The organism is Lentzea sp. NPDC005914 (assembly GCF_040629405.1).
Taxonomy (GTDB): Bacteria; Actinomycetota; Actinomycetes; order Mycobacteriales; family Pseudonocardiaceae; genus Lentzea.
Genome location: NZ_JBEXVQ010000005.1, coordinates 288,358 through 346,028, shown reverse-complemented (window position 1 = coordinate 346,028; position 57,671 = coordinate 288,358). Strand labels below are relative to the sequence as shown.

At 69.5% G+C, this 57,671-nt stretch carries 14 protein-coding genes (1 of these 14 running past the window's edge); 3 read left to right on the top strand and 11 right to left on the bottom strand.

The annotated features are described in order from the left end of the window. Positions 1-60 precede the first annotated feature (60 nt). A complete protein-coding gene (locus tag ABZ345_RS09735) occupies positions 61-483 on the top strand; it encodes a YciI family protein (protein WP_359844828.1) in 423 nt (140 codons plus the stop codon). Here the strand turns inward: ABZ345_RS09735 and ABZ345_RS09730 are convergent. Continuing rightward, positions 477-1,241, bottom strand: a complete 765-nt coding sequence (locus ABZ345_RS09730) for a helix-turn-helix domain-containing protein (protein ID WP_359844826.1) — start codon at positions 1,239-1,241, stop codon at positions 477-479. The two genes, ABZ345_RS09735 and ABZ345_RS09730, sit on opposite strands and share 7 nt — an antisense overlap. 118 nt (positions 1,242-1,359) lie before the next feature. Next, entirely contained in the window at positions 1,360-2,280 is a 921-nt protein-coding gene (locus ABZ345_RS09725) for a helix-turn-helix domain-containing protein (protein WP_359844825.1), read from the bottom strand. A 151-nt stretch (positions 2,281-2,431) separates the two neighbouring features. Between ABZ345_RS09725 and ABZ345_RS09720 the strand changes: the two genes are divergently transcribed. Continuing rightward, entirely contained in the window at positions 2,432-3,142 is a 711-nt protein-coding gene (locus tag ABZ345_RS09720) for a Crp/Fnr family transcriptional regulator (protein ID WP_359844823.1), read from the top strand. A gap of 31 nt (positions 3,143-3,173) precedes the next feature. Beyond that, the gene (locus ABZ345_RS09715) at positions 3,174-3,578 is read left to right on the top strand and encodes a DUF6069 family protein (protein ID WP_359844821.1); all 405 of its coding nucleotides are present in this window, start codon (positions 3,174-3,176) and stop codon (positions 3,576-3,578) included. A gap of 50 nt (positions 3,579-3,628) precedes the next feature. Here ABZ345_RS09715 and ABZ345_RS09710 read toward each other — a convergent pair whose 3' ends face one another. From ABZ345_RS09710 to ABZ345_RS09670, 9 genes are all read right to left on the bottom strand, one after another. Then, on the bottom strand, positions 3,629-4,630 hold the full coding sequence (locus tag ABZ345_RS09710) for a beta-ketoacyl-ACP synthase III (protein ID WP_359844819.1): 1,002 nt from the start codon (positions 4,628-4,630) through the stop codon (positions 3,629-3,631). Between the two features lie 13 nt (positions 4,631-4,643). After that, entirely contained in the window at positions 4,644-6,011 is a 1,368-nt protein-coding gene (locus ABZ345_RS09705) for an aldehyde dehydrogenase family protein (protein ID WP_359844817.1), read from the bottom strand. Positions 6,012-6,025: 14 nt separating this feature from the next. Continuing rightward, positions 6,026-6,700, bottom strand: coding sequence for a PAS domain-containing protein (locus ABZ345_RS09700; RefSeq protein WP_359844815.1), 675 nt, complete (start codon positions 6,698-6,700; stop codon positions 6,026-6,028). Positions 6,701-7,079: 379 nt separating this feature from the next. Further along, positions 7,080-9,761, bottom strand: a complete 2,682-nt coding sequence (locus ABZ345_RS09695; protein WP_359844863.1) for an AAA family ATPase — start codon at positions 9,759-9,761, stop codon at positions 7,080-7,082. Next, positions 9,761-12,370, bottom strand: coding sequence for a LuxR C-terminal-related transcriptional regulator (locus tag ABZ345_RS09690; RefSeq protein WP_359844813.1), 2,610 nt, complete (start codon positions 12,368-12,370; stop codon positions 9,761-9,763). The genes ABZ345_RS09695 and ABZ345_RS09690 overlap by 1 nt, the downstream gene beginning before the upstream one ends. 153 nt (positions 12,371-12,523) lie before the next feature. Further along, a complete protein-coding gene (locus ABZ345_RS09685; RefSeq protein ID WP_359844811.1) occupies positions 12,524-12,973 on the bottom strand; it encodes a hypothetical protein in 450 nt (149 codons plus the stop codon). Positions 12,974-13,047: 74 nt separating this feature from the next. Further along, complete coding sequence (locus tag ABZ345_RS09680) at positions 13,048-14,748, bottom strand: 3-hydroxyacyl-CoA dehydrogenase family protein (protein ID WP_359844809.1); 1,701 nt, start codon at positions 14,746-14,748, stop codon at positions 13,048-13,050. Positions 14,749-14,761: 13 nt separating this feature from the next. Then, positions 14,762-44,812, bottom strand: coding sequence for an SDR family NAD(P)-dependent oxidoreductase (locus tag ABZ345_RS09675; RefSeq protein WP_359844807.1), 30,051 nt, complete (start codon positions 44,810-44,812; stop codon positions 14,762-14,764). Between the two features lie 24 nt (positions 44,813-44,836). Next, on the bottom strand, positions 44,837-57,671 hold the 3' end of the coding sequence (locus ABZ345_RS09670; RefSeq protein WP_359844805.1) for a type I polyketide synthase. Its footprint extends 15,248 nt past the window's final position; only the last 12,835 of its 28,083 coding nucleotides appear in the window; the start codon falls outside the window, past its right edge; it ends in the stop codon at positions 44,837-44,839.

The window sequence follows — 57,671 nt, the reverse complement described above, 5'->3', positions numbered from 1 at the left end:
GCGATTCCGATCGACGCGTGAGTAGAAACGGACCCGGACACCGGACCTGAGGAGATCGAGATGCGGTTCATGGTCATCGTCAAGGCGAACGAGGACACCGAGAACGCCGTCATGCCCACCGCCGAGGAGCTGGCCGAGATGGGCAACTACAACGAGCAACTGGTGAAGGCCGGCGTCATGCTCGCGGGCGACGGCCTCTACCCGAGTGCCAAGGGCGCGCGGGTCGCGTTCGACGGCAGCGGCTCGACGACGGTCATCGACGGCCCCTTCACCGAGGCCAAGGAGCTGATCGCGGGCTTCTGGATCTGGGAGCTGCCGTCGCTGCAGGACGCCGTGGAGTGGCTGAAGAAGGCGCCGTTCCAGAGCGGCGAGGTCGAGATCCGGCAGATCCACGGCCCCGAGGCGTTCGAGGGCATCGTCACGCCCGAGACCCAGGCGCAGGAGGACCGTCTGCGCGAGCAGATCTCCGCCCGCACTCAGTGAGTGCGCGGCAGCGGCACCTGAGGCAGTGAGTGGGCGGTCAGCGCCACGCTCAACATGAGCAACGCACGCGGTGAGGTCGGACGGCAGCCCGTGAGCCGTTCGACCAACCGCAGGCGGTGGTCGAGAGTGCTGCGGTGGATGTCCAACAGGCGTGCCGCCGCCGCACGGTTGCCGTCCTCGCCGATGAACGCCCGCAACGCGTCGAGCAACGGCTGCTGCGCCACCACGGGTTCGATCATGCGGGCCAGTCGTTCAGCGACGTGCGGCTGCCGCAGCACCGCGAAGTCCGCCAGCACGTCGCGCAGCTCGTAGACGCCCGGCGCGCGGCCGGACGCGATCCGCAGCACGTCCTCGGCCGTCGACCGCGCCGACTCCAGGTCACGCCTCGACGCCCACGCCACCGCCATCCACACGTCGGCGCCGATCCGGTCGTGCAGCTCGCGCGCCAGTCCGACGTGCTGGTCCTGGGCACACGGCAAAAGCAGGTAGCCGCCCCGAACGCCGTCGAGCACGAGCACGTCCGCGTTGTCCCCCACGGCCTCGAGCACCTCGGCCGCACCGTCCTCAGTGGACGCGCAGAACGCGACGACCGCGTAAGCCAAGGCCAGCCCGTCGAAAGATCCGTTGTCACGCCCGGAAAGCAGCGTTCTGGCGAGCTGGCGGCGCGTGGCCACGTCCTCCACGGGGGGAAGGTCGTAGGGGCTGAGGATGTCGCGCAGAACGTCGCCCAGCAGCCTGCTGTCCAGAACGGTGGTCACGCGTCGCCTCCCTAAAGGCCCTGCGATGTCTCGCATCCAGAACCGTAGGCAACTGTCGACAGTTGGCACAGATGGCTTGAGCCACCCTTAACGTTCACCTGAGGCGTTCGGAACCGTTTCAGCCCAACGCGTTCGTGCGGCTCATGCCTATCGCGGTGCCGAGAAGCGCGAGGTCACGGGGGTTCACCGGACTCAAACCGGTCAACTGTTCGATCTGCCAGAGACGGTAGTCGATCGTGCTGCGGTGGATGAACAGCTTCTTGACAGCTACCGCCCGGTTCCCGTCCGCCTCGAGCAGAGCGAGCACCGTTTCGACGAGAACGGGGTTCGCGAGCAACGGCGCGACGACCTTGCCGAGCTCGTCGCGGACCTCCGGCGTCTCCATCACGGCGCTCTCGAACAACATGTCGTCGATCCGGTACACACCGGACGGCCGGCCGAGCGACGCGACCAGCGCGTCGATCTCGTCGACCTCCTTGCGCGCCAACGCGACCCGCGCGGCGGGCCGTTCCGCGACGCAGAACCAGACCTCGCCGCCGACCTCCTCGCACACCTCCCGGCACAACGGCAGCGCGGCCGCCTCGGCGAGAGGCAGCAGAAGATGTCCGGATGTCGACAGGAGTACGGGCCCGCGCTTGCGGAAAGCGCTTACCACTCGATCTGTCACCGCCCCGCGCACCAGCACGACCGTGTAGAAAGCGGCGGCCGCGTCCGGCGCGCTCCCGGCGAGCAACGCGTCCGCCAGCCCATCGTCTCCGGCGCAGAACGCGGACATCAGCTCAGCGGCCAGCGCGGTGCCCGCGGCGGCCAGCGCGCGAGCGTCGCCACCGTCGTCCAGCATGGCCTCTGTCAGCAACCTGTCAGTGGACCGCAATGCCACGACCACCTGCGCGACAGGGACTTTCGCCGAAACGAGCCGTGAGCCGACGCGGTGCGCGACCGTCACGGCCGCGTCCTCCCAGCCGTCCGCGTCGGCGGCCGCCGCGCGGTAGACGGCGAGGAACTCCTCGTGCAGCAGGCGACCGACGTCGAAAAGCACGGGGCCCCTCCCCTCTTTCGCGCCCTTGAAGAATTTCAGCACCAGCTGTGGGGAAAACCCCAGCATTCTCCAGCGCCACGCCAGTGTTGGCCACCCTAACGTCGAGAGCACGCCCGGTCGCGCCTGTCCTCCGCACGAATTGGAGACCGAAGTGGCACCTCAGCTGCTCGCCCCGCCGCGGCCGGCCGTCCTCGCGCCCTCCACCGAGGCGTGGCGCCAGTTCGCCCACGCCCTCGAGCCCGTCGAGTTCGCGCGCGGCGACGTGCTGCTGCGCCTGGGTGTCCGCACCGACGAGCTGTTCGTGGTCCGCACCGGCAAGGCCAAGACGTGCTGCACCTCCACCGATGGCCGCGAGCTGGTGCTGGACTTCCACTGCGCGGGCGACGTCCTGGTCGAGCCGACGCTGTTCGACGCCTCCCCGTCCGTGACGACGACGGTCGCGATCACCGACGTGCGGGCGGGCAGGATCACCAGGGCCGACCTGACGAAGTGGCTGGCGCTGTGCCCGGAGATCACCGAGCGGCTGCTGGGCTGCGTCGCCCGCCGTCAGCGCGAGTCGCACCAGATGCGCATGGACATGGTGCAGATGGACGCCCCCGCCCGCCTCGCGAAGGCGTTGCTGCGCCTCGCGGGACGGTTCGGCGTCGACCGGCGCGGCGCCCTGCTGATGATCGAGGACCTCACCCAAGAGGAGCTCGGCCAGTACATCGGTGCCCGGCGCGACACGGCCAACAAGACGCTCTCGGACTTCTCCCAGCGCGGCTGGATCTCGATCGAGCGCAAGAGCATCTTCCTCACCGATCCGGCGCAGCTGTCGCGCCGGGTCCGCGTCGGCATGCCCGCTGTGCCCTTGCAGCGGTGACTCCGCCAGAACAACCCCGGGAGTACTCCTGATGTCAACGCAAACCCAGACCAGCACCGGCAAGGTCGTGCTGGGAGTCGCCGCCGCCATCGTCATCGCGGCGATCGGCAACGCCATCGTGTCCTACGTGGCCCAGGCACTCGGCGCCGACCCGAATGCCGTCGAAGGCCTGAAGCCACAGGGTTATGTCGTGCTGACCGCGGTCGGTGTGATCATCGCGGCGTTCGCGTGGGCGTCGATCCGCAAGCGCGCCAAGGACCCCGCCCGCACGCTGGGCAGGCTGGTGCCGATCGTCGTGCTCGTCTCGTTCCTCGCCGACGTCCCGGTGTACTTCCTGCCGGGCGCCTCACTCATCGGTGTGCTCGCCCTGATGCTCATGCACGTCGTCGTGGCCTCGGTCGCGGTCCCGATCTTCCGCCGCGTGCTTACGGTGTAGAACACTTCGCGAAACGGCCGGGGAGGTGTTCTCCCCGGCCGTTTCGGCGTTCACTCCGAGAGACTCAGCTCCGGCCACACCAACGTCGTGGCACCCCACGTCAGGCCACCGCCGAACGCGGTGAGCAACACCTTCTGGCCCGGCTGCAACTCCCCTGACCGCACACCGTGTGCAAGGGCCAGCGGAATCGAGGCGGCCGAGGTGTTGCCGACGTCGGTGATGTTGGAGACGAACTTGTCGCGCGGCACGTCGAGCTCGGCCGACACGGCGTCCAGGATCCGCGTGTTGGCCTGGTGCGCGATCACCTTGTCCACATCGGACGCGACCCAGCCCTGCCGTTTGATGGCGTTGCGCGAGGCCGCGGACATCCGGGCGACCGCGTTGGCGAACACCTCACGCCCCTCCATCTGGAAGAACTTGTCGCCGTGCGGCACGATGTCGCGCGACGACCGCTGCCGTGACCCACCCGCGGGAACCGTGATGAGGTCGGACAGCTCGCCGTCCGAGCCGAGGTCGAACGGCCCGAGAGCACCTGGCTCGTCAGGGGATCCGGCGCGCAGCACCACCGCCCCGGCGCCGTCGCCGAAGATGACGGACGTGGTGCGGTCCTGCGGGTTGAGGATCGTGGAGTAGGCGTCACCGCCGATCATGATCAGGCTGTCCACGATCCCGGCCGTGATCAGCCCGGCCCCGACGCCCAGCCCGTACACGAACCCCGTGCACACGGCCGCGATGTCGAACGCCGGGACGTCGACGAGGCCGAGCCGCGACGCGATCTCCGGTGCCGTCGCGGGGCAGGGCCTGTCCGGTGTCGTGGTCGCGAGGATCACCCCGCCCGCGCCCGGCACGCCGGCCGACCGCAGGGCCCGGCGAGCCGCCTCGACCGACAGGTCCGAGGTCGCCATGCCGGGTTCGACCACATGTCTCGTGGCGACCCCGATCCGCGTCCGGATCCACTCGTCGGTCGTGTCCAGCTTGGCTGTCAGCTCGTCGTTGGTGACCACTCGCGGCGGGAGCCATGACCCGAGTCCCGCGACCACCGCTGCGCGCATTCTCCGACCTTCCTCACCGTTCGTCCTCCAGCACTTCCGGCAGGAAGTGGCTGGGAAACCCTTGGAACACCACGGGACGCTGGAACCGCTCGACGGCGCGCACGCCGACGGAGGTGTGGAACGGGGACGTGGTCGCGGGCCAGGGTCCGCCGTGGTGCATGGCGGGGGTGGTCGCGATGTCGTTGGGCCACTGGTTCCACACGATGCGCCCGGCACGTCCGGTCAGCTCGCCGACCAGCTCGGGCAGGACGTCGTCGTCCTCACCCTGCACGGTCGCGGTGAGCTGTCCCGGCAACGCGGCGGCGAGCTCCAGCAGTTCGTGGCTGTCGCGGTAGGTGGCCACGACGGACACCGGCCCGAAGCACTCGGACAGCGCCTCGTCGTGGCCCGCCAGCAGGTCGGCGGCGGTGGTACGCAACAACGTCGGTGCGTGACCACCTGCTCCGGAACCGCCCTCGACCATCACGTCGAGGAACGCGGTCAGCGCCTCGACGCCGGTCTCGTAGCGCTTGGCCACGAGCTTGTTGAACAACGGTTCCGCCCGCAACGCGCGCACCTCGGCGGCGACGTCGCCGGCGAAACCCTCTGGTACCACGATGAGTCCGGGCTTGGTGCAGAGCTGTCCGCTCTGCTGCGCCAACGCCCAGGCGAACCCGCGCGCGATCTCCCGGCCACGGACACGCGCTGCTTCGGGCGTCACGAACACCGGGTTCACGCTGCCGAAGCCACCGTAGAACGGGATCGGCTCGGGACGGGTGGCGGCGAGGTGGTGCAGTTCGCGGCCCACGCGGGAGCTGCCGATGAACGCGACGGCCTTGATCCGCGGGTCGAGCACGAGCTGACGGGCGCGGCGCCGGCCGTGGACGAGCGCGAACACGCCCTTGGGCAGGACTTCCTCGACGATCTCGGCGGTGCGGTCGGCGAGCTCGGGGTAGCTGTGGCTCGCCTTCACCACGACCGGGCAGCCGGCCGCCAGCGCGGACGCCGTGTCACTGCCCGCCACGGAGAACGCGAACGGGTACGACGTGGAGCCGAAGACGGCGACCGGGCCGAGCGGGATCAGCATGCGGCGCAGATCCGGTCGCGGTCCGGGCGGCCAGGCGGGGTCCTCGCGGTCGATCACGACCCCGTTGACCGCACCCGAGCGCAGGTACCGCGCGAACGAGCGCAGCTGGAACGTGGTGCGGCCCACCTCCGCGCGCAGGCTTTCGCCGGGGAGCCTGCACTCCCACTCGGCCAATGCCACCAGCTCACCGGTCTCCCGGTCCAGCGCGCCCGCGACGGCGTCCAGTGCCGCCGCGCGGTCGTCCGGGCTGGTCGCGGCCCACTCGCGGGCGGCGTGCGCCGCCCGGTCCAGCACCGTGTCGATCGAGGACTGCATGGCCCCGGCCCGTTCTACTTGATGTAGTCCGCCGAGACCCGGGGCGGCCAGCTGGCGACGCTGAGCACGCCGAGGCTGTAGGCGCGGGAGACGAGCGCGGCGCGGTTGGGGGCCTTGAGCTTCTTGAGCATCGTGCCCACGTGGTACTCGACGCCCTGACGCGACAGGAACAGCCGCGAAGCCAGGCGCACGGTCGACTCGCCGGTCGCGATGCCCTCGAGGATGCGCGCGTCGAGGTCGGTGAGGATGCGGTTGCGGTCGACGACGACGGCGTTGGGCTGCTCGCCCTTCTCCGGGTTCACGACGACGACGAACTGCACCAGGTCGCCGTGCGCGTCGTGGACGGCGATGCCGGTGATGTCGCCGGTGAAGACGGCGTGGCGCGGGCCGATGCCGGCGAGGTGCTCGACGAAGCGCTGGCGGCGGCCCTCGACGAGACGGTCGAACTGCTTGCGCATCGGGCCGTGCACGCCGGGGTGCAGCAGCTCGTAGAAGCTGCGGCCGAGCAGTGACTCGCGGGAGTGCCCGAACTGGGTCACGAAGTCGTCGTTGGCCTCGACGACGCGCAGCTGGAGGTCGAGACGCGCGAGGCAGAGACCGGAGCGCTCCAGCAGTGAGCGGAACACGTCGGCGTCCGGAACGACGGTGGTGTGGTCATTTACCAAAGAACCAGCGGCAACAGTGTGCATCGGAGAGTGTCCCTCTCGATCTTGTCGAACTCGGCGTTCCGCAACTGCGCTTGGAAGACTCGAGGTGGTCGCGGGGCGGTCTAGAACAATTCCTGAGATTCCGCCTTTGACACGATGAATCGTAGGAAGATTCGCCGAACGCGGTCAACGAGGTGTGAGGGGTGGCCCCTAATGTTGTGGTAGGGGTGGGCCGGGGGTTCGGGGAGGCGTCCGAGTATTTCGGTAGGACGTTTCGGTGCCGTCTCACCTGATGACGCTCTACCCCGCTGAGCTGCGGAGTTGCCCTGTCAGCCGATCGAGACGCCACCGTGCGGTAACTGAGGTGCGACTCAACTGTGCGGGAAATGCGCACAAGAAATTCGTAGATGTGTCGCCGGTGTTACGCGGACGGCGGGCAGGCCCTCGCGAGTGCGCTGGCGAGTTCGGTTCGCCTGCGGATGCCGAGCTTGCGGAACGAGTTCGTGAGGTGCTTCTCGATCGCGCGCGAGGTCACGGCGAGTTCTTCCGCGATTTCGGCGTTGGTGAGACCCTGGACGGCGAGTCCGGCGACCTTGAACTCGCTGCGGGTCAACGCCACGGCAATGCCCGGAGAATTACCGTCGAGTTCCCTCGCGATTCTCGCGCCCAGTCTTCCGGCACCTGATCGGACCGCGAGCCGGTGCGCCTCGTCGAGGTGGCGCTGCGCTTGCGGGTCGCCATCGGCCCGTTCGCGCGCGCCGAGTTGAAGGAGTGCCTTGGCCCGTTCGAACGGGTTGGCGTGCAGAACCTGGACGGCCTCCTGGAGCATCTCGAGCCCCTTGCCGCCGGGTGTGTAGCGGCCCAGCACGTACAGCGCGCGCCCGATGCCGACCGGCGCGCCCCACTCGACCGCGCGGTCCCAGGCCTCGGCGGCGGCTTCTCGTGCGGCTTCGAGGTCGCCGAGCTGAGCGTGCAGCCTCGCTGTCGTGATGCACCAGGGCAGCAGCACGGGGTTGCGCCACCCGACGCTGTCCAGCACCCGCCCGCAGTCTTGGAAGCGCTCCAACGCCTGGGCGTGCTCCCCCGCCAGCGCTTCGCCCGTCGCGTGCAGCATCCGGTACACCGCGTCGCACCCGGCGGGTTCGTCTCGATCGGGGCGTGAGCTCAGTATTTTGGCGATCAGCTTGGGGTCGCGGAGTTCCATGGCGACGGCGGTGAGTCCGATGGCGGCTGTCGTCGTGTCTCCACGCCAGTCCAGCACGGCGAGGTCGACGGCGTACTCGGCGGCCCGGTGCGCGTCCCCCGGTTTGCCCTGGTGCATCAGCACGAACGACTGCTGAGCCAGTGTCAACGCCTTCTCGACGGTGTTCGTGGCCCGGCCGAGGGCTTGTTCCAGCCACGGCACGGCCTCGTGGGCGGCGTCCGCGGCGGCGAGAACCCTGATGAGCAACGGGATCGCGGAGTGGACGTGCCGCGGGTGCGGTGTTTCCTGTTTCAGCACGGTCCGAGCGATGTCGGCGACCTCGTGCGCGGGCATGCGGGCGGTGAGCATGGCGGCGTCGAGCAAGATGATCTGCAGTTCGCGTTGACCGGGTGTGCTGCCGTCGATCTGCTTGAGGCGTTCAGCGGAGTCGGTGAGCAACGCGGGATCGGCATGCCACACATACCGTTGCCGTGCCTCGAGCCGGTAGCCGAGTTCCTGGTGGTCGAGGTCTGCGGCGACCTGGTCGATGAGGTCGCGCACGGGTCGTGGCGCCTGGCCCAGCGCGGTGGGTGCGATCCGGACGAGCGCAGCCGCCCGATCCCTGACATCGCGGAACAACGGCACGGCGTAGGAGATGTGGCGAATCGAGGCGGCCGGATCGAAGAACCGTTCCGCCGTGGCGAGGTCGACGAGCAGCCGCGCGCGTTGCTCCGAGTCTCCCGGCACGTCTCGCAACGCCCGGCGCAGGTAGCGGGCCGCCACTTCGGGCGCGCCGCGACGCATCGCCGTGCCGGCTGCTTCGCCGAGCGTCTCGATCGCCCACCGCCCTTGTGTCGTCGTGACCGCGAGAAGCCGGGCCGCGACCTGTTCGGCGGGCCTGCCGTTGTCGTGCAACAGCTTCACGGCACGTGCCTGCCAGTCCTCGCGTTCGCTGACCGGCATCGACTCCTCGACCGCGTCTCTCACGGCCGGTCTGCTGATGACGAGCCCGGCGTGGTCGAGGATCCGTTGCGCTTCCAGGGCTTGCTGCTCGGTGAGCCCGGCAAGCTGTCCGGTGAGGTCGTCGTCTCCCAGCACGGCCACGGCCTTGGCGAAGTCCTGAGCGTGTTGCGGTTGTGTCGCAAGGCCGCGCACGAGTCGTTCCTTGAGACGAGCGGGCCTCAGCTCCCGGACGTGCGGCACCCGGTCCGCGGTCGGGCTGGTGACGTGGTGCAGCACCGCGCGCAGGAACAACGGGTTGCCGCCCGTGACGGCGTGGCAGGCGGCGACGAACTCGTCGTCCGGGGTCTGCCCGGTGCGGCGTTCGACGAGCTCGGCGATCGCCTTGGCCGACAACGGTTCCGGCCGGATCTCGGTGCGCCGGAACGCTTCCAGCCACGGGCCGCGCTCGCCGTCCCTGATCGCGGCGACGAGCAGGATCGGGTGGTCTCTCAGCGTTGCGGAAAGCTTGACGAGCCACCGCAACGACGGGTCGTCGGCCCACTGCAGGTCGTCGATCAGCAACACGATGGGCTTCTCCGCGCTCATGACCTGGGTGAGCGCGGTGAGGCCGCTGACCGCCGCTTCCTCGACGGCGAACGCGGAGTCGAGCTGCACGTCGAGCTCGAAGACGGGCTTCGCGAGCCCCGCCGTGCCGGTGAGCCAGCGGTCGCCGGCCCTGGCCAGCGCCGGTTCGAGCAACTGGCGGGCGACGCCGAACGCGAAGTCCTGTTCCAGCGGCGAACAGGTGGCGGTGAGGACCCGTACGCCGCCGGCCCGCTCGTGGAGTGCCTGCAGCAGCGCGGACTTGCCGCAGCCGAGGGGTCCGGTGATGGCGATCTGGTCACCGTGACCGTCGCGGGCACGCTGCAGTGCGCGGGTGAGCCGCCGCAGTTCGCCGGTGCGTTCGAGCAGGATCATCACGAAGCCAGGACGTCCGCCAGCTCTGTCCGGCTGGAGATGCCGAGCTTGCGGTACGCCCGCGTCAGGTGGACCTCGACCGTCCGCAGCGTCACGAACAGGTGGTCGGCGATCGCCCGGTTGGTCACGCCCGCCGCGGCCAGCTCGACCACCTTGCGCTCGCTGGCGGTCAGCACGGCCAGACCGTCCGCTGTGGACGCGACGCTCATCCGCCCGCCGACGCCGAGCAGCATCGTCCTGGCCGAGTCCGCCAGCGTCCGGCTCCGGGCCCGCAACGCCAGCCCGACGGCGGTCCGCAGGTGCGTCCGCGCCTCTCGCGCTTGGCCCGCGCCCGTCCATCGTTGGCCGAGCAGCAGCTCCGTGCGTGCCTGCTGGATGAGCGACGGAATGGCGGCGAACGCGTCGGAGGCTGCCTTCGCCATGTCCAGCGCCGCCGGTCCCGAGGTGGTGTAAGCCCGTGCCAGCAAGGAGAACGCGGCCGACTCACGCGACGGCCAGGCCTTGGCGAGCCGGTCGACCTCGCGCATCGCCGCGGTGGCGTCACGTCCGGCCAGGGTCAGCACCTGGATGACGTCGGTCCACGACGGCAACGCGCTGGGGTCGCTCAGCCCCGTGGCCGTCAGCACCGTCGCGCACGCCGTCATCCAGTCCGCGGCCAGCGGGATGTCGTCCCGCACGTACGCCAGCCACCCGCGCGTGCGCAGATACTCGCGGTGGGTCGGCGTGAGGTGCCGGATCGCGTCCTCGTCCACTTCGTCCAGCAGCTGTGCGGCGAGCGGCGTGTTGCCGGTCTGCAACGACAGCCAGGCCAGCAGGATCACCGCTCGCGGCAGCTGCCAGCCGCCGTCGCGCATCGCCTGGACCGCTGTCGAAGTGTCCTGTGTGGCCCGTTGGAGATCGCCCAGTGACATGTGCACCAACGCCCGTTGCACCAGCGACCGGCAGTGGGCGAGCGAGTCGCCGTTGCGGGAGAAGGCCTCGACGGCCCGGTCGAGCACGTCCAGTGCTTCCTCGGTGTGCCCGGCGACGCGCAGCACGGACGCGGCCGAGAGCATCGACCAGTCGGTCAGCGCGTCCGGATCGGCCAGCGCGGCCCGCGCATACCCGACCGCGGTCTCGATGCTGCCGCCGCCGCGCATGCTGGCTTCCGCGACGACGCCGAGCAGACACCGTTGTGCCGTGGTGTCTCCGGCCTTGGGCGGAAACGCCTTGGCCACGGCTCCCGCCACCGCGTGGACGTCGTCGAGGTCGATCGACAGCTGCACCGCGTCGAGCAGCGTGGACAGGTCCTCGGACAGTGCTGGATCTCTGGCAAGCCTGAGGAAGGTGCGCGTGCGCCCGGTCAGCGCGTGCTTCACGGCCAGCGCGGCCCGCAGGTCCGGGTCGGTGGTGCGGTGGAACGCGGCCGCGAGGTGCTCACAGGCCTGGTTCGGGTCGTGCCGGGACAGTTCGGTCGCGAGCTGGACCCGCAGCTCGACGTCGTCCGGGTCGAGCTCGACGAGTCTGCGGAGATAGCGCGCGGCCTCCTGCGGCCCTCCCGCCGTCGCGGCCTCTTGTAGCACCTGCGACATCCACGGCGTGTCGACGGCGGGCAGGTGCACGAGCTGGTCTGCAACCGCTCTCACGTCGTGGCCGGACTCGTCCAGCACGACGGCCGCGCGGTGCCGCAGATCGGTGACCTCGGCTGGGCCGAGCACCTCCAGCACACCCGCGCGGTACCACTCGCGGACGTGGTCGGGAAGGCCTTCGCCGAGCAGATGTTCCTTCCGCAGTGCGGAAATCCCGTTCTCGGCGATCCGTGCGGACACTCCGGCGAGCGGCCCGACCAGGTCCTCCCGGTCCACGACCACCAGCGCGGTCGCGATCGCGCGCAGGTGTTCGGGCTGGTCGCGCAACCGTCGCGCGGCGACCAGCTCGACGGACTCCTGCCTCAACGCCTTGGCCGCCCGGATGTCCGCCAGTACGGTCGTCAGGTGCCTCGGAATGCCACCGGACAGCCTCAGGCACAGGCTCGTGAACACGGCGTCCGGCGGGAAGTGCAGGGTCGTGGAGATCATGTCCGCCACCTGCGGCGAGGTCAGCGGCTGCAGCTCGACGACGTGCGCGCGGGCCAGCTCGACGTCCAGCGGCGCGTGGTGGGACAGCACTAGGCTGACCGGCTCCTCGCCCAGTCTGCGCAGGACGAAATCGATCCAGCGGACCGTCGCGCCGTCACACGCGTCGAGGTCGTCGAGCACCAGGCAGACGGGCGATCGCTGGGACAGCGTCACGACATCGCGCCACATACCCCGGTATACGCGGTAGAGGTCGGCGGCTGCCGGGTCGCGCAGTTCCGGAACGATCACACCTGTCTGGGCGAGGAGTCTTCTGGCGACGGCGAGCGGCAGGCGCTCGCCCCTGCCGACCGACGACAGCACGGCCGTCCCGGCACGGGACTCGGTCTCGGCGGCCAGACGCAGCACGGCGGACTTGCCGGAACCCCGGGCACCGCGCACGAGCACGGCCTGCCCGCCCGCGCCGCGACGGGCCGCGGTCGTGTGGTGCGCCACCGTGGTGAGCGCGCTCTCACGACCGAACAGCTCAGTGACGGGGCACGACTGGTTGTCCACCACCTACCGCCTCAGGCTAGAAGAGATGTCCGGCGCCTGAGGATAAATGCCCCAGGTGACCGGATCGCAAACTCCGCGCGGCAAGTGTCAAAGTCTGACAGGCTGATTCCGCAATGTGCGGGCGGCGAATCTCCCGCGGTTCCAGCCAGTGAACTAATACGCCACGACCCGGCCGGGCACGACCCGGTAGAGGCTGGGTTTCTCCGGCAGGAACGCGAGCCCGAACCGGGTGAGGAACTCACCGAACGCGGCGTCCACGAAGTCGGGATCGGGCAGCCCGTCCCACGTGTCGGCGGCCGCCCTGGCGACCTCGACCGCGGTGCCGTCGTAGACGACGAGGTCCGGCAGGTCGTCGGCGAAGTACCCGCGTGCCAGCGAGATCGGCGACACGCTGTCGTCGAGGAAGCCCACGACGTCCCACTTGCCCTCGGTCGCCTCGCTGAGCGCGAGCCGGGCGGCGACCTCCGACGAGGTCGCGTAGGTGACGCGGTAGCCGCGCCGCACCAACTCCTCGATCACCGCGAGCGCGGGCAGCGCCTGTCCCCGCACGGGATTGGCGAAGATCGCGACGTGCCGCCGTCCCGTACCGACCTCCTCGGCCATCTGTGATGACCACCTCTCTGCGAACGGCGAGCTGCCTGAAGGGAGTTCTACGGCAATTAATGCTCGGGAATCCCTCACTGTCCTTTGTTCACCAGCCGGAATCCGCTTCCCGTTTTCCTCCCGAGGTGCCCGGCGGCGACGAGCCGGCGCAGTTCCTCGGCGGGAGCGGGCTCACCTGTCCTCGAAGCGGCGCAGAGGGTCTCGAGAATGGCCAGCGACACGTCCAGGCCAATGGTGTCGAGGAGCGTGAAGGGACCCATCGGGTGGTGGAACGCCGTCACGATCGCGGTGTCGATCTCCTCGACCGTGACGTCGGTGCGGTCGAGCATGCCGATGGCGTCGTTCAGATAGGGGAACAGCACGTAGTTCACGATGAACCCGACGCGGTCCGCGCAGTCGACGGCGGTCTTGCGCAGCCACTTCACCAACGCGTGGGCGGTGATGTGCACGTCGTCGGCGGTGTGTTCGGTGCGGACGATCTCGACGAGCTTCATGACCGGCGCGGGGTTGAAGAAGTGCAGCCCGATGACGTCGGCGGGGCGGCTCGTGGCGGTCGCGCAGTCGGTGACGGAGAGGCTCGACGTGGTGGTGGCGATGATGGCGCCGGGTTTGAGGACGGCGTCGATGCCTTGCAGCACAGCGCGTTTGACGGCCATGTCCTCGGCGACGGCCTCGATGACTATGTCGGCGTCGCGCAGGGACTCGTAGCTCGTGCCGACGGTGAGCCGTGCGAGGACGTCCTGACGGTCCTGCTCGGACATCCGTCCTTTCTGGACGAGTCTGGTGAGAGACGAGCAGATCCGGTCGTAAGCGGCCTCGGCCTTCTCCTCGGTGCGGGCGACGAGCGTGGTCGGGATGCCCGCCACGATCAGGATCTCGGCGATACCGCGTCCCATCAGCCCAGCGCCGACGACACCGGCGCTGCGCAGCTCGCGCGGGTGCCCGTCGGTGATGCGGTTGCGCGGTGGCGGGATGATCTCGCCGCGGTCGTCGTAGCGGTGGAAGCCCCTGCCCGTCTTGCGGCCGAGAAGTCCTTCGCGGACCATGCGGTCCAGCAGCGGTGAGGGGATGTAGGAGTCGGATCCGGTGATCTCATGCAGTCGCCTCAGGTCGCTTCTGACCGTGTCGAGGCCGATGAGGTCGAGCAGGTGCAGTGGCCCGAACTTGAGGCCGCAGCCCAGTTTCAGGGCGGTGTCGAGGTCCTCGACGGTCGCGTAGCCGGCGTCGGCGAGGTTCATCGTGCGGTTCATGCACGCGTAGAGCAGCGCGGTGGCGGCCTCGGCGGCCCGGCCACCGACGCCGACGATCTCGGTGCCGGCCAGCCGGACTGCCTTGCGTGCCAGGTGGAGCGCCTCGGGTGAGGCCATGGACGTGCCGATGAGGCTGGCGTGATGTCCGTACGGCGGAGGGATGGAGTAGCGCAGTCCGACGACGCGGTCCGGCGCACCGGACGCGATCGCCAGCTTCGCCACCGAGAGCGTCGGTGTGGTGGTGAGGAAGACCGTGCCCGGCGCGCACTGCTCGGCGAGCCGTTGCAGCACGGTCTCCTTGGTGTGGAAGTCCTCCGGCAGTGCCTCGATGACGAGGTCGGCGCGTTTGAGGTCGATCATCTCCGTCGCGAGGGTCAGCTGCGGGCCGCTCAGCCTGCGGTGCACGCGGGCCAGCACGTCGAGATCGCTGTCCACGCCGATCACCTCGGCCCCGTTGGCGAGCAGGACCTTGGTGAGGCCCTCGCCGAGGCCGCCGAGCCCCACCACGCCGATCACCAGTGGCATAGCCGACTCCTTCTCAGAGACCGAGTTCTTCGTCGAGCATCGCGAACATCTCGTCGTCCGAAGCCGACTCGAAGTCCTTCTCCTGACTGGTGTTCTTGGCCCACTTCGTGCGCAGGACGTCGAGCCTGCCCGCGATCTGCTTGTGCAGCGCCTCGTCCACGCTGGCTTCGGCGAGCGCCTTCTCGAACGCGTCGAGGTCGGCGAGCACGCTCGGCAGCCCGGCCGCCGGCGCGTCGGCCAGCAGTTCGGACTTGAGGTGTGCCACCAGGTCCGCGGGCGTCGGGTAGTCGAAGACCAGCGTGGCCGGCAGCCGCAGCCCGCTCGCCTGGCCGAGCCTGTTGCGCAGCTCGACCGCGGTGAGCGAGTCGAAGCCGAGGTCCTGGAACTGCCGGTCCTCCTCGATGACCTCGCCCTCCGCGTGGCCGAGCACCTCGGAGACCTGGCCGCGCACGAGGTCGAGCAGCGCGTCCGTGCGTCCCTGGTCGGTGAGGCCGGTGAGTCGCTTGACCAGTGAGTCGGCGGTTTCCTGGCCTGCCACGGCTTTCTTCGACTTGGTGCGCACGAGGCCACGCAGCAGCGGTGCGACCTCGTGGTTGCGCAGGACCGCGAAGTCCAGCTTGACCGGGATCGGTGCCGCCAGGCCTGTCTGGAGCGCCTCGTCGAAGAGGGTGACGCCGAGTTCCCGCGTGATCGCGGGCATGCCGGTGCGGGCCATGCGTTCCGCGTCCTGGGCACTGAGCATGCCGGTGTCCCAGGCACCCCAGGCCATGCTCGTCGCCTTCTGCTCGTGCGCCTTGCGGTTCGCGGCCAGTGCGTCGAGGAACGCGTTGCCCGCCGCGTAGTTGGCCTGGCCCGCGTTGCCGAACGTGCCGGCGACGCTGCTGAACAGGATGAGGTTCGCCTCCGGTGCCAGCTCGTGCAGGTACCAGGCGGCGTCGACCTTCGGCTGGAGCACCGGGTCGACGCGGTCCAGCGTCAGCGACTCGATGGTGCCGTCGTCCAGCACGCCCGCCGCGTGGATGATCGTCGCCGGGTTGTGGGTGCTCAGCAGTTCGGCGAGCTCTGCCTTGTCGCTGACGTCGCACGCCACCACCGTGACGTTCGCCCGCAGGTCGCTGACGTCGGCCTGCCCGCTGCGGCTCGCCAGGACGAGCTCTTCGACCCCGTGGTTCTCGACGAGGTGCTGGGCGATGATCCGCCCGAGACCGCCCGTGCCGCCGGTGATCAGGACCTTGCCGTGCTCGACGGCGCTCTCCTCGCGTTCGGCCCTGGTGAGCCGGCCGCCGAGGATCTCGCCGTCCCTGAGCACGATCTGCGGTTCGTCGGCGTTGAGCGCCTGGCGGAGCACCGCGAGGCTCGAGCGCCGGTCGTCGATGTCGAGCAACCCGAAGCTGCCGGGGTGCTCGGACTGCGCGACCCTGACCAGGCCCCAGATCGCGGCCGCGACCGGGTCCGGAACGTCCTGCGGGGTCGCCGCGACGGCGTTCTTCGTGACGAACCAGAGGCGTCCCGGGCGGAGGCTGGTGATCCACTCCTGGACGTTGATCAGCGCGTCGGACACGGCGGCGTGGGTGGAGTCCACGACGTCGTCCGAGTAGGCGACGATCTCGGTCACCACGACCTCGGCGTCGGCCGTCTCGATGTTGTCGTAGACGCGTCCGGCGACGAAGTGGTCGACCAGTGCGAAGTGGTCCTCGCCCGCGATCGCCACCGTCGCCTCGATCGGTTCCGTGGCGTTGATCGGCGTCCAGTCGAGCCTGAACAGCGCGTCGCGCGTGGTGTTCTCGGTGAGCTGCCCGGCGCTGACCGCCCGGATCACGAGCGACTCGACCTCGGCGACCGGGTTGCCCTGCGGGTCCGCGATGACGATGTGCATCGCCCCGCTCTCGTCCCGCGTCATCCGCACCCTGACCGCGGCCGCCCCGGTGGCGTGGATCTTCACGCCCTCCCAGCTGAACGGCAGCCCCGCTCCCCCGTCGCCCTCGGCCAGCAGCGCGGTGTGCAGCGTGGCGTCGAGCAACGCCGGGTGAATCCCGAACGCTCCGGGCTCGATCCCGTCCGGCAGCGCGACTTCCGCGTACACCGCGCCTTCGTGCCGCCAGGCGTGTCGCAGCCCCTGGAACGTGTCCCCGTAGGCGAACCCGATCTCCGCGAACTTGTCGTAGACGTGGTCGAGGTCGATCGGTTCTCCGACCGGCCAGGTGTCGAGCCTCTCTCCGGTGTTGTCGCTGCTGCTGAGCACACCGCCGGCGTTCTCGGTCCACGGCAGATCCGTGTCCTCGGGCCTGCTGTAGATCGTGACGGCGCGCTTCTCGTTCTCCTCGGCGCTGATCGCGACCTGCAGCTGCACCCCGCCCTGCTCCGGCAGCATGAGCGGTGCCGCGATCGTCAGCTCCTCCAGCGTGTCGAGCCCGAGCTCCTCCGCCGCCTTCAAGGCGACCTCGACCAGCGCCGCACCCGGCACCAGCGCCCGTCCCATGATCACGTGGTCCGCGAGCCACCCGTGCGTCCTGAGCGCGATCCGGCTGGTGAACAGGTGCCCGTCCTGCCCGGCCAGCTGCACCGCCGCCCCGAGCAACGGGTGCCCGACCCCGGTGAGCCCGGCCGACTTCACGTCGCCCGCGCTCTCCACGACCTTCGGCCAGTACGACTGCCGCCGGAACGCGTAGGTGGGCAGGTCGACCTTCCTGGCCCCTTCGAGCAGCTGGCTCCAGTCGACGCCGACACCCTCGGTGTGCGCCTGCCCCAACGCGGTCAGCACCTGCGTGACCTCGCCGTGGCCGCGCCCGCTGACCGGAATCGCCCCGTCCACCAACGGCGCGAGGGCCGCGTCGGGCCCGATCTCGATGAACGTCATGTCTCCGAGCGCGGTCACGTTGTCGTGGAACCGCACCGCGTCCCTGACGTGGTTCACCCAGTAGCCGACCGTAGTGACGTCCCCGCTCGCCTGGAACGGGATGTGTGGCGCACTGAAGGCGATCTCGCTGATCGCCTCCCGGAAGTCCTCCAGCATCGGCTCCATCAACGGCGAGTGGAACGCGTGACTGACCTTGAGCTGCTTGTACTTCCACTGCTTGGCGATCTTGAGGACCTCGTCCTCCTCACCCGCCAGCACCACGGTCCGCGGCCCGTTGATCGCCGCGATCGACACGTTGCCCGTCAGGTAGGGCGTCACCTCCTCCTCCGAGGCGATGACCGACACCATCGCCCCGCCAGCCGGAAGCATCTGCATCAACGCGGCCCGAGCCGTGATCAGCTGGCACGCGTCCTCGATCGTCAGCGTCCCGGCAACATGCGCCGCCGCCACCTCACCGATCGAATGCCCGGCAACGTGATCCGGCCTGACCCCGAACGACTCCAGGAGCCGGTACAGCGCCACCTCGACGACGAAGAGCGCCGGCTGCGCATACCCGGTCTGGTTCAACGCCTCCTGGTCCTCGCCCCACATGACCTCACGCAGCGCCGGGTCCAGGAACTGCAAGACACCGTCGAACGCCTCGGCAAACACCGGGAACGCCTCGTACAGCTCACGCCCCATCCCGATCCGCTGCGACCCCTGCCCGCTGAACAGGAACGCCACCGGCCGGCGCTTCACCGACCCTCGCGCCACCACCGCGCCGTCCAGCACCACCGCCCGGTGGTCGAACAACGTCCTAGCGCTCAACAACGAGTACGCGACATCCTTCGCGTCCCCGCCGACCCGCGTGATCCGCTCGACCTGCCCGTCCAGCGCCGCCTCGGACCGCGCCGACACCACCAACGGCACCGGCACCGCGACCGACCCAGCCCCGTCCTGCGACCCGGCCTCAACCTCTGGCCCAGCCGCAACCTGTTGCCCGGCCCCGGCCTGCTGCCCAGCTTCAACCTGCTGCCCAGCGCCGATCTGCGACCCGGCCCCAACCTGCGGAATCGATCCCGATTGGCCGGCCCCCTGGGGGGATCCACCCCCCATCCCAATCATCTCAGCCAGGTCTGACAATTCCGGACCACCCGCCGCCTCCAAGATCACGTGCGCATTCGTGCCCGAGATGCCGAACGACGACACCGCCGCCCGCCGCGCACGCCCCACCGAAGGCCACGCCGTGTTCTCCTGCAGCAGCTCGACCGCACCCTCGCTCCAGTCCACATGCGAGGAAGGCGTGGCAGCGTGCAGCGTCCGCGGCAACACCCCGTGCCGCATCGCCTGTACCATCTTGATGATCCCCGCGACACCAGCGGCAGCCTGCGTGTGACCGATGTTCGACTTGATGCCACCGAGCAGCAGCGGCACGGAGCGATCCTGCCCGTAGGTCGCCATCAGCGCCTGAGCCTCAATCGGGTCACCCAAAGAAGTACCGGTGCCGTGCGCCTCGACAGCATCCACATCAGCAGCACTCAACCCAGCAGACGCCAACGCCTGACGAATCACGCGCTGCTGCGACGGCCCGTTAGGCGCCGTCAGACCGTTGGACGCACCGTCCTGGTTGATCGCCGAACCCCGCACGACCGCCAACACCGTGTGCCCAAGACGCACTGCATCGGACTGACGCTCCAACACGAGCAGACCGACACCCTCAGACCAACCGACACCATCAGCCGAGTCAGAGAACGCCTTGCACCGTCCGTCCTCCGACAAACCCCTCTGCCGTGAGAACCCGACAAACGAACCAGGCGTCGACATCACCGTCACACCACCGGCCAACGCCAGCGAGCACTCACCGGCCCGAAGCGCCTGCATGGCCCAGTGCAACGCGACCAACGACGAAGAACACGCGGTGTCGATCGACACCGACGGCCCCTCGAGCCCGAGCGCGTAGGACACCCGGCCCGAGATCACCGAAGGCGAAGCGCCGGTCGACCCGAAGCCTTCGGTGTCCGCACCGCCGATGAGCTGCGTGTAGTCGTTGTACATGACACCGGCGAACACACCGGTCGAGCTGCCCCGCAACGACGCCGGCGCGATCCCGGCTCGCTCCAGCGCCTCCCACGCCGTCTCCAGCATGAGCCGCTGCTGCGAGTCCGTGGCCACCGCCTCGCGCGGCGACATCCCGAAGAACTCCGGGTCGAACAGGTCTGCGTCGTGCAGGAAGCCACCGGCCCGGACGTAGGAGGTGCCGGGGTTGTCGGGGTCCGGGTGGAACAACGTGTCGAGGTCCCAGCCGCGGTTCGTCGGGAACGGCGTGATCGCGTCGACCCCCGAAGCCACCAGCTCCCACAGGTCCTCCGGCGACGAGACACCGCCGGGGTAACGGCAGGCCATGCCCACGATGACGATCGGATCGTCCGAAGTGGACACCAGCGCGGGCAACGACTCCACCGGCGACATCGCACCCAGCAGCTCGTCCTTCAGATATCCGGCCAGCTGCGCGGACGACGGGTAGTCGAACACCACGGTCGCCGGCAACTTCAGCCCGGTGACCGCCGTGAGCCGGTTGCGCAGCTCCACCGCCGTCAACGAGTCGAACCCGAGCTCCTGGAACGCCCGCGCCGGATCGACCGCCGCGATCGTGTCGTACCCGAGCACGGCCGCGACCTCGCCGCGAACCAGATCCACCAACGCGTCCAGCCGTCCGGCTTCGTCCAGAACGGACAGTCGCTGCACCAGCCCCGAGGCCGTCTCCGACCCGGCGACCTTCCGCCGCGCCTTCACCCGGATCAGCCCGCGCAGCAACGGCTTCACATCACCGTTCTGCTTCAACGCCGCGAGGTCGAGCCGCACCGGCACGATGGCGGCTTCGGCACCGGCCACCGCCGCGTCGAACAACCGCAGCCCCAGCTCCGGCGAGATCGCCGGCATCCCCGAGCGCCGCATCCGTTCCGCGTCCTCGGCCGACAGCATGCCGGTGTCCCAAGCACCCCAGGCGAGCGACACACCCGGCAGCCCGTTGAGCTGCCGATGCGAGGCCAGCGCGTCGAGGAACGCGTTGCCTGCGGCGTAGTTGCCCTGCCCGGCGTTGCCGAACACACCGGCCGCCGACGAGAACACCACGAACTGCGTGGCCTCCGTGGCGAGGTCGTGCAGGTTCAGCGCTGCGTCGACCTTGGCCCGCAACACCGCGTCGACCCGCTCCGGCGTCAGCGACTCGATCACACCGTCGTCGAGCACACCGGCCGCGTGCACGACACCCCGAACCTTGTGCTGCTTCAACAACTCCCACAGCGCGGCCCGATCAGCGACATCGCAGGCGACTACGGAAACCTTCGCTCCCAACGACTCCAGCTCTTCGACGTCACCCTGACCGCTGCGGCTGACCAGAACCAGCTCGGTGACCCCGTGGTTCTCCACCAGGTGCCGCGCCACGATCCTGCCCAGCCCACCGGTACCACCGGTGATCAGCACCGGGCTCTCCCACACGGCCCCGTCTCCACCCGCGACCCGGCCGAGCCGCGCCGCGCGAGCCTCACCGTCACGGATCACCAGTTGCGGTTCGTCGAGGTCCAGCACCCCGAGCAACGTCGCCAGCGACGATTCCTCGGCGTCCAGGTCGATCAGCCCGAACCGGTCTGGGTGCTCGGTCTGCGCCGTCCGCAGCAACCCCCACACCGCCGCACCGGCCAGGTCGTCACCCTCGACCGCACCGCGCGTGACGAACACGAGCCGCCCGTCGCGGTCCTCCCGGATCCACTCCTGCACCAGCTCCAACGCCCGGTGCGTCACCGCGCGGACCGACTCGGCGTTCTGCTCCCCCGCGACCGGCACGAGCACAACATCCGTGTCAGTCAACGAAAGCAGGCCCTCGACCCGTCCTACCGACAGCCCGAGCACGTCCGGCCCGAGCACGCTGACCGTCTTGCCCGCCTCGGCCGGCGGCACCGCGACCGGCGTCCACTGCACGGAGAACAACGCGTCCAGCTCAGCAGGCTCCTCCGCGGCGACCGCCCGCATCACCAGCGACTCGACGGACGCCACCGGGTTGCCGGCGGGGTCGGCGAGCGCGATCCGCAGCCCGTTGTCGTCCCGCGTTATCTTGACCCGCAACGCCGTCGCGCCGGTCGCGTGCAGCGACACGTTCTCCCAGGCGAACGGCAGCCCGGCCGCCCCGCTCTCGTCCAGCAGCGAGGCGTGCAGAGCGGCGTCCAGCAGCGCCGGGTGCAACCCGAACGGCCTGACACTCACGTCATCCGGCAGCGCGACCTCGGCGTACGTCGTGTCACCGTCGCGCCACGCCGCCCGCAGCCCGCGGAACATGCCGTCATAGGCGAACCCGGCCTCGGCGAACTTCTCGTAGCAGCCCTCGACGTCAACGACCTCAGCCCGGGGCGGCCAGACCGACGCGTCGAACTCGACCCGCTGCTCACCCTTGGCCAGCACACCGCTGACGACCTGAGTCCACTGCGAGTCAACGACTTCGTCCGGCCGCGCGTGAATCGTGAACGTCCGGCGCTCGTCTCCCGCGGACACCTTCATCTGCAGCGCCAGGCCACCGTGCTCCGGCAGCACCACGGGCGCCGACAACGTCAGCTCTTCCAGCCGGTCCAGCCCGACCTCGTCCCCGGCCCGCATCGCGAGCTCGACGAGCGCCGCGCCCGGCACCATCACGCGTCCCATGATCGTGTGGTTGCGAATCCACGGATGCGTCCGCACGGCCAGCCTGCTGGTGAACAGGAACCCTTCACCGTCAGCGAGTTCGGCCGACGCGACGAGCAACGGGTGCCCCACCGCGACCATGCCCATCCCGGACGCGTCGTCCCCGCCGACCCGCACCGCGGGCCAGTACCGCTGGTGGTCGAACGCGTAGGTGGGCAGATCGATCTTCTTGCCACCCGAGCAGAACCCGCTCCAGTCGACCTTCACGCCATCGACGTGCAGGCGAGCCAGAGCGGTCAGCGCCGCGACGCGCTCACCCTTGTCCTTGCGCAGCAAGGGAATCGCGTCCTCGACGATCGCGCTCAGCACGCCGTCCGGCCCGACCTCGAGGAACGTGGTCGCGCCACCGTCGCGCAGCCTCTGCACGTTCTCGCTGAACCGCACGGCGTCCCGGACGTGGTTCACCCAGTACTCGACGGTCGTGACGTCCCCGCCGGCCACCATCGTGAGGCTCGGCGGGCTGAACACGACCTCCGCCAACGACTCGCGGAAGTCCTCCAGCATCGGCTCCATCAACGGCGAGTGGAACGCGTGCGACACCTTCAGCCGCTTGCTCTTCCACCGCTCAGCGACCGCGAGCACCTCGTCCTCGTCACCCGCGATCACCACCGACCGAGGCCCGTTGACAGCCGCGATCGACACCCGCCCTGTGAGATGCGGTAGCACTTCTTCCTCAGAAGCCTGAACCGCGACCATCGCGCCACCCTCAGGCAACGCCTGCATGAGCGCCGACCGAGCCGTAACCAGCAAGCACGCGTCTTCCAGGCTCAGCACCCCGGCAACGTGCGCCGCGGCGATCTCACCGATCGAGTGCCCGGCCACCTGCTCCGCCCGGACCCCCCACGACTCGACCAACCGGTACAGCGCCACCTCGACCGCGAACAACGCCGGCTGCGCGACCCCGGTCTGGTTCAACGCCTCCTGGTCCTCACCCCACATGACATCCCGAACCGCCGGGTCCAGGTACATCAGCACACCGTCCAGCGCCGCGGCGAACACCGGGAACGCCTCATACAACTCGCGCCCCATACCGACCCGCTGCGACCCCTGCCCGGAGAACAGCACCGCCAGCGACCGCTGCGACAACGCGGTCCCCCGCGCCAGCACCTCGTCCCCGAGCACCACGGCCCGATGCTCGAACTGCGCCCGCGTCCTCAACAGTGAGAACGCAACATCCTCCGCCGCCCCCTCAACCGCCTTGATCCGCTCAACCTGCCCGTCCAACGCCTCCGCAGTCTTGGCCGACACCACGAACGGAATCGATCCCGCCTGGGCCCCCCAGGGGGAGTCCGAGGTCCCCACTCCAAGCGTCCCACGAGGGCCCGACATCTCCGCGCCAGCAAGATCCACAACTACCGACTTGTCCACAGCCACCGAGTTGTCCACAGATTCCGCCAGCCCCGCTTGACCAGCTATTTCACCCGGTACGCTGGAAAACGGGGGGATCCCCGAGCCCGGCGCTTCCAAGATCACGTGCGCGTTCGTCCCGGAGAAACCGAACGACGAGACGCCCGCCCGGCGCGGCCGCGACACCTCAGGCCACGGCGTGGCCTCGGTGACGAGCGAGACCGCACCCTCACTCCAGTCGACGTGCGTGGACGGCTCCGTGATGTGCAGGGTCGGCGGCACAACGCCGTGCCGCATGGCGTGCACCATCTTGATCACACCCGCAACACCGGCAGCCGCCTGCGTGTGCCCGATGTTCGACTTGATGCCACCGAGCAGCAGCGGCACCGAACGATCCTGCCCATAGGTCGCCAACAAAGCCTGCGCCTCGATCGGGTCACCCAAAGTCGTTCCGGTGCCGTGCGCCTCGACCGTGTCAACGTCCTGAGTGGACAGTCCGGCCGACGCAAGCGCTTGGCGGATAACCCTCTGCTGCGACGGCCCGTTGGGCGCCGTCAAACCGTTCGAAGCACCGTCCTGGTTGATGGCCGAACCACGCAGCACCGCCAGTACCGTGTGCCCATGACGCAGAGCGTCGGACTGACGCTCCATCACCAGCAGACCGACACCCTCGGACCAGCCGACACCATCCGCGGACTCCGAGAACGCCTTGCACCGCCCGTCCTCCGACAGCCCGCGCTGCCGGGAGAACCCGACGAACGCGCCCGGCGTCGACATCACCGTCACACCACCGGCCAGCGCCAACGAGCACTCACCCGCCCGCAGCGACTGTGCCGCCAGGTGCATCGCGACCAGTGACGACGAGCACGCGGTGTCGATCGACACCGACGGCCCTTCGAACCCGAAGGTGTAAGAAACGCGGCCCGAGACGACCGACGGTGACGTTCCGGCACCCTGGTGTCCCTCGGAGTCGGCCTCGACGATCTGCGCGTAGTCGTTGTACATGACACCGGCGAACACACCGGTCCGCGAACCCCGCAGCGAGGTCGGGTCGATTCCCGCCCGCTCCAGCGCCTCCCACGTCGTCTCCAGCAGGATGCGCTGCTGGCCGTCCGTGCCGAGTGCCTCCCGCGGCGACATCCCGAAGAACGCCGGGTCGAACTGGTCCGCGTCGTGCAGGAAGCCACCGGCGCGGGCGTAGGAGGTGCCGAGGTTGTCCGGGTCCGGGTGGAACAGCGTGTCGAGGTCCCAGCCCCGGTTCTCCGGGAACGGCGTGATCGCGTCCGTCCCCGAGACCACCAGGTCCCACAACGTCTCCGGCGACGTGACGCCACCGGGGAACCGGCAGGCCATGCCGACGATCACGATCGGATCGTCCGAAGTAGACACCAGCGCGGGCAGATTCGGAATCTCCGACACAGACCCGAACAGTTCGGTGTGCAGATGGTCGGCCAGCGCGATCGAAGTCGGGTAGTCGAACACCAGCGTCGCCGGCAGCCGCAGCCCGGTCGCCTCGGTCAACTGGTTGCGCAGCTCGACCGCGGTCAGCGAGTCGAACCCGAGGTCCTGGAAGGCCCGCGTCGCGTCCACCGCGTCGATCGACGAGTGGCCGAGCACCGACGACACCTGCGCGCGCACCAGGTCCACCAGCGCCGCACGCCGGTCCGTGGCCTCCATCGACCCGAGCTTCTGCACCAGCCCGGACGCTGTCGCCGACCCCGCCGCCGCACGCCGCGCCCGGACCTGGACCAGGCCCTGCAGCAACGGCGCCACCGCACCGCGTGCCCGCAGCGTCGCGAGGTCGAGCCGCACTGGAACGGTCAGCGCCGCCCCGCTCGCCACGGCCGCGTCGAAGAGCTCCAGCCCCTGCTGCACCGTGACCGGAGGCATGCCGGCGGCGGTCATGCGCGCCGCTTCCGCCTCGGTCAGCTCGCCTGTCATACCGCTGACCCCGGACCACACACCCCACGCCATCGACGTCGCGGGCAGCCCGTGAGCCTTGCGGTGCGCGGCGAGGGCGTCGAGGAACGCGTTGCCCGCCGCGTAGTTCGCCTGTCCCGCGTTGCCGAACACCCCGGCCGCCGACGAGAACACGACGAACGCCGTCAGGTCACCAGTCAGCTCGTGCAGATGCCACGCAGCGTCAGCCTTGGGCCGCACCACGTTCGCAATGCGCTCGGGCGTCATCGACTCGATCACGCCGTCATCCAGCACACCAGCCGCGTGCACGACGCCCCGGATCTCGTGCTGGGCAAGGAGTTCCGCGAGCGCCTCCCGGTCGGTCACATCGCACGCGGCGACGGTGACCCGCGCTCCTAACGCTTCCAGCTCCGCCGTGTCCGCCTCACCACGGCGGCTGACGAGCACCAGCTCCCGGACACCGTGCTTCTCGACGAGGTGCTTCGCGATGACCGCACCCAGCCCGCCGGTGCCGCCGGTGACGAGAACCTTGCCGTCCCACCGGACCTCGACCTCGCCCGTGACCCGCGCCAGCCGTCCGGCCAGCACCTCCCCGTCGCGGACCACCAACTGAGGTTCGTCGACTCCGAACGCCACCGACACCATCGCGGTGGAGACGTTGTTGCCGCACAGGTCGATCAGCCCGAACCGCTCGGGATGCTCCGACTGCGCCGACCGCACCAGGCCCCACACCGCCGCCGCGCCCAGGTCTTCACCCGTGGTCGCGCCACGAGTGACGAACGTCAGCCTGCCGCTCTTCCCACTGTTGATCCACTCCTGCACCAGCTCCAGCACGCGCGCGGTGTTGCGGTGCGTGCTGTCGAGCACGTCCTCTTCGCCGACCACCGGCACCAGCACCAGCCCGGCGTCGGTGTCCGCGATCGCGCCGACCACCGGGTAGCCGAGGTCGAGCACGTCCGGCCCGATCACCGCGACGGACTCGGGCGCCGCGACGTCCTCCTGCGTGACCGGCACCCAGTCCAGCCCGAACAGCTCGCTCTGCCGGGCCTCACCGAGCTGCTCGGCGCTCACCGCACGCACGACCACGGCCTCGACCGTGGCGACCGGCGCGCCCGTGACGTCGGCCAGCGCGATGGTCCGGCGCATGCCGCCCTCGTCGCGGGTCAGCTTGACGCGCAGTTCGCTGGCTCCGGTGGCGTGCAGCGACACGCCCTCCCACGAGAACGGCAGCCCCGCGTCGAGCGTCTCGTCGAGCAACGCCGCGTGCAGTGCCGAGTCGAGCAACGCCGGATGCAGCCCATACGCCGTGCCGTCAACGTCCTCAGACAGCGCGAGCTCGGCGTAGATCTCGTCTCCGACCCGCCACGCGGCCTTCAAGTTCCGGAACGCGTGCCCGTAAGCGAAGCCCACGACCGCGAACCGCTCGTAGCACTCCTCGTAGTCCATCGCCACGGCCCCAGCGGGCGGCCAGATCGTCGCCTCGAACTCGCTGCCGGTCGTTCCACGCGCCAGGAACCCGGTCGCATGCTGCATCCACGGCGAGCCCGGCGCGTCCTCGAGCCGGGAGTGAATTGCATACTGTCGACGGCCGCCAGTATCCGGGCCGACCTTCAACTGCACCTGCACAGCCCCGCGCTCAGGCAGCACCAACGGCGCGGCCAGCGTCAGGTCGTCGACACGGTCGAGCCCGACCTCGTCCGCGGCCCGCATCGCGAGCTCGATCAGCACGGCGGCCGGCACCAACGTCCGCCCCATGATCACGTGATTCGCGAGCCAAGGGTGCGTGCTCAACGACATCCGGCTGGTGAACACCACGCCTTCGCCCTCGGCCAGCTCCACCGCAGCCCCGAGCAACGGGTGCGCCACGCCGACCAGCCCCAGCCCGGACGCGTCCGACGCCCGCCCCGCACTCGCCGGCCAGTACCGCTGCCGGTTGAACGGGTAGGTGGGCAGCTCGATCCGCTTGCCGCCCTCGTAGAACCGCGTCCAGTCAACATTGACGCCGTCAACATGTACTTGACTCAATGCAGTCAACATTGATTCAACATCAGACTTGACGCGCGTCAACGTCGGAATCAACCCGTCAACCATCGCCGTCAACTGCGCATCCGGCCCCACCTCAAGCACCGTCACATCACCCAGCCGAGTGACGTTGTCGTGGAACCGCACAGCATCCCGAACGTGCCGCACCCAGTACTCAGCCGTCGTGACATCCCCAGACGCACTGAAAGGAATACGCGGCTCACCGAACTGGATCTCCGCGATCGCCTCGCGGAAGTCGTCCAGCATCGGCTCCATCAACGGCGAGTGGAACGCATGCGACACCTTCAGCCGCTTGCTCTTCCACCGCTCCGCAAGCGCGAGAACCTCGTCCTCAACCCCGGCGATCACCACCGACCGAGGCCCGTTGACCGCAGCGATCGACACACCTTGTGTGAGGTGCTCGAGCACTTCTTCCTCGGACGCGATGACCGACACCATCGCCCCGCCAGCGGGCAACGCCTGCATGAGCGCCGCCCGTGCCGTGACCAGCAGACACGCGTCCTCAAGGCTCAACACCCCGGCCACGTGGGCCGCCGCGATCTCACCGATCGAATGCCCGGCCACCTGCACTGGCCTGACGCCGAACCACTCCAGCAACCGGTACAGCGCCACCTCAACCGCGAAGATCGCCGGCTGCGCGTACCCGGTCTGGTTCAGCGCATCCTGATCCTCACCCCACATGACATCCTGCAGCGCCGGATCAAGGTTGACCAGCGCGGCGTCCAACGCCTCCGCGAACACCGGGAACGCCTCATACAGTTCCCGAGCCATGCCGACCCGCTGCGACCCCTGCCCGGAGAACACCACGGCAAGCGCCCGGTTCTTCACCGCCCCGCTAGCCAGCTCAACGCCGTTCCACACCACCGCACGGTGGTCGAACAACGCGCGAGTAGTCGCCAACGACAACCCAACATCCGCAGCGGAAACGCCGCTCTCCACCAGCGCGCCGACCTGCTCCACCTGCGCCCGCAAGGACGCTGCCGACTTGGCCGACACCGCCAGCGGCACAGCACCGACGTGCTGCTCAGCCCCGACCTGCGACCCGACCCCGACCTGCGGCGTGGCCCCAACCTGCAGCCCGGCCCCAATCTGCGGAATCGATCCCGATTGGCCGGCCCCCTGGGGGGATCCACCCCCCATCCCAATCATCTCAGGCAGGTCCGACAATTCCTGAACGCCCGGAGCCTCCAAGATCACGTGCGCATTCGTGCCAGACACACCGAACGACGAGACAGCCGCGCGCCGAGCACGGTCAACGGCGGGCCACGAGGCGTTGCCGGTCAGCAGCTGAACCGACCCGGCCTCCCAGTCCACGTGCGACGAAGGCTCGTCGACATGCAGCGTCCGCGGCACAACACCATGGCGCAGCGCCTGCACCATCTTGATCACGCCGGCAACACCCGCGGCCGCCTGCGTGTGGCCGATGTTCGACTTGATCGAGCCGAGCAGCAAAGGCGACGGGCGGTCCTGACCGTAGGTCGCCAACAGGGCCTGCGCCTCGATCGGGTCACCCAAAGAAGTACCGGTTCCGTGCGCCTCGACAACATCAACGTCCGCAGTGGACAGTCCAGCCGATGCCAAAGCCTGACGAATCACCCGCTGCTGCGACGGACCGTTCGGCGCGGTGAGTCCGTTCGAAGCACCGTCCTGGTTGACCGCCGAGCCCCGCACGACAGCCAGGACGTTGTGGCCGTTGCGCAGAGCGTCGGACAGCCGCTCCAGCACGACCACACCGACACCCTCGGACCAGCCGACGCCGTCAGCCGAGTCGGAGAAAGCCTTGCAACGACCGTCTGGCGAGAGCCCGCGCTGCCGTGAGAACCCGATGAACGCACCCGGCGAAGCCAGCACAGTGACACCACCGGCCAAAGCGAGCGAGCATTCACCGGCACGAAGAGCTTGCATCGCCCAGTGCATCGCGACCAACGACGACGAGCACGCCGTGTCGAGAGTGACCGCGGGCCCCTCGAACCCGAACGTGTAAGACACACGACCGGACACGACCGAAGGCGAACCACCGGTCGTCTGGTAACCCTCGGAGTCGCCCTCGAGCAGCAACGAGTAGTCGTTGTACATGACACCGGCGAACACACCGGTGGGGCTTCCCTTCAGGGCGACGGGGTCGATGCCAGAGCGCTCCAACGCCTCCCACGACGCCTCGAGCAGCAGACGCTGCTGGGCGTCGGTCGACACCGCCTCGCGCGGCGACATGCCGAAGAACTCCGGGTCGAACATGTCCGCGTCGTGCAGGAAGCCACCGGACTTCGTGTACGAGGTGCCGACGTGGTCCGGGTCCGGGTGGTAGAGCGAGTCGAGGTCCCAGCCGCGGTTGGTCGGGAATTCGCTGATGGCGTCGCGGCCGTCGACCACGAGGTCCCACAACTGTTCCGGCGTCGCGACACCGCCGGGATAGCGGCACGCCATGCCGACGATCACGATCGGATCATCCGAAGTGGACGTCAGCGCGGGCAGCAACGACAACGTCTCGTCGGCACCGAACAGCTCGTCGCGCAGGAATCCGGCGAGCACCGCGGACGTCGGGTAGTCGAAGATCAGCGTGCTCGGCAGCCGCAGCCCGGTGACACCGGTCAAGCGGTTGCGCAGGTCGACCGCCGTGAGCGAGTCGAACCCGAGGTCCTGGAACGCCTTGGCCGGATCCACCGCCGCGACGCCGTCGTGGCCGAGAACCGCCGCGACCTCGTTGCGCACCAGGTCGAGCAGCGCGGCGAGACGCGCTTCCGGTGCCATCGCGGTGAGCCGCTGGACCAGTCCGGAGTCGGCCTGAGCCGCCGCGCGGCGAGCCCGCGTCCGGATCAGGCCACGCAGCAACGGGCGGATCTCGCCGTGGTTGCGCAACGTCGCGAGGTCAAGGCGCAACGGCAGCAGCACGGCGTCGTCCCCACCGATCGCCGCGTCGAACAGCGCGAGCCCCTGCTCCACCGACAACGGCGGCGTGCCACCGCGTGCCATGCGCTCGGCATCGGCGTCCGACAGCATGCCGGTCTGGTTCCACGCACCCCACGCCAGCGACACCGCGGGCAGCCCGGCGGCCCGGCGGTACTCGGCCAGAGCATCGAGGAACGCGTTGCCGGCCGCGTAGTTCGCCTGCCCCGCCGCACCGAACGTTCCGGCGGCGCTGGAGAAGATGACGAACTTGTCCAAGCCCTTCGTGAGCTCGTGCAGGTTCCAGGCCGCGTCGACCTTCGGCCGCAACACGGTCGCCAGCCGTTCCGGCGTGAGCGACTCGACCACACCGTCATCGAGCACGCCAGCCGTGTGCACGACGCTGCGCACCTTGTGCTTCTTCAACACCTTCTGCAAAGCCTTGCGGTCACTGACATCACACGCGACCACGGTGACCTTGGCGTCCACATCGGACACGTCTGCCTTGCCGGTGCGGCTGACCAGCACGAGCTCCTTGACGCCATACCGTTCGACGAGGTGCCTGGCCACCACGAGCCCCAGCCCACCGGTGCCACCGGTGATCAGCACCGGACCGGTGAACTCGCCGGGCTCGGCCGCCTCGGCCCGCGCGAGCCGTGGCGCGAACACCTGGCCGCCCCGCACCCGCAGCTGCGGCTCGTCGATCGCGAGAACCCGCTCTGTCACCTCGCCGTCGGTGTCGATGAGCGCGAACCGGCCGGGGTGCTCGTTCTGCGCGGCCCGGACCAGACCGTGCACCGCGCTCGCGGCCAGGTCGTCCTGGCGCGTCACGAACACCAGCCGCTCAGCCCGCTCCTCGGCGATCCACCGCTGCACCAGTTCCAGCGCACGGGCAGCGAGTGCGTGCGTCTGCTCGACGACGTCCCCGTCGCCGACGAACTCCTCCACGACAACGGCGGTCGCACCGGCCTGAGGCGACGACACGGGCACCCAGTCGAGCCGGAACAACGAGTCCCGGTCCACGACACTCACCTGCTGCGCCGCGACCGCCCGCGTCACCAGCGACCCGATCGTGGCCACCGGTGCACCAGCCGCGTCCGCGACCGCGAGCACCCACGCGTCACCGTTGCGCCGCAGCCGCACCCGGACCGCGGAGGCTCCGGTGGCGTGCAGCGACACGCCTTCCCACGAGAACGGCAGCCCCGCCTCGACCCCGTCGAAGAACCCGCCCGCGTGCAGCGCGGCGTCGAGCAGCGCCGGGTGCAACCCGAACGCTCCCGCCTCGACGCCCTCGGGCAGCGCGACCTCGGCGAACACCTCGCTGTCCGTCCGCCAGACCGCCCGCAGCCCCTGGAACACCGGCCCGTACTCGAACCCGTTCTCCGCGAACCGCTCGTAAGCACCCTCAACGTCAACGCGATCCGCCTCGGGCGGCCACACCGTCGCGTCGAAGTCGTTGCCGGTCACACCACTCGCCAGGAAACCGGTCGCGTGCCGCGTCCACGGCACGTCCTCACCGTCGGGCCGCGAGAACACCTCGACCGCACGACGCCCGTTCTCCTCGGCACCCACCGCGACCTGCAGCCTCACGGCACCCTGCTCAGGCAGCACGAGCGGCGCGGCCAGCGTCAGCTCGTCGACGCGGTCGAGCCCGACCTCGTCCCCGGCCCGCACCGCGAGCTCCAGGAACGCCGTCCCCGGCAGCAACACCTGCCCGAACACCGTGTGGTCCGCGAGCCACGGGTGCGAGCTCAGCGACAGCCGGCTCGTGAACAGCACCCCGTCCGCACCGGCGACATCGACCGCCGCTCCGAGCAACGGGTGCTCGACCCGCATGAGCCCCAGCGCCCCGACATCGCCGGCCTTGCGCACCGCCTTCGGCCAGAACATCTGGTGCTCGAACGCGTAGGTGGGCAGATCAACCTTCCGTCCGCCTGTATACAGCTGCGTCCAGTCAACATTGATTCCGTCAACATGTACTTGACTGAGTGCAGTCAACATTGACGCGACCTCACCGCGGTCCCGCCTCAATACCGCCGTAGAGCCGTTCACCATCGCGCTCAACTGCGCGTCAGGCCCGATCTCCACCAGCGTGACGTCACCCAATCGCGTGACATTCTCGTGGAACCGCACCGCATCGCGAACGTGGGCGACCCAGTAGTCGACGGACGTGACATCGCCGGATGTAGACATTCCGACAACGGGCTCGGCGAACGTGACCCCGCTGATCGCTTCGCGGAAGTCCTCGAGCATCGGCTCCATCAACGGCGAGTGGAACGCGTGCGACACCTTCAGCCGCTTGCTCTTCCACCGCTCCGCAACGGCGAGAACCTCGTCCTCAACCCCGGCGATCACCACCGAGCGAGGCCCGTTGACCGCAGCGATCGACACGCCGGCAGTCAGATGCGGCAGCACCTCTTCTTCCGACGCGACAACGGACACCATCGCGCCACCGGCCGGCAACGCCTGCATGAGCGCCGCACGTGCCGTGACCAGCAGACACGCGTCCTCAAGGCTCAACACGCCCGCGACATGCGCCGCCGCGATCTCACCGATCGAATGCCCCACGACCTGATCCGGCCTGACCCCGAACGACTCGAGCAACCGGTACAGCGCCACCTCGACCGCGAACAGCGCGGGCTGCGCGTACCCGGTCTGGTTCAGCGTCTCCTGATCGTCGCCCCACATGACGTCCCGCAGCGCCGGGTCAAGGTTGACGAGCGCGGCGTCCAACGCCTCCGCGAACACCGGGAACGCCTCATACAACTCACGCCCGACCCCGACCCGCTGCGCCCCCTGCCCGGAGAACAGGAACGCCAGCGGCTTCCCGCCCGCAACCCCGTCAGCGACGACTTCCCCGCCAAGCAACACCGCTCGGTGCTCGAACAACGCACGAGTGGTGGCCAACGAGAACCCGACGTCCACAGCGGACACGCCACTGTCCACCAGCGCCTTGACCCGCTCGACCTGCCCCCGCAGTGCCCCCGCCGACTTGGCCGACACCACCAACGGCACCGGCGCCTGCGTCGGGACCGCGTCCGAGTCCGAGACCCTCGTCGGAATCGATCCGGATTGGCTGGCCCCTTGGGGGGAACTACCCCCCATCCCAATCATCTCAGGCAGGTCTGACAATTCCTGAGCACTCGGAGCCTCGATGATCACGTGCGCGTTCGTGCCTGAGACGCCGAACGACGAGATGCCTGCCCGGCGCGCGCGGTCCACCGAAGGCCAGGCGCGGGACGAGGTCAGCACCTCGACATCACCGGACTCCCAGTCGACCTGCGTGGTCGGCGTGCCGACGTGCAGCGTCTGCGGCAGCACGCCGTGACGGAGCGCCTGCACCATCTTGATCACGCCCGCGACACCCGCGGCCGCCTGCGTGTGACCGATGTTCGACTTGATCGAGCCCAGGTAGAGCGGCTCGGAGCGGTCCTGCCCGTAGACCGCGAGCAACGCCTGAGCCTCGATCGGGTCGCCGAGCTTCGTCGCGGTGCCGTGTGCCTCGACCGCATCGACATCCGCCGCGGACAGGCCTGCAGAAGCCAGCGCGGAGCGGATCACGCGCTGCTGCGACGGACCGTTCGGCGCGGTCAGACCGTTGGAAGCGCCGTCCTGGTTCACCGCCGAGCCGCGCACGACTGCCAGCACGGTGTGGCCGTTGCGCAGAGCGTCGGACTGGCGCTCCAGCACCAACAGGCCGACGCCTTCGCCCCAGCCAGTGCCGTCGGCGTCGTCGGAGAACGCCTTGCAGCGCCCGTCAACGGAAAGCCCGCGCTGGCGGGAAAACTCGACGTACGTGGTGGGCGTCGACATGACCGTCACACCGCCCGCGACCGCCAGCGAGCACTCGCCCGAGCGCAGGGCCTGCGAAGCCAGGTGCAGCGCCACCAAGGACGAGGAGCAAGCGGTGTCGACCGTGACGGCCGGCCCCTCGAACCCGAACGTGTAGGACACGCGGCCCGAGGCGATGCTGCCCGCACTGCCCTGGCCCTGGTGCCCCTCGAACTCTCCACCGTCCAGAATGGACGCGTAGTCGTTGTACATCACACCGGTGAAGACGCCGGTCGCACTGCCGCGCAACGACGCCGGGTCGATGCCGGACCTCTCCAGCGCTTCCCAGGTGGTCTCGAGCAGCAGGCGCTGCTGGGAGTCCGTTGCCAGGGCCTCGCGCGGCGACATGCCGAAGAACGCCGGGTCGAACGCGCCCGCCTCGTGCAGGAAACCGCCCGAGATCGAGTAGGTCGTGCCCGCGTGGTCGGGGTCGGGGTGGTAGATGCCGTCGATGTCCCAGCCGCGGTTGACCGGGAACTCCGTGATGGCGTCGACACCGCCGGCCACCAGCCGCCACAGGTCCTCGGGCGACGACACGCCTCCCGGGTAACGACAGGCCATGCCGACGATGACGATCGGATCGTCCGAAGTGGACGCCAGAGCAGGCTGCCGCGACACCGGCTCCGAAGCGCCGAACAGCTCGTCGGTCAGGAAACTCGCCAGCACCGCGGCCGTCGGGTAGTCGAACGTCAGCGTCGCGGGCAACCGCAGCCCGGTGACCTCACCGAGGCGGTTGCGCAGTTCGACGGCCGTCAGCGAGTCGAAGCCCAACGACTGGAACGCCCGCGACGGGTCGATCGTCTCGCCGCCGCTGTGGCCGAGCACGGCGCCGACCTCGGCACGCACCAGGTCGAGCAGCGCTTCCAAGCGCGCGGCGTCATCAAGACCCGCCAGCTTCTGCACCAGCGACGACGACGTGCTCGAGGCGGCCGTGCGACGAGCACGGACCTTCACCAGGCCCTGCAGCATCGCCGGAACCTCGCCCCTCGCCCGGAACACCGGCAGGTCGAGCTTCAGCGGCAGCACCAGCGAGGCACCCGAAGACAGCGCGGCGTCGAAGAGTTCCACGCCTTCCGCGGGCGTGATCGGCGGCATTCCGGACTTGGCGAGGCGTTCGGCGTCGGCACCGGACAGCATGCCCGTCCCTGCCCACGCGCCCCACGCCAGCGACGCGCCCGGCAGCCCAGCGGCCCGCCGGTGCTCGATCAGCGCGTCGAGGAACGTGTTGCCCGCCGCGTAGTTGCCCTGTCCGGACGACCCGAAGATGCCCGCACCGGACGAGTAAACGACAAACGCCGAGACATCCGGTGCGAACTCGTGCAGGTTCCAAGCAGCGTCAACCTTCGGCCGCAACACGGTAGACAACCGCTCCGGCGTGAGCGACTCGATCACGCCGTCGTCCAGCACGCCGGCGGTGTGCACGATGGAACGGATCTGGTGACCCGCAAAGAGGTTCGCGACCGAGTGCCTGTCGGCGACATCGCACGCCACAACGCTGACCGACGCGTCCAGCTCCGCCACCCAGTCCGGCGTCTTTCCGCGCCGGCTGACCAGCACGAGGTCGCGAACGCCATGCGCGGCAACGAGATGCCGCGCGATGACCTGACCGAGCCCGCCGGTCCCGCCGGTGATCAGCACAGGTCCTTCCAGCACAACGCTCTCACCGGCGGCGATCCGGGCGATGCGCGGCACGAACACCTCGCCACCCCGCACGCGCAGTTGCGGCTCGGCGCTCGCGAGCACCGAGTCCGGCAGCTCACCGTCGGCCTCGACCAGCGCGAACCGCCCGGGATGCTCCGACTGCGCGGCCCGCACCAGGCCCCACACCGCCGACGCACCCAGATCACCCTGCCGCGTCACGAAAACGAGCTTCTCGGCCCGCTCGGTCGTGATCCACTCCTGGATCTTCGCGAGCACCCCGGCCGTCACCGCGTGCGCGGCCTCGACCGGCGTCCCTTCCGATGACACGTGCTCGACGACGTGCGCCCCCGGAACAGCATCGGTGAGCGTGACCGGCACCCAGTCCAGCCCGAACAACGCCTCCTGCACGGCACTGAGCTGCCGCGCCGACACGGCTCGCGTCACAAGCGACCCGACCGTCGCCACCGGCGCACCGGCGGCATCCGCGATGGCGATCTCCATCGAACTCTCGCCGGTGGTCCGCAGACGCACCCGCAACGACGTGGCGCCCACCGCGTGCAGCGCGACGTTCTCCCACGAGAACGGCACCGCGCCCTCGGTCCGCTGGTCGGCGAACGCCACCGCGTGCAGCGCCGCGTCCAGCAGCGCCGCGTGGATGCCGAAGCCGGTGGCCGTCACACCCTCGGGCAGCGCGACCTCGGCGAACACCTGGTCGCCCAGCTTCCACGCGGCCCGCAGCCCCTGGAACGCGTGCCCGTAGTCGAACCCGAGCTCCGCGAACCGCTCGTAAGCACCCTCGACCTGCACGGCCTCTGCTCTGGCAGGCGGCCACACCGACGCGTCGAAGTCCGTGGCAGTGGTCCCGGCCGCCAGGAAACCGGCAGCGTGCTCGGTCCACGGCAGATCGCTGTCCTCGGGACGGCTGTGAATCGCGACCGACCGGCGCTCGCCCTCAGCACCGACGCGGATCTGCACCTGCACGGCACCGGACTCCGGCAGCACGAGCGGCGCCGCGATCGTCAGCTCGTCCACGCGGTCGAGGCCCACCTCGTCCGCGGCCCGCAACGCGAGCTCGACGAGCGCCGCACCGGGCACGAGCACCTTGCCGTGCAGCGAGTGATCCCTCAGCCACGGGTGGGTGCGCAGCGACAGCCTGCTCGTGAACAGCAGACCCTCGGCGTTTCCTCCTGGCCCGGCCAGTTCGACCGCGGCACCGAGCAGCGGGTGCTCCACCGCGCCGAGACCGGCCGACCGGACGTCCGACCTCGTGGACACCTCGGGCCAGAACCGCTGCAGCTCGAACGCGTACGTCGGCAGGTCGACCTTGCGGCCATGTTGACAGAACTTGTTCCAATCAACATTGACGCCGTCAACATTGATTCGACTCAATGCAGTCAACATTGACTTGACTTCGTCAACGTTGCGCCGCACTGCGGGCACGCAGCCGTCCACCATCGCGGACAGCACGCCATCAGGCCCGATCTCCAGGCACTTCACGTCGCCCAACGCGGTCACGTTGTCGTGGAACCGCACGGTGTCGCGAACGTGGTCGACCCAGTAGTCGACAGTATTCACTTGCCCGCTTGTTGACATCCGGACAAGCGGCTCGTGGAACGTCAGTCCACTGATCGCTTCGCGGAAGTCGTCGAGCATCGGCTCCATCAACGGCGAGTGGAACGCGTGCGACACCTTCAGTCGCTTGTTCTTCCACTTCGAGGCGATTGCGAGCACTTCGTCTTCGACGCCGGCGATCACCACGGACCGAGGCCCATTGACCACCGCGATGGACACACCATCGGTCAGGTGCTCACGAACCTTCTTCTCGGACGCGACCACCGACACCATGGCGCCACCCGCCGGCAACGCCTGCATCAACGAGGCGCGCGCCGTCACGAGTTGGCAGGCGTCCTCCAGCGACAGCACCCCGGCAACGTGCGCGGCGGCGATCTCGCCGATCGAGTGGCCAGCGATGTGGTCGGGCTTCACGCCGTAGAACTCGAACAGCCGGTACAAGGCCACCTGGAACGCGAACAGCGCCGGCTGGGTGTACCCGGTCTGGTTCAGCGCCTCCTGGTCGCTCCCCCACATGACCTCGCGAACGGCGGGGTCGAGGTTGACGAGCACCGCGTCGAGCGCCTCGGCGAACACCGGGAACGCCTCGTACAGCTCGCGCCCCATACCGATCCGCTGCGAGCCCTGCCCGCTGAACAGGAACGCCAGTTCGCCCGCCCGCGCCACACCGGACGCCAGCACCTCGCCGTCGAGCACCACGGCCCGATGGTCGAAAACCGCGCGCGTCGTCAGCAACGAGAACGCGATGTCCGCCGCATCCCCAGGCCACGCCTTGATCCGCTCGACCTGCCCGGCCAACGCCTGAGCCGACCGTGCCGACACCAGCCACGGCACGCCACCGCCCTGAATCGATCCCGCCTGGGGGCCCCGGGGGGAGACCGAGGTCCCCACTCCAAGCGTCCCACGGGAGGCCGACGAAACAGGCGGCGCAAGATCGACGGCGGCCGAGTTGTCCACAGGCGCCGAGTTGTCCACAGAAACCGGAGAAGGGGTTGCGGCCTCGAGGATGACATGGGCGTTGGTGCCCGAGACGCCGAACGACGAGACGCCGGCGCGGCGCGGGCGGGAGACGGCGGGCCAGGACGTCGCGGTGGTCGCCAGCGAGACGTTGCCCGCGGTCCAGTCGATGTGGGTGGAGGGCTGGTCGACGTGCAGCGTCGCGGGGACGACACCGTGCCGCATCGCGTGGACCATCTTGATGATGCCGGCAACGCCCGCGGCGGCCTGGGTGTGGCCGATGTTGGACTTGATGGAGCCGAGCAGCAGCGGCGACTCGCGATCAGCGCCGTAGGTGGCGAGCAGAGCCTGAGCCTCGATCGGGTCGCCCAGAGTCGTGCCGGTGCCGTGCGCCTCCACCACGTCCACATCGGACACGGACAAGCCAGCAGAAGCGAGGGCAGCGCGGATCACGCGTTGCTGTGAAGGACCGTTCGGGGCGGTGAGGCCGTTGGAAGCGCCGTCCTGGTTCACCGCGGAACCGCGCACCACAGCAAGGATCGTGTGGCCGTTGCGCAGAGCGTCGGACCGGCGTTCCAGGACCAGGAGACCGACGCCCTCTCCCCAGCCCGTGCCGTCGGCGGCGTCGGCGAAGGACTTGCAGCGGCCGTCCATCGCGAGACCGCGCTGCTTCGAGAAGGCCACGAACGAGCCGGGCGTGGACATGACGGTCACACCGCCGGCCAGAGCCAGCGAGCATTCGCCGTTGCGCAGCGCGGAAGACGCCAGATGCAAGGCGACCAAAGAGGACGAACAAGCAGTGTCGACGGTGACCGCCGGGCCTTCGAGACCGAAGGTGTAGGCGACACGGCCGGATAGCACGCTCTGCGCGGTGCCGGTGCCCTGGTAGCCCTCGAAGATGTCGTCGGACACCAAAGTCGAGTAGTCGTTGGACATCACACCCGCGAAAACGCCGGTCTTGGAGCCGCGAACCGAAGCCGGGTCGATGCCCGCGCGTTCGAAGGCCTCCCAGGCCGTCTGCAACAACAACCGGTGCTGGACGTCGGTCGCGAGCGCCTCACGCGGGGACATGCCGAAGAAGTCCGGGTCGAACGACGGGGCATCGAGCAGGAAGCCACCCTGCATCACGTGGGTCTTGCCCGCGGCGTCCGGGTCCGGGTCGTAGAGGCCGTCCAGGTCCCAGCCGCGGTTGGCCGGGAAGCCTGTCACGCCATCGCGTTCCTCGAACACCAGGCGCCACAGGTCTTCCGGCGACGACACGCCTCCGGGGTACTGGCAGGCCATGCCGACGATCACGATCGGATCGTCGGAGACCGACGAAGCGGAAATCTCGGGCACGACGACGTCCGCGCCGAACAGCTCATCGAGCAGATAGGAGGCCAGCGCGCCGGCCGTCGGGTAGTCGAAGATCAAGGTCGCCGGAAGGCGGATGCCCGTGGAAGCGGTGAGGCGGTTGCGCAGCTCGACAGCCGTCAGCGAGTCGAACCCGAGGCCCTGGAACGTGCGGGTGCGGTCCACTTCGGACGCACTGCCGTGACCGAGCACCGCGGCCACCTCAGCCGCGACCAGGTCCAGCAACGCCTCCAGACGCGCGTCGGAACCGAGACGCGACAGCTCCGAGACAAGACCTTCAGCGGCAACGGACTGAGCGGCGGCACGGCGCTTCGGAGTCTTGATCAGGCCGCGCAGCAACGGCGGCGGCGCGCCCTGGGGCCGCAGGGCCGGCAGATCCAACCGCAGCGGCAGCAGGAAAGCGTCGGAACCGCCCGCGCCCGCGTCGAACAACGCGAGGCCATCCGCAACGGAAAGAGGCGGTATGCCGGAGCGGGCGATGCGCTGCAGGTCGGCCTCCGACATCGCGGCGGTCATGCCCGACGTCTGCTCCCACGCACCCCACGCCAGCGCGACGGCGTGCCGGCCGGACGCGCGGCGGACGCGAGCCAGCGCGTCGAGGAAAGCGTTGGCAGCGGCGTAGTTCGCCTGCCCGGCGCCACCGAACGTGCCCGCAGCGGACGAGAACAGCACGAAAGGCACATCAGGCAGCAACGAGTGCAGGTGCAGCGCCGCATCGGCTTTCGGGCGCAGCACGGTGTCCAGACGCGAAGGATCAAGCGACTCGACCACACCGTCGTCCAGCACCGCGGCCGTGTGCACCACTCCGCCGACGGAATGCCGTGACAGCAACGACTCCAGCGCCGAACGGTCGGAGACGTCGCACGCCTCGACGATCACGTCCGCACCCAGCTCCCGCAGAGCGGAAACGTCGGCGGAACCGGTGCGCGAGACCAGCAGCAGCTCACGAACACCGTGCTCGGCAACAAGATGCCGGGCCACCAGCTGACCAAGACCACCGGTACCACCGGTGATCAGCACACGACCTGACCAGGTGACCGACGAGGTGGGCAGCGCGGCACGCGCGAGACGTGCCGCGAGAACGACACCGTCGCGGATCGCCAGCACCGGCTCATCGGTCGTCAACGCGTGCAGCACCGCGCCCACTGAGGCCTCGGCCAAGTCGAGGTCCACCAGCACGAAACGGCCGGGGTGCTCGGACTGCGCCGACCGCACCAGGCCACGCGCGGCAGCGGCGGCGAGGTCATCGCCGTCCACAGCACCCCGCGTCACGAACGCGAGCCGGCCCGAAGGGCGAGACAGGAACTCCTGGATCAGCGCCAACACCCGCGAGCACGTCTCACGCACATCAGTACCGACAACCGGAACCAGCGTCAGGTCGGCGTCGGTCAACTCGGAGACGACCGGACCGGCCGCCAGCGACAGCACGTCCGGCCCGAGCACCGCCACGGTCTGCTCGGCGAACCCGGCGGGCAGCTCGACCGGCACCCACTCGATGCGGAACAACGAGTCCCGCGCGACCCCGGACCCGAGCTCGTCGACGGGAACCGGACGGGTCTGCAGCGCCTCGACGGACGCAACAGGAGCACCGGTCGCATCGGCGACGGCGATCTCCATCGAGCCGTCCTCGCCGCGCGACAACCGCACCCGCACCGCGGAAGCACCCGAAGCGTGCAAGGACACGCCTTGCCAGGAGAACGGCAACCCACCCCGGCTGATCGACCCGAGATCACCGAAGCCCGCGGCGTGCATACCGGCGTCCAGCAACGCCGGGTGCAGCCCGAATGCCCCACCGTCCACACCTTCGGGCAACGCGACCTCGGCGTACACGACGCCGTCACCACCACGCCACACCGCCTGCAGGCCCTGGAAAACCGGGCCGTAGCCGAAGCCCATGTCGGTGAAGCGCTCGTAAGAACCGGAAACATCCACAGCCTCGGCACCGGCAGGCGGCCACACCGAAGCGTCGAACGACACGGCCGAAGCACCCGACCCGAGCACACCGGAAGCGTGCTGAAGCCAAGGCGTGTCAACAGATCCCTCGGGACGAGAGAAGATCGCGACCGATCGGCGTCCGGCGGGGTCAGCGGCCCCAACGGAAACCTGCACCTGAACAGCGGCGTCGGGGGTCAGCACCAACGGCGCGGCGAGCGTCAACTCCTCAACGCGCGAGCAACCCACCTCGTCCGCGGCGCGCACCGCGAGCTCCAGGAACGCGGTGCCGGCGAACAGAACCCGCCCCATCACCACGTGATCGGCGAGCCACGGGTGCGTGGCCAGCGACAGCCGCGACGTGAACAGATGCCCGGACGACCCGGCCAGCTCCACCGCCGCACCGAGCAACGGATGCCCGACCGCGCCGAGTCCCGCGCCCCGCACGTCGCCCGTCGACGTCTTCGGCCGCGGCCAGAACCTCTGCCGCTGGAACGCGTAGGTGGGCAGGTCGGCGCGAGCAGCCCCGGAACCCTCGAACAACCGTGCCCAGTCGACCGGAACGCCCGCGACGTGCAGGCGGGCGAGCGCCGTGACGAACGCCTGCTCCTCGCCGCGGTCCTTGCGCGCGGTCGGGATCGCGTCGTCGACCATCGCGGCCAGCACGCCGTCCGGGCCGACCTCCACGAAGGTCTTGTCCCCCATCGCTGTCACGGTGTCGTGGAAGCGGACGGCGTCGCGGACGTGCCGCACCCAGTGCTCGGATTGTTGAACAATCCCACGAGTCAACAACGGGATCGTCGGATCGTTGAACGAAATGCCGGAGATCGCCGCGCGGAAGTCGTCCAGCATCGGTTCCATCAACGGCGAGTGGAACGCGTGCGACACCTGGAGCTGCTTGGACTTGCGATCGTCGAATTGTTCAACGATCCTACGAACCTCTTGTTCAACACCGGCGATGACCACCGAGCGCGGACCGTTGACGGCGGCGATGGAGACACCCTCGGTGAGGTGCGGCAGAACCTCGTCCTCGGCGGCCTGCACCGCGAACATGGCGCCACCGGAGGGCAACGCCTGCATCAGCGAAGCCCGCGCGGTCACCAGCGTGCAGGCGTCCTCGAGCGACAGCACCCCGGCCACGTGCGCGGCCGCGATCTCGCCGATCGAGTGCCCCGCCACCTGCTCCGGCACCAGCCCGAACGACTCCAGCAGCCGGTACATCGCCACCTCGAAGGCGAACAACGCGGGCTGCGTGTACCGGGTCTGCTCCAAAGCATCGGCGTCCGAGCCCCACATCACCGATCGCAGCGCGGGGTCGAGGTGCGCGAGAGCCTCGTCGAAAGCGGAGGCGAAGACCGGGAACCGGGCGTGCAGCTCACGTCCCATGCCCAGCCGCTGCGACCCCTGACCGGAGAACAGGAACGCGAGCGTGGTCTCGTCGGCGGCCACTCCGCGCGCGAGCTCCGTACCGTCCGGCAGCACCACGGCCCGCTGCTCGAACGACGCCCGCGCGGTCGCCAGGGTGAACGCGATGTCCAGCGGCGAAAGGGCGTCCACGACCGACCGCAGCCGATCCCGCTGCTCCTCCAAGGCAGCCGGAGTGCGGCCGGACAGAACCCACGGCAGCACAGCGGGAGCAGCAGCCTCCGCACGCCCCTCAAGAGCCGGCGCCTGCTCGAGGATCACGTGCGCGTTCGTGCCCGAGACACCGAACGCGGAGACACCAGCGCGCAACGGCCGGTCGACGGAAGGCCACGGCCGCGCGTCCTCGAGCAACGACACGTTGCCCTTCGTCCAGTCGACCTGGGTGGACGGCGTGCCGAGGTGCAGGGTCTTCGGCAGCAGCCTGTTCTGCAGCGCCATGACGACCTTGATCACACCGGCGACACCTGCGGCGCCCTGAGGGTGACCGATGTTGGACTTGACGGACCCGAGGTAGAGCGGCTCAGCACGATCCTGCCCGTACACCGAGAGGATCGCCTGCGCCTCGATCGGGTCGCCCAGTGTCGTCCCAGTGCCGTGCGCTTCGACCGCGTCCACATCGGACGGAGCGAGGCCGCCGTTCTGCAGGGCCTGACGGATGACGCGCTGCTGCGACGGCCCGTTCGGCGCGGTCAGGCCGTTGGAGGCACCGTCCTGGTTCACCGCGGAACCGCGCACCACCGCGAGGATCTTGTCGCCGGCGCGCTGAGCGTCGGAAAGCCGTTTCAGCACCAGCACACCGACACCCTCGGACCAGCCGGTGCCGTCCGCGTCGTCGGAGAACGCTTTGCAGCGCCCGTTTCCGGCGAGTCCGCCCTGCGAGGTGAAGGCGGCGAACCCGGCGGGCGTCGTCATGACCGCGACACCACCGGCCAGCGCCAGGTCGCATTCACCGGCGCGCAACGCGGAAGAAGCGAGGTGCAGCGCCACCAAAGAAGAAGAACAAGCCGTGTCAACGGTGACGGCGGGGCCTTCCAGCCCGAGCAGGTAGGAGATGCGACCGGACAGCACGGAAGCGGCGAACGCGGTCGTGGCGTAGAGGCCGACGTCCTCGCCCGAGCGCGAGAGCAGGTCGGCGTAGTCCTGCGAGGTGGTACCCATGAACACACCGGTCTTGGTGCCGCGCAACGACTGCGCGTTCACGCCCGCGCGTTCCAGGGCCTCCCAGGCGGTCTCCAGGAGCAGGCGCTGCTGCGGGTCCATGACCACGGCTTCGCGGGGCGAGATGCCGAAGAACCCGGCGTCGAACGACGCCGGGTCTTCGAGGAAGCCGCCTTCGATCGTGGCGGTGTCGAGCTCGGAAACGTCCCATCCGCGATCGGCGGGGAAACCGCCGATCACGTCCCTGCCTTCAGCGACGACCTGCCAGAGGTCCTCCGGCGAGGCCACCCCGCCGGGGTACCGGCAGCCGATGCCCACGATCGCGATCGGTTCCACCGCTGCCGCGATCAGCTGCTGGTTCTGCTTGCGCAGCCGGTCGATCTCCTTCAGTGACGACCGCAGAGCCTCGACGTACTGGTTAGCAGAGGTGGTCATCGCGCTTCCTTCTCGGATCGCCCGCTAGTTCATGGCGTCCCCGATCGCCAGACGCAGGAGGGCTTCGCCGTCCATGTCGTCGATCGATTCCGCCTCGGCTGCAAGCACAACATCCGGAGCGCTGTTGTTTTCCCCACTCTCCTGGGCAAGTTGCAGGACGAGCTCCAGCAGACCGGCCTGGCGCAGGCGGCTGACTGGGATCGACGCGAGCGTCTCGCGGATGTGCGCTTCCGGGTCGCTGGCGGCCGCGACGTCGCCGAGCAGCTCCGTGCGGATGAACTGGGCCAGCGCGGCGGGGGTCGGGTAGTCGAACACCAGCGTCGCGGGCAACGCCACGCCCGTGACCGTCTTGAGCCGGTTGCGCAGGTCCACGGCCGTCACTGAGTCGAAACCGACGTCGCGGAAAGCCCTGGCCGGCCCGAACGCCTCGGCGCTCTCGAAGCCCAGTGTCGCCGCGGCCTCCGTGCGGACGAGGTCGAGCAACGTCCTGGCGCGGTCCGCCTCGGGCAACGCCAGCAGCCGCTCCTTGAGCCCTGAGTCCGTCGTCTCGGGTTCTTCGAGGGCTTTCTGGACCGACGGGATGCCCATCAGCAACGGGCTCGGCCTGGACGCGGTGAAGCTCGGCGCGAACTTCTCCCAGTCCATGTTGGTGATCGTCAGCGACGTGTGGCCGTCCTCGACCGCCTGCTGCAGCGCGGTGATCGCGAGGTCCGGTTTCATCGTGTGGACGCCACGCCGGCGCAGCTGTTCGGCGCCTTCCTCGTTCTCCGACGCCATTCCGGAGTCGGCCCAGGCGCCCCAGGCGATCGACGTCGCCAGCAGGCCCTGTGCCCTGCGGAAGTGCGCGAGGCCGTCGAGGTAGGCGTTCGAGGCGGCGTACGCGGGTTGCGCGCCACTGCCCCAGCTCGCCGCACCGGACGAGAACAGGATGAACGCGTCCAGCTCGCCCGTCAGCTCGTGCAGCAGCCAGGCAGACGTCATCTTGGCCTTGAGCAGCCTGTCCAGCTGGTCGATGCCGAGCGCGTCGGTCGGGGCGTTGCCTTCGACGATGCCGGCCGCGTGCACCACCGCCCTGATGTCGGGGTGCTCGTCGATCACGACCTGGAGACTCGCGCGATCCGACGCGTCGCAGGCCGCGATGGTGACGCGGGCTCCGAGCGCTTCGAGTTCCTCGCGCAGTTCTCGTGCTCCCGGCGCCTGATCGCCGCGGCGGCTGGTGAGCAACACGTGCTCGGCGCCGCGTCCGGCGACCCAGCGGGCGACGTGGCCGCCCAGCGCACCGGTGCCGCCGGTGATCAGAACCGTGCCGCGTGGCGTCCACTCGGTGGACTTCGGCGCGCGCTGGGCCGGAACGAGCCTGCGGCCGTACACGCCCGTGCCGCGGACCGCGAGCTGGTCCTCGCCACCGCCGTTGGTGATCGCGGCGACCAGGCCCTGCTCGATCTGGCCGTCGATCGTCTCCGGCAGGTCGACGAGACCACCCCAGCGGCGCGGCAGGTCGAGCGCGGCAACCCTGCCCAGGCCCCACAACGCGACCTGGCCGGGGTGGGTGACGTGGTCGGTGGCACCGGTCGAGATCGCCTGCTTCGTGACCGCCCAGAACGGCGCGGTGCTGCCGGCGTCGCCGAGCGCCTGGACGAGCAGGACGTTCAACGCGAGGCCCAGCGGGGTCGACGTGAACTCCTCGTGCGGCGTGTTCTCGGTGCCGAGCAACGAGATCACGCCCACGGGTTCGATTCCGATCAGCTCGGTGGCGAGCAGCGCGCGTTCGGCGTCCTTGCGCACCGTGACCTTCACGACGTCGTTGCCGAACGTCCGGAGCACCGCTTCTGTCCACTCGTCGGTCTGCTCGGGAACCGCCGCGAGCCATGTGCCGTTGATGCCTGTCGCCTGGACGCCGCGCAGGAGCTGCCATTCGTCGCGGTAGCGCCATCCATCCACAGTGGACTGTTCTTGCCGCTTCGCGCGCCATTCCCTCAGCGCCGGAACGATCTCCTCTGCGTTCACGCCCAACGCCTCGGTGAGGTCGCCGTTCTCGACGAGCTGCCAGAACGCGCTGTCCTCGGCGTTGACGGTCTTGGTGCCCGCCTTCGGCCAGAACCTGCTGCGGCTGAACGGATACGTCGGCAGGTCGATCTTCCTGCCACCGGGGAAGTGCCACTGGACGTCGAGCCCCGCGACCCACGCCTCGGCGAGGCTCGCGGTGAACCTCCGGCTGTTGCCCTGGTCGCGCCTGAGCGAGCCGACCGTGACCAGTTCTGTCCCGTCCGCCTCGGCGGTGGCCTGCGCCGACATGGTGAGCACCGGGTGCGGGCTCGACTCGACGAACACCCGGTAGCCGTCCTCGATGAGCTTGCGGGTGACCGCGACGAACTCGATGGGCCTGCGCGCGTTCTCGTACCAGTAGCCGGCGTCGAGGGTCGTCGTGTCGATGCGTTCGGCCTTGACCGTCGAGTAGAACGCGATGTCGCTCGGCCGCGGCGTGATCGTGCCGAGCATGGTCAGGAGCTTTTCGCGCAGTGGCTCGACCTGCGGCCCGTGCGAGGCGACCGTCGAGGCCACCACCCGTGCCCGGATTTCCCTGGCCTGGCACAGTTCCACGAACTCGTTGAGCTCCTGCAGCGCGCCGGCGACCGTGCACGCGTTCGGACTGTTGATGCCGGCGATGGACAGCGCCGGCCACTGCTCGATCAGCTTCCGCGTGTCCTCGACCGGAAGCGCGACACTGGCCACCGCGCCGTTTCCGACCAGCTCGTCCGCGAACAGCTGACTCCTCAGCACAACGATCTTGGCCGCCTCGTCCAGGCTGAGCGCCCCGGCGATGTAGGCGGCCGCGATCTCACCCTGCGAGTGACCGACGACCGCCGCCGGCTCGACCCCGTTCTTGCGCCACGTCTGAGCCAGCGACACCATCACCGCGAACAGCGTCGGCTGCAGCACCTCGATGCGTTCCAGCAGTTCCGCCTCGCCCCGCAGGACGTCGATCACCGACCAGTCGACCAGTTTCCCGATCGCCCGGTCGCATTCGGCGATCCAGTGCGCGAACGTCTCGTCCTCGTCCAGCAGTTCGACCGCCATGCCGTGCCACTGCGAACCCTGCCCCGGGAAGATGAACACCGGCGCGCTCTCTTGCGCGACACCCTGGACCACTTCGTCACCGATGAGCACCGCACGGTGATCGAACACCGACCGCGTTGTCAGCAACGAGAACGCGATGTCCTCCACTTCGCCCTCGAGCGCGCGCACCTGCTCGATACGCGCCCTCAACGACGCCGGCGACTTCGCCGACACCACCAACGGCACCGCGCCAGGCACAGCACCCGGCACCGCACCCGGCACCGCTCCGAGCTGCGGAATCGATCCCGACTGGGCCCCCCAGGGGGAGTCCGAGGTCCCCACTCCAATCGTCGCATCCGGCACTGACGATTCGGCGTTCTGAAGATCGACAACGCCCAAGTTGTCCACAGGCGCTGAGTTGTCCACAGATTCCGGCGAGCCCGCTTGACCAGGCCTTTCGGTGAGTACGCTGGAAATCGGGGGGATCCCCGCGCGCGATACCGACGACGACGGCGCCTCCTCCAGGATCATGTGCGCGTTCGTGCCGGAGATACCGAACGCCGAGACGCCTGCCCGTCGCGCGTGGCCGTTGGGCGACCACTCACGGGCCGACGTCAGCAGTTCGACCGTGCCCGCCGACCAGTCGACGTGCGAAGAAGGCGCGGCGACGTGCAGGGTCTGCGGCAGCAGGCCGTTCTGCAGCGCGAGCACCATCTTGATCACGCCGGCGACACCCGCAGCCGCCTGCGTGTGGCCGATGTTCGACTTCACCGAACCCAGCCAGAGCGGAGCCGAGCGGTCGGCACCGTAGGTGTTGATCAGGGCCTGAGCCTCGATCGGATCCCCCAGCGCCGTGCCCGTGCCGTGCGCCTCAACGACGTCGACATCACCAACGGACAGACCGGCGTTCGCGAGAGCAGCACGAATCACCCGCTGCTGCGAAGGACCGTTCGGCGCGGTCAGGCCGTTGGAAGCGCCGTCCTGGTTCACCGCAGACCCGCGAATCACCGCGAGCACCCGGTGACCGTTGCGCACGGCGTCGGACAGCCGCTCCATCACGACCATGCCGACACCCTCGGACCAGCCCGCACCGTCCGCGTCGTCGGAGAACGCCTTCGACCGGCCGTTCGCCGCGAGAGCGCCCTGACGAGTCAGCTCGGCGAACGCGTGCGGCGTGGTCATGATCGTCGCGCCACCGGACACCGCGAGCGAACACTCACCACCGCGCAACGCCTGCACCGCGAGATGCATGGCCACGAGAGAGGCCGAGCACGCCGTGTCGACGGTGACCGCCGGACCCTCGAAGCCGAACGTGTAGGAGAGACGACCCGAGATCACCGAAGCCGCGAGACCTGTCGCTGCGTGGCCCTCGGTGTCCTCAGACGACGACGTCAGCAACGTGGCGTAGTCCTGGCCGTTGGTGCCGACAAACACACCGGTCTGAGAGCCGCGCAACGAGAGTGGATCGACACCAACGCGCTCGAGTGCCTCCCACGTGGTCTCCAGCAGGAACCGCTGCTGCGGGTCCATCGCGAGAGCCTCACGCGGTGAGATGCCGAAGAACGCCGGGTCGAAGTCCGCGGTCCCGGCCAGGAACCCGGCCTCACGCGTGATCGACGTCGACAGCACCGACTCCACGTCCCAGTCGCGGTCGACCGGGAACGCGCCCATGCCGTCACGTCCGTCGAGCAGCAGTTGCCACAGTTGTTCGGGCGTGTTCACGTCACCGGGGAAGCGGCAAGCCATACCGACGATGGCGATCGGTTCATCAGCACGAGCAGACGTCACCTGCTCCTCGACCGACCCACCGCGCAGGTGGTCGGCGAGACGGCGCGGCGTCGGGTAGTCGTAGACCAGCGACGCGGGCAACGTCCGGCCGGTCGCCGCCGACAGCTGGTTGCGCAGCTCGACCGCGGTCAGCGAGTCGAACCCCAGGTCTCGGAACTCCTTGTCCACGCCCACCGCGTGCGGCCCGGCGTATCCGAGCACCGACGCGACAGCCGTCCGCACGATCTCCAGCGCGTCGCCGGAAACCGCGACCTTCTTCCGCGCCTTGGGCTTCGGCGGCAGGATCGCGATGGCGACGGTCGGCGCGTCCTCCGCGACCGCACGCCACATCGACTCCACGGCCAGGTCCGGCCGCATCGTGATCGCGCTCAGGTCCGCGCCCACACCGTCGGCCATGCCGGAACCGGCCCACGCGCCCCACGCGATCGACGTCGCTGGCAGGCCCGCCGAACGCCGGTCCCGCGCGATGGCGTCGAGCACGGCGTTCGCGGCCGCGTAGTTGGCCTGTCCGGGGTTGCCGAGCGCGCCCGCGACGGACGAGAACAGCACGAACGCGTCCAGTTCCAGCGACCGCGTCAGCTCGTCCAGCACCAGCGCCGACGCCACCTTCGACCGGAAGACGTCCGCGAACCGTTCCGGCGCAAGACCTTCCAGCACGCCATCGCTCAGGACACCGGCGGTGTGCACGATCGCGTTCGGCGGGTACTCGGCCAGCAACCGCTCGACAGCAGCCCGATCCGCGACGTCGCACGCCACGACCTCCGCGCCCAGCGAGTCACGCAGCTCCGCGGCACCCGGCGCGTCGAGACCACGCCGGCTGACCAGCACGATCTTCTCGACGCCGCGTTCCTTCAGGTCGCGGGCGACGTGCGTGCCGAGCGCGCCCGTGCCGCCGGTGACGATCACGGTGCCGCGCGGCTCCCACATCGCATCTGTTGGCGCCACGGCTTCGTAGCGCCGCGCGAACACACCCTCCGCACGGATCTCGATCTCGACCTCGTCGCCGGCGAGCACCGCGGCCAGCTGCGAGACGTCACCCGTGACGTCGACCAGACCGCCCCACTGAGCTGGCAGTTCCAGCCCCGCCACGCGGCCGAGGCCCCAGACCGCGCTCTGCGTCGCACTGGTGGCCGCGCCTCGCGTCACCGCCCACACCGGGGCACTGACACCCTTGCGCGCCAACGACTGGATCAGCTCCATCGTCGCGATCACACCGCGCGGCACACCGTTCTCGTCAACGGCGGCGTCCAACGCCAGCAGCGACACGATCCCGTCGAACGGCGTCTCCGGGACCTCCTGCACCACAGCACCACCGACGGCCGCCGCTACCTCGCGAGCAAAGTCGTCCTCCGCACCGATGACCAGCCACGTGCCGGAAACCTTGCCACGCGGGGTGATCCGTTCCCACGACTCGCGGTGCCGCCACGAGTCCACAGAGGACCTAGTGCGGTCGACCGGCGCGACATCGAGCACGGTCGGCCAGTACCGCTCGTGCTGGAACGCGTACGTCGGCAGATCCACCCGCCGCGCGCCCGTGCCCTCGAACAGCGCGCTCCAGTCCACGGTCGCGCCGCTGACGTGCAGGCGGGCGAGCCCGTTGACGAACGCCTGCTCCTCGCCGCGGTCCTTGCGCAGCAGCGGGATGCCGCTGACCATCGCTGACAGCACGCCGTCGGGGCCGATCTCCAGGAACGTGCTGCCGTCGAGCGCGCGCACCGTGTCGTGGAACCGCACGGTGTCGCGGACGTGCCGCACCCAGTACTCGGATTGTTGGACAATCCCACCAGTCAACAAAGGGATCGTCGGATCGTTGAACGATATGCCCGCGATGGCCGCCCGGAAGTCATCCAGCATCGGCTCCATCAGCGGCGAGTGGAACGCGTGCGACACCTTGAGCTGCTTGGACTTGCACGTCGTAGAACTGTTGAGTTGTTCAACAATCCCACGAACCTCTTGTTCAACACCGGCGATGACCACGGCGTTCGGCCCGTTGACCGCCGCGATGGACACCCCGGACGTGAGCAGCGGCCTGACCTCGTCCTCGCTCGCCTCGATCGCGATCATCGCGCCACCGCCCGGCAGCGCCTGCATCAGCGAAGCCCGCGCGGAGATGAGCGTGCACGCGTCCTGCAGGCTGAACACGCCCGCAACGTGCGCAGCCGCGATCTCGCCGATCGAGTGGCCCGCGAGCCGGTCGGCCTTGATCCCGAACGACTCCGCCAGCCGGTACAGCGCCACTTCCAGTGCGAAGATCGCGGGCTGGGCGTTGCCGGTCTGGTCCAGCGCCTCCGCGTCCTCGCCCCACATGATCGACCGCAACGACGGGTCGAGGTGCGCGAGCACGGCGTCGAAGGCATCCGCGAACACCGGGAACCGCTCGTACAGATCGCGTCCCATGCCCAGCCGCTGCGAGCCCTGCCCGGTGAACACCAACGCCAGGTCGCGCTCGGACGCCTCTCCCCTTGCGATCTCCACACCGTCGACGAGCACCACCCGATGCTCGAACGAACTCCGCGACACCGCGAGCGAGTAGGCCAGGTCAAGCGGCGAGGCGTCCACCGAGCCAAGGCGCGCGAGCTGGTCTGCCAGTGCCTCCTCGGACCGGCCCGACACCACCAGAGGAACCACCGAGGCGCTGGCAGTCGCCGAGGGCACCACGGGAGAGAACTCCGGCGCCTCCTCGATGATCACGTGCGCGTTCGTGCCGGAGACACCGAACGACGAGACGCCTGCCCGGCGCGGATGACCGTTGGCAGCCCAGTCGCGGCGTTCGGTGAGCAGCTCGACGTTGCCCGTACTCCATTCCACATTGGACGACGGCGCGTCGACGTGCAGCGTCTGCGGCAGCACCCCGTTGCGCAACGCCATGATCATCTTGATCACGCCCGCGACACCGCCGGCCGACTGAGGATGGCCGAGGTTCGACTTGATGGAACCGAGCAGCAGCGGGGTTTCCCGGTTCTGCCCGTACGTCGCGAGCACGGCCTGTGCCTCGATCGGGTCACCCAGCGTCGTACCCGTGCCGTGCGCCTCAACAGCGTCCACTTCGGACGGCTGCAGCCCGGCGTTCGCCAGCGCCTGCCGGATCACGCGCTGCTGCGACGGACCGTTCGGCGCGGTCAGGCCGTTCGACGCGCCGTCCTGGTTGATCGCCGAGCCGCGCAGCACAGCCAGAACCTCGTGCCCGTTGCGGCGCGCGTCCGACAGCCGTTCCAGCAGCACCACACCGGCACCCTCGGACCAGCCGGTGCCGTCCGCTGCCTCGGAGAACGCCTTGCAGCGCCCGTTCGGTGCGAGCCCGCCGGCAGCGGTGAAGGCGGAGTAAGCGTTCGGCGTGGTCATGACCGCGACACCACCGGCCAGAGCCAGGTCGCACTCACCGTTGCGCAGGGCTTGAGAAGCCCAGTGCATGGCGACGAGCGACGACGAGCAGGCGGTGTCGATGGTGACCGCGGGGCCTTCGAGTCCGAGCAGGTAGGAGATGCGGCCGGACAACACCGACGCGGAGAACGCGGTCGTCGCGTACGGGCCGGTCTCCTCCAGCGACCGGTTCAGCAGCGACTCGTAGTCCTGGCCGGTGGTGCCGACGAAGACGCCGGTCAGGCTGCCCTTCAGGGTCGTCGGGTCGATGCCGGCGCGTTCCAGGGCCTCCCAGGAGGTTTCGAGGAGCAGGCGCTGCTGCGGGTCCATCACGACGGCCTCGCGCGGCGAGATCCCGAAGAAGCCCGCGTCGAAGTCCGCCACGGCGTCGAGGAAACCGCCCTCGAACGTCGAGCTGGCGAGCCGTTCCAGGTCCCAGCCGCGGTCCGTCGGGAACCGTGAGATCACGTCGCGGCCCTCGAACACCAGGTCCCACAACGCTTCCGGCGTCGTGATGCCACCGGGGTAGCGGCAGCCGATGCCGACGATCGCGATGGGGTCGTCGGTGGCGATCGTGGCCGCGCGGACCTCGATGTGGTGCGTGCCACCGAACAGCTCGTCACGCAGGTGCTGCGCCAACGTGGTCGCGGTCGGGTAGTCGAACACGAGCGTCGCGGGCAACGCGAGCCCGGTCGCGGTCTTGAGGCGGTTGCGCATCTCGACCGCGGTGACCGAGTCGAAGCCCAGCTCGCGGAACGCCCTGCCGACCGGGACCTGGTCGCTTTCCGCGTAGCCCAGCGTCTTCGCGGCCTCGGCGCGGACCAGGTCGAGCAACGTGCGGTCGCGTTCGGCCTCGGTGAGCTTCGCCAGGCGCTGCTTGAGCCCCGACTCCTCGACGGGCTCCTCGGCAAGTGCCTGGCGCACTTCGGGGATTCCGGTGAGCAGCGGGCTCGGCCGTTCGGCGGTGAAGCTGGGCGCGAACTTCGCCCAGTCGATGTTGGTGACGGTGAGCTGGGTCTGGTCGTCGGCGACGGCCTGGCGCAACACCCTCATCGCGAGCTCGGGCGGCATCGAGCCGATGCCGATCCGGTGCAGCGCCTCGTACATGCCGTGGTCGGCCGCCATGCCGGCTTCCGCCCACGCGCCCCAGGCGATCGACGTCGCTTTGAGGCCCTGCGAACGACGCAGGTGCGCGAGGCCGTCGAGGTAGGCGTTGGCGGCGCCGTACGCGGGCTGGCCACCGCTGCCCCAGCTCGCCGCACCCGACGAGAACAGGATGAAACGTGCTTCTGGAGCCAGTTCGTGCAGGTGCTTGGCCGCGGTGATCTTCGTGTCGAGCAACGCGGTGACGTCCTCATACCGGAGCTCGTCGATCGGGGCGTCGCCGGTGCCGATACCCGCCGCGTGCACGACCGTCGTGAGATCGTCGATGCCCGCGAGCAGGGTTGCCAGCGCTTCGCGGTCCGCCGCGTCGCAGGCCGCGATCGTGACCCGTGTCGTGCTCTCCAGCTCTGCCTTGAGTTCCGCGGCGCCCGGTGCGTCGAGACCGCGTCGGCTGGTCAGCACCAGGTGTTCGGCACCGGCTTCGGCCATCCAGCGCGCGACGTGACCGCCGAGCGCGCCGGTGCCGCCGGTGATCAGCACCGTGCCGGACACCTGGAACTCGGGGCTGTGGTGTGCGTTCGTGCGGACGAGACGGCGTGCGAACACGCCGTTGTCCCTGATCGCGACCTGGTCCTCCGAACCGGTCAGCACGGCAGCGAACCGTTGCGCCGCCTTGACGTCGAGCGTCTCGGGCAGGTCGATCAGACCACCCCAGCGGCGCGGCAGGTCGAGCGCGGCGACGCGGCCGAGGCCCCAGATCGCGGTCTGGGCGGGGTCGACGGATTCGCTGCTGATGGCGACGGCGTGACGTGTGACGGCCCAGATCGGCGCGTTGACACCGGCTTCGGCCAGTGCCTGGACCACGGTGACCGTGGCCTGCAGGCCGGTCATCGCGATGACGCCGTCGATCGTCTCGGGCAGGCGTGCGATGAGGTCCTGCCGGCTGATCTGCTCGTCGACGTCGATGTGCGTGGCACCCACCGCGTCGACGACGTCCTGGGCTTCGGCGCCGGACGTGACGACGAGCCACGTGCCGCTGGGCGTGCCGGTGACGGTGACCGGGGCCCACTGGTCGCGGTATCGCCAGGTGTCCATTGTGGATTCGGACTTGCGGCGGTTGCGCCACTGCGCGAGCGTGTGCGCGACGCCTTGCTCGACACCGATGTTCTCGAGGCCGCCGTTGTCGACGAGCTCCCAGAACTCGGCGTCGACCGGGTCGGACGTGTCCTTGGCGAGTGGTTCGGGCCAGAACCTCTGGCGGTCGAACGGATACGTGGGCAGCAGGACGTTCCTGCCGCCGGGGTACTGCCAAGCGACGTCGAGCCCTGCGACCCACGCCTCGGCGAGCGAGGTCGTGAACCGCTGCTTGTCGCCCTGGTCGCGGCGCAGTGAGCCGATGGCGACGATCTCGGTGTTCGCCGCCTCGGCCGTCTGCTGCGCGGGCAACATCAGCACGGGGTGCGCGCTCGACTCGATGAGCACGCGGTGACCGTCCTGCACGAGTTTCTCGACGACCTTGGCGAAGCTGACGGGCTGGCGGGCGTTCCGGAACCAGTACTCGGCGTCGAGCGTCGCGGTGTCGATCCGTTCGGCCGTGACGGTCGAGTAGAACGGGATGCTGCCGGTCTGCGGCGTGATGTCCGCGAACAGCTCGAGGATCTGGTCGCGGAGCCGGTCGACCTGCGCGCAGTGCGAGGCGACCGTCGACCCGATCACGCGGGCCCGGATGTCGCGGGAGACGCAGCTCGCGACGAACTTCTCCAGCTCCGGGATCGCGCCGGCGACCGTGCAGGCGTGCGGGCTGTTGACCCCCGCGATCGCCAGCTCGTCCGGCAGCAGCTTCTCGACCTCGGTCGAGGGCAGGGCGATGCTGGCGACCGCTCCGTTGCCGACGAGCTCGTCCGCGAACAGCTGCGACCGCTTGACCACGATCCGCGCGGCCTGGTCGAGGCTGATCGCGCCGCCGATGTAGGCGGCGGCGATCTCGCCTTGCGAGTGGCCGACGACCGCCGCGGGCTCGATCCCGTTGGCGCGCCACGTCTGCGCGAGCGAGATCATGATCGCGAACAGTGCGGGCTGCAGGATCTCGATGCGCTCCAGCAGCTCGGCGTCGCCCCTGAGGACCTCGATGACCGACCAGCCGACGTGGTGCGCGATCGCCCGGTCTGCCTCGGCCATCCACCTTGCGAAGGTCTCGTCCTCGTCGAGCAGTCGCACCGCCATGCCGTGCCACTGGCTGCCCTGGCCGGGGAACACGAACACCGGGCCTGGGCCGGCGTCGACTACCGCGCCCTCGACGATCTCGTCGCCGATGATCACCGCTCGGTGCTCGAACCTGGTCCGGCCGGTCAGCGAGAATCCGACGTTGTTCGCCGGTACGCCGGTCGCGACCAGCGCCTTGATCCGCTCGACCTGCGCTCGCAGCGCTCCCGCGGACTTCGCTGACACCGCCAGCGGCACCGGAATCGGGTTCGGAGTCGGGTCCGGGTTCGAGCTCGGGTCCAGGTTCGGAATCGATCCGGATTGGCTGGCCCCCTGGGGGGATCCACCCCCCATCCCAATCATCTCAGGCAGGTCTGACAATTCCTGAGCACTCGGAGCCTCCAAGATCACGTGCGCGTTCGTGCCCGAGATGCCGAACGAGGACACACCGGCGCGGCGCGGACGTGCGACGGCAGGCCAGTCGCGCGACGAAGTGAGCAGCTCGACAGAACCCGCGTCCCACTCGATGTGCGAGGAAGGCGCGGACACGTGCAGGGTCTGCGGCAGCACGCCGTTCCGCAGCGCCATGATCATCTTGATGACACCGGCGACACCAGCGGCCGACTGCGTGTGGCCGATGTTCGACTTGATCGAACCCAGGTAGAGCGGCTCGGACCGCTCCTGCCCGTAGACCGCGAGCAACGCCTGCGCCTCGATCGGGTCGCCCAGCGAGGTACCCGTGCCGTGCGCTTCCACGGCGTCGACATCGAGAGGCGGCAGACCCGCCGAGGCCAGAGCCGCGCGGATCACCCGTTGCTGCGAAGGACCGTTCGGCGCCGTCAACCCGTTCGAAGCGCCGTCCTGGTTGACGGCGGTGCCCTTCAGGACCGCGAGGATGTTGTGGCCCAGCCGCACGGCGTCCGATTGCCGTTCGAGCACCAGCAGGCCGACACCCTCGGAGAACCCGGTGCCGTCCGCGCCCTCGGAGAACGCCTTGCAGCGCCCGTCCGACGAGACGCCGCGCTGCCGGGAGATCTCGATGAACGTCGCGGGAGTCGACATCACCGCGACACCACCGGCGAGCGCCAGCGACGACTCCCCCGTCCGCAGCGACTGCGCGGCGAGGTGCATGGCGACCAGCGAGGACGAGCAGGCCGTGTCGATCGTGACGGCCGGGCCTTCCAGACCGAGCACATAGGACACTCGGCCGGACGCGACGGACGGCGACGACCCCGTGCCGTGGTGGCCCTCGAATTCACCGCCGAGCAGCTGCGCGTAGTCGTTGTACATGACGCCGGCGAACACACCGGTCGCGCTGCCCCGCAACGACACCGGGTCGATTCCAGCG

Excerpts from the sequence above, each read along its gene's own strand:
- ABZ345_RS09735 (WP_359844828.1), top strand. The coding sequence starts at position 61 with ATGCGGTTCATGGTCATCGTCAAGGCGAACGAGGACACCGAGAACGCC.
- ABZ345_RS09715 (WP_359844821.1), top strand. The coding sequence starts at position 3,174 with ATGTCAACGCAAACCCAGACCAGCACCGGCAAGGTCGTGCTGGGAGTC.
- ABZ345_RS09710 (WP_359844819.1), bottom strand. The coding sequence starts at position 4,630 with ATGCGCGCAGCGGTGGTCGCGGGACTCGGGTCATGGCTCCCGCCGCGA.
- ABZ345_RS09705 (WP_359844817.1), bottom strand. The coding sequence starts at position 6,011 with ATGCAGTCCTCGATCGACACGGTGCTGGACCGGGCGGCGCACGCCGCC.
- ABZ345_RS09700 (WP_359844815.1), bottom strand. The coding sequence starts at position 6,700 with ATGCACACTGTTGCCGCTGGTTCTTTGGTAAATGACCACACCACCGTC.
- ABZ345_RS09695 (WP_359844863.1), bottom strand. The coding sequence starts at position 9,761 with ATGATCCTGCTCGAACGCACCGGCGAACTGCGGCGGCTCACCCGCGCA.
- ABZ345_RS09685 (WP_359844811.1), bottom strand. The coding sequence starts at position 12,973 with ATGGCCGAGGAGGTCGGTACGGGACGGCGGCACGTCGCGATCTTCGCC.
- ABZ345_RS09680 (WP_359844809.1), bottom strand. The coding sequence starts at position 14,748 with ATGCCACTGGTGATCGGCGTGGTGGGGCTCGGCGGCCTCGGCGAGGGC.
- ABZ345_RS09675 (WP_359844807.1), bottom strand. The coding sequence starts at position 44,812 with ATGACCACCTCTGCTAACCAGTACGTCGAGGCTCTGCGGTCGTCACTG.